Consider the following 57671-nt stretch of genomic DNA (forward strand, 5'->3'; position numbering starts at 1 on the left):
AAATCTTCGATTAAGTATCGCGTGTGCACTGCTGCCAAGCTTGGGCCACGCAGGCCTGGAATTTTCCGCAAGGACCTCGAGCATCAAGGATTCCGTAACGGATTGTCCAATCGGATTTGAACGCAGCGTTCGGCCAGTCATTGTTTTTGGCCTGCCAAAATGTTACATAAAGGCTGGGAGAAACGCGATGAGCTTCGACGATCAACCTAGAGAATCTGGAGTGCTCCAGGCAGCCACGCAATGGGATCCTTCAGGCGGAGTAAATCCAGAGTGGCTCTATAGGATCGAAGATGAGGCTCTCGAGGACGATCACGAGGCATCGCAAGGGAGCGGATCCTCGCATGCTATTTTCGGATTGATGTTAGCGATTGGGTTCATCTTCCTCGCCGTTTTGAGTTGGTGACTCATTCGTCATCACCACGAAGACGTCGTTGTATCGAGTTCCGCTCCCGCTGATCGCGGTCATAGAAGCGCTCGTTGAAGCGGTCATTCGCGCCGCCTTGACCATCCCGACCTTCTTCGAATTCCCGACGGCGGTTGCCATAACGCGAACCATTCGTTTGGTAGCGATCGCCAAGTGAAGATGCCCCTTCATCGATCCGGTTACCGATCGATCCGTTAGCTGCTCCACTCACAAGGTTTCGTGGCTCACCAACATTAGGGTTAGGCGGACTACCGCGAAGGTCGGACTTGCTGAAATCGCCGGGCCCAGTGACATTGCCAACCAAAGAGCCGCGTTCAGGGATGAGGTCATTGAAGGGGGCGACGCGATCATCGTAGTAATCGGCGATGATTTCTCTCGCTACGAACTCATAGGTTGCCTGCTCTTGCGTATTGTAGTCGGTGCGGGCCAAGCTCGGTGCGGTCACTCCAAGTTCTGCGGCCTTTTCCTGATACCTTGATGCAACAATCTGAGACATGTCGAAGTTGAGGTTCGCACCGTATCCTTCGCGATTGGAGGTATTGTTGCTGAGGGACGTCGAAATTTCATCGATTGCAGCGATGCGTTCATCGATACGTCGGATCTCTTCGAGAGCCTGCTCACGAGAATAGGACTTATCCGAATAGCCTTCGCTTCGATTAAAGCTGCCGCTCTGCGAGTAGCTACCAATATCCTGTGTAGCATTCGATCCGTTGGAGCGATTATCAGAGGTCGAGGAGTCGAATCCCTGGCTTTCTGTACGCTCATTCCCGTGGCTGACGCTATCGGTGCGCAACCGTCCTCCATTGATGCCAGTTTGCGCGCCAGCATTAATACCAGCGCCAGAGCCCCTACGAGGCCTCCCCCCAGAGTTTCCTCTACCGGCAGTGCCAGATATGCCGATATTCCCGCCGCGAGTAGTCTCAAGACGATCAATGTTGGTTTGTTGATTGCCCGAAGAGCCAGAAATCCTGTCACTTTCGCTTATACCGTCTCTGGAATCGAGCGACTGATTGTCAAACCTCTGTAAATTTTCACCAGAGCGATATCCTGCAGAGCTTTCGCTTCCGCTCGAGTTGCGGACGCCGGTCGTTTGACGTGCCGAGGTTCGGTCGAGGAACGAAACCGCACGCGAACGCTCCTCGGTGAGGCTGTTGCGAGCCGTCTCGAGCTCGGAAAGCGTCTGCTGGCGCTCGGAATTCGCGAACTGGCTCAAAGAGGCACCGAAGGCGAGACGGCTCATACCGGGTGATGTATCGAAGACGGTAGAACCGTCAGCCATCGTCCGCGTAAAAGTACCGTTGGGATTGACAGTCGACTGCACAGCAGCTCCACCCGTGAAGGATGGCGCAGTGTTCCATTGGTTAGACTGCCGGTTGAAGCTCGACAGGTTCATGTAGCTCTCGTTCCCGTAGGAATAGTTACCGGTCGTCCGCTCGACAGCCGCCGCTTCCGCTGCAGCTTGTGCCGGCGCGAGCATGGAGGTCGCCTGCGACGAGACGGCCATCGCTCCCCGCGCCATGCCGGCAGCAAGGAACGGGATCGACATCATCAGGAAGCCTGCGATCGTCGCGGTATCCGCGTTGACCGCATCGATACCGGCCATGCCTGCCATCGTGATGCCGCCCGGCGCGGTCGCATTCAACGAGTCCGACGCGCGATCCATGATGAACATGTGCAAGACCACATAGAGTGGCCCCCATGCGGCCAGATAGAAGAAGCCGGTGAAATAACCTTTCAGCGCGGTGACCCCTGTGCGCGGAAGAAGGAAGAGCGGAAAGATGACCGGGAACATCGCATAGAAGACGACGGTCAGCACGATGTTGAGAAGCGGGACCCACGTCATCGCTTGCTGTGTGATCGACGTGTAGGTGTTGCGCGCCTGTTCCTCGGCGCGGAGCATGGCGAATGTATCGCCATCAGCCGCACCGAGATTGGCTCGCGCTTCGAGGAAGGCACTCACCAGCGAGCGTTGATGGAAAATCTGTTGCGCGGTCTGGCTGCTACCGTGGAACTGATTGGCGATGACTGGGAGGTCGGAGATCAGTTTGGCGCGAGCGGCCGCGGGAGTGAGGCCTGGAAAGAGCTTGCGGCCCTCCTCCTCGAGCTGCGCATCGGTATAGGTGACAATCCCGCTCTGAAGGCTCGTGTATCCTGCCTGGCAAGTCACGATCGTCGGGGTGCCCGTGGCAGGGATCCACTTCATGCCTCGCGCCGGCGAGCCGGGACCCATATCGGTCAGGATATCGTTCGAATTGGCGACCGCGTCGAAAGCCGTATGGCCGAGCAGGATGTCATAGAAGAGGCACTGCTTGAAATACTCCTCGAGATTGGCGCTGGTGCGGGGGTCGCGGATCTGGAAGTCCCTGGTGCGATCCCAGAGCCTCGCTCCATAGATCATACCGTTGTTCGACATCTGCAGGGTGCCAGGCATCGTGAAGACGGTCTCGGCCGTGCGCGTCAACCAGTCGCCGGCAGTCGAGCTGACCGAGGCGATGAGGGCCAGACCAACCGGGACGTTGCCGACCGTCGAGGGTGCCAGACTGGGATTGAGGCGATCGGTGACCTGCACGGTGGTCGTCGGGACGATGAGTGCCCCGTACATGAGCGTCGCACCCAGGAACCAGTTGAGCCAGGCGCGCCAGTTCAAACTGAAGGCGACGATCAGAAGCGTGTATATGAAACCCATCACCATCACGACCCGGAGAAGCGAGCGGAAGACCCTGGCGATGCATCTTGTAGATCATCCGTTCGGCGGCGAGCCGAGCCGACTGCTTGATGCCGACATTCGCTCCGATGTTGCCGTTCATCGGATACATCGGCCCTTGGCACCCCGAGCACCAGAACAGTTCGTCTATCGGCAGTTTCGAAGTCGAAGCGATACAGTCGGCCGAACAAGCGGCCTGAGCGATCGGCGAGGTGAAAAGCGCCGCTTCGGGATTGAGAAGCGTCGTAAGCTCATCATCCTGCCACAGCGGATCGATCTCGCTCATATAAGCGACATCGAACGAGCTGGCTTCAAGGCATAGGAAATCGGTTACGACCTCGAGCCAATAAAGCAGCGGGTAGATGTAATAGTGAACGTGGTACTTCGCCGTGTTCTGCGACTGGCCCCCTATCTGCGAGGAGTTCGAGGCGTAGCCGTTCCCGATCGAGAAGCCCGGATCGAGCTTGATCCCGCCAAGATTGGGAAAGCACCACGGCTTGGTCGAGACATCGACGAGACGCACGGGCTCCCAGAACCCCATCGCAAGCCCGACGCGTGGAACGGGCGTTCCGCAAGCGCAGATCGGCAGATCCGGATTCTTGGTATCGGCGCGTGATGATGGCCAGATCTTGAGCGATCCGAGGGAAAGGGGGAACATGCAGCCCCAGCACACATCCGTGATCGGATTGACGAACGATCCGGAACAACGCCCCGGACCGGAGGGCAGTCCTTGGGCGGACGCCGGCGCGACAAGAGCAAGGGCGGCAAGCGCCGCAACAACGGTAAGCCACCTACGCAACATCGTCGGTCTCCCTGAAGAGCCAGGCATCGTCCGCGGCGTTCTTCAGCCTGGCCCATGCCCAGCCCTGAACGGACATGAAGGTGAAGGCCGCGGCCAGGCCCGGGAGAGCGGCGGACCCGATAAGCCGGCGAAGCTGGCCAAGGAACAGAAGTGCGACCGCGAAAACGAGGCAGGCTGCGATGACGCGGAAGCGCGCAGCCCGTATCTCCCCAGTTTCCGGAGCGGCGAGAGGAGCCGGGATCATGTCGCGCCAGGACGTCACGATTGCCTCCGCGGGATAGCTTTCTCGGTAATCAGCAGGAGATCGCCCTTCGCCTCAACGAGCGCGGGCGTGCGGGTGATGCCGAAATGACTGGAGAGCTTGCCCTCCTGGTCGAAGTAGAACCGACGCTGGTGAGTTTTCATGGATTCGAAGGGCGAACCATCGACAAAGATGATCTTAGCGCGTTCATCCGATCCGTGACCGAGCGCCCACTCGATTTCGGCGGGATCGTCGCCATCCACGAAGACGAGCTTCTTGGAGAGCCCCGAAGTCGCGAGCGGATTAACCCGCTGCCCACGTGCCGCGATCAGATTGCCCTGGTGGTCGCGGATGTCGTTCTCGACGACGATCGCGGGATCGAATTCCCACGAACGCGTCTCTTCGGCACGCGCCATTCCCGGAACACGTCCGAGTAGTCCACGCCGTTGCGCTTCAAGGACCGCAAGAGCGCCTCGGTCATGTTGTCCATCTCGAAGCGATCCGAATTGCGGAAATCGGAGATCGTCTCGCCCTTCTGCTGAAGGATGAGGAACCAGTCGGAGTTCTCAAGCGCGGCGCGCGACCCCTCCGACTTGTAGTAATCGTGGATCGATTGCGTCGCCGTGATAAGCGAACCTCCGTATTTGCGGCAGGTGCGCGAATAGGTCTCGACGAAGTCTGCCATCGCCCCGCCCTTCAGCATCTGCCAGGCCTCATCGATGATAAGCGGCTTGGGGATCGAGCGGTCCATCCGGCGCATCACCTGCGAAGCGATGAACATCACGGATGTCAGCACCACGCCGCGCAACTCCTCACGCGTCGCCAGATCGGAAAGCTCGAAGACGGTGAGGTCGGCCGACAGGTCCAGATTGGCATCGCCGAGGAAGAAGCGACCGAATGTCCCGGTCGAGGCGAACGGCAGCAACGAGGTCGCAAGATCGTAGGCGAAGGGATGTTCGGGCTGCTTGAGCGCCTCGATGATGTGGTCCACCGTTCCATCGCGACCCTCTGCTTCCCAGACGGCGTTGACGGCCTGGTCGATGAGCCCGCGCTCGGTGTCGTTCAGTCGGGTCTCGTTTCGCGCCATCTGCGAAATGATCGACTTCAACATGGCGAGGCAGTCGACCAGATAGTCGTCGTCGCCCTGGGCCAGCTCTTGGTCGATCATCCGGAAGGGGTTGATCGAAATGCCCGAAGAGAGCTTGAATTCGGTAAAGGTGCCGCCGAGCGCCTTCGCCATGTGCTCGAAACTGCGACCGTCATCGATCACGATCGTCTTCGCGCCGACGCCGGCGAAGCTCGCCGTCAGATCCTGAAGGAGGACCGATTTCCCCGAACCCGACTTGCCCGCGATTGCCACGTTGTGGTTGCCGGCACCGTTCTGGAACGGCGACCAGAATTGCGGTTGCCCCCGGCGCCCGATGAACAGCAGATGCGGAATGTTGCCGCCTACATATTCACCCTGGATCGGTGCGATGGCCGCGACGTTCGTGGAGCGCATGGTGCGCAGCCGCTTCATGCGCTTGTAATCGGAATCGAGCCCGTCCGCGAGCATGAGCGGGAAATGGGCCATGAAGGCGGGCAGCTGGATATGGGTCTCGTCGATCAGGTCCCACCCGCTCGCCTTGTAGAGCGCCTTGAGCGTTCGCTCGCAGGGCTCGCCACGTCCCTTGGGCGCGAGGATCGAAACCGCATAATAGCATGAGACCAGCTTTTCGCCCTGCTTCACACGGTCTTGGATGAACTGCCATTCGGCGGCCTCTGTGCGAAGCTTCGGGACGAGCTTGACGCCCTTTCCCTCCGCCAGCGAGCTCGTGCGCGCGAACTTGTATCCCGCCTTGCTTTCCGAAGACTCCTGCCCGGGGATGACCCCGCACACGGTCTGGAGGACCGGGCACGGCAAGTTCAGCTTGGGATTGAAGATATCGCCGATGATCTTCTGCGTGTCCCACGGAGCCCAGCGATCGGGGAAATTGCGTACCGCCATCGTCCGGATGTCGAAGCGCTCGGGAACGAAATCCTTCATCTCCGGCACGCCCTCGACAGAGGTAAAGACCGAACCCAGGTCGCTTTGTTGCCACCGTTCGAGATGTCCTTAAGCCCAATCCATCTCCGTTAAGCCGACTAATCCTATTGTCCGATATGGGCATCGCTCCGACGCCCTCGAACCGACGTCCGCTTTCGGAACGTAGCCCTCAATGCTCGGATGACTGGGATGAGAGGGCGAAGCCGACCTGAGCGCATGCCATGCGAACATCTGCTTCTGGCGAACCGCCGAGTTGGTGGTTAGGACCGACATTAGAGTCGCAACCCGCCATTCCACTTTTGACCATCCAGTCTACGCAAGCGCCAAGCCCCAGACTATTTGTCGAAACCCGGGCGGATCGGCGTTTTCTACTTGGACAAGGCGATGCGGGTAGAGTGGGCAGGCACAATCGTTTATGCTAGCCAAAGTGAGCCGGTTCTGTACGAAGTCATTCTGCCGTCGAAATGTGGGATCGCGTCGAACTGCCTTTCTCCTCGCGCACCTGACCCACGAATTCGAGAAGAAACGCAGTGCTCAAACCGAACATGACGAGGCCGTTGGCAGCCACGATCGCAGACAGCAGCCGCACATCCTGCGAGAGGATAACGTCGCCGAAGCCTAGCGTCGTCAGGGAAACCGTTGCGAAATAGAGCGCCGGTTCCAGCGCTTCGAAGGCACCCAATACAATAAACAGGCCCGCCCAAATCCAAGCCGCCAGCGTGATAGCGAGCAGCATCCATATCGTAGAAGCGGCAAGAAGCAAGGTCGCTCCAAAGCGTGTTGTTCGCGTGCGAGGCGGCGTGAAGCGATCATCGACTGAGAAGGCTATTGCGGCAAAACACGCTTGCATGATGATGGTAAGTGCAACGGTCACCGTTCCGATCGCGAGTTGAGCGACGATACTCATCGTTGATGATCCTCAATTTTATCAATTTGATTTACTCCTCCGATTATTATCAGTCTGCAGTGGAGTCTCGCTCATTCTGAGCTTCTACCCGCCGACAACAGCACGACTTGCACATGCAGTCCTCGGCCCGGCTTGGACCGGAACGAGACGGAGCCGCCTATGGCTTCGGCAAGTCCGCAGACGATCGCTAAGCCAAGGCCGGCTCCGCCCGTCTGTCGATCGCGTGACGGATCGAAACGGGCATAGGCCGTGCCTAACGTCAGTTGTTGGTCGGGCGCAACTCCCGGGCCATCGTCCTCAAACGACCAGCAGGTCTTACCGCCATCCGAAACATTCCTTACCGTGACGGTCGAGGCGTGGCGCAGGGCATTATCGACGAGGTTATCAAAAATCCGTCCGAGCGCGGTGGGATCACCCAGCACATGGCTTGCCGGCGAAAGGTCGAGGCCGATGCGGTCCTCATCTGAATGCAGCGCCAATAGATCACCAGTCAGAGCCGTAAGGTTGACCTCCACCGTCGCCCAGACCGCGGCGTCGCTCTCTTTATAGTAAGAGGGCGACGCTGCGCTTCGTGAAAGTTTTGAGGTCAGGAGAGAGGCTCCCGACCGGCCCGTCATGGAGAAAACTCATGGGCTCCGCCGCGAACCCGAACTGCCCGATCATCTCGATATCGCACGAGAAACGCCGGACTCGTTACCGACCGGCGAGTTCGCGATTTTCGAGGATGACCCGGATGAAGCTGCGCGCGCATCGGCCTTGCGGCGACGGATGCAAGGGCTGGCGCGACAGGCCTCGCAACCCCGACGACGGCATTGATCTGTAGGAGATCGTGATGCGAAGCGTTACTAAGGGTTTATCGAGACGCTCGGGCGGCGGTACGCCTCTGGCAGAACATTGCTCGACGAGATTCCAGAGCACATTGAGCCGGGGCCATCTTCTGGACACTCCGATCACGATGAATCCGAAGGATACTGAAATATCTTTAGGTTCAAACCAATGCAACGAAGTTACTGATTTATAAGATATGCGCCAGCTTACCGCCCATTCGTCGAAAAGACGACGCCAGTGCGAAGTGCAGCCATCACGAAATCAAGTTCCTTGTCCAGGCTGACGGATTCGCTGCCATGATATTCGGGACCCATGCCCCTCAGTATTTCATAATTCGGCAAGGAGAATAATAAGTCGAAGACTATCTTAGCGATCGCCGGGAAGTCTGAGAACGCAATTTCTCCGTTTGCGTAGCCGTCCTTTAGAATTTGGTTCATAACGCCGGTAACGTCAGCCACGGCTTTGGCCCTGATCTTGTTCTGCAAATCGGGGCGGTAATTGGCAAGCCATGTCAGCAAGGTCTGTATGCCGCGGCCTTCTGCGGTGAGCGAGGCTTCTAGAAATTTATGCGCAACGGCTTCGAGGCGCTCGCGAATGGGGCCATTGGCAGGAAGAGTGCTCACCGGACGGATGTGCTTCGCAATACCATAGTCCATCGTCGCACATAGCAGTTCATCCTTGGATTTGTAGCGTGCGTAAAGTGTTCGCTTCGATACGTGGGCCGAAGCGGCGATCGCGTCCATCCGGGACGCATCGAGGCCCTTAGCGATAAATTCCTGCAGCGCTTCCTGCAATATGTGCTCGCCTAGTTTCTCGGCCTCCTCTTTTGAAGGACGACCGCCGCTTGAGGTTCTGCGGGGAAGTGACATCTATTCTCTCACTATTGCATTGGTTCGGCCATCTGATCTGCTGCCCAGTAGGACGAGGCCTTTGTGGTATGGCCAGGCAAAGCTCCGCAGCGGGCAACGCGGACTAATGATGCCCACATGAACGCTTGCCTGCCGCAACGGAAAACGGCATGGTACCGGTGAGTTTACTTTCTTTCATCGCCGGCGCCAGCAAAAATGGCCTTTCCCCCAAGGCAATCTCTCCGATCGATCAGTGAGCCGAGCTTTAGCGGTTGGAATGCAATCTCTGTCTTTCGTAGGTTCGTAGGGTTGAAGCCATTGCGGAACTGCGATGGCCAGCGCCTTCCAGATAATATCCCGATCGGACCGATATCGGTTCTCCGTCTTTCTGCCCTTTTATTGCTGGTCGCCTGCGCCGCCTTAACACCGGCTTCCGCTCAAATCGCTCCTGTGGCGGAGCCGATGGCCGAGCAGGCCGCTGAAGTGGCTACCGACCCTTTCGGTCGCGAGACGCCGCGTGGAACGGTGACCGGCCTGATCAGCGCCCTGGCGGCGAAGGACTACACGAGGGCTGCTCACTATTTCCACCTGTCTGCGGAAGAGGATGAGGCTCAACTTGTCGATCAAGGAGCGATCTGGGCCACCAAGCTGCAAGCCGCGCTCGACCAACAGGGGACGCTCCTGCCTTTCGGTGCCTTGTCGAACGAAGCGAGTGGGCGTCTCGACGATGAACTGCCGGCCGACACCGAAGAGGTAGGCAGGCTCGGCGGCGAGGAAAGTCTGCCGATCCTTCTCACCCGGACCGACAGCCCTGTCGGCAGCGAGGTCTGGGGGATTTCGCAGGAGACCGTTGAAGCTCTCGAAGCAGTGTCTGTGGCGGCGACAAATCCGGCTGAACCGGAAGACGGTGAAAGCGCCGAGGTGGCCGGAGCCCCGCTGCAGGACTGGGCTCTCTTGCTCGGGAGCGCAGCCGGCAGTTTCTTTCTCTACTGGCTTATATCGGCCGGACTTCTGGCCATCATGCGGCGTTTTGTGGCCGACCGCGAGAAAAGCGCGATCTACCGCTTCACGCAGGCCGCCTTGCCGCCGCTCAGCCTGTTTCTCGCAGTGGTGACCTTCCACCTGTGGACGGGCAGCATCGAGGCGTCCATCGTCGCGCGCCAGACCTTGCTGCGCTATATCGGTATCGTTGGCTGGGTAGCGCTTGCTTGGTTTGCGCTGCGCCTGGTCGATGCCATCGCACGCGTTGCTAGTGCCCGGATGGAACGCCGCCAGCGGCGGCAGGCAGTGTCGGTCGTCGTCCTGTTGCGGCGTACGGCAAAGATAGTGCTCTTCCTATTGGCGACGGTAGCGGTCCTCGACACGCTGGGGGTCGATGTGACCACGGGCATTGCCGCATTGGGCATTGGCGGCATCGCCTTGGCGTTAGGCGCACAGAAGGCCGTGGAGAATTTGATCGGCAGCCTGAACGTCATCGCAGACCGCCCTGTTCAGGTCGGAGACTTCTGCCGCGCGGGAGATATTGTCGGCACCGTAGAGGATATCGGTATGCGCTCGACGAGGATTCGCACGAATGAACGCACGCTCGTCACCATCCCGAACGGTGATTTTTCCTCCCGCGAGATCGAAAACTTCGCCAAGCGCGACCGCTTTCTCTTCAATCCCACGATCGGCGTCGAATACGGTATCTCCGCAGGCCAGCTGCGCCGGGCCGTGGAGATTATCGAGCAGATCCTGCGCGATCACCACCTGATTGAAAAGGATGGCCTCCGTGCTCGATTTGCTCATTTCGGCGAGAGCTCGCTGGATATCGAGATCTGGTCCTACATCATGGTTGCCGATTACGCGGAAAGCCGACTGATCCGGCAGGAACTGCTGCTGGCCATTTTCGAGAGGTTGAAGGCAGCCGGTCTCGCTATCGCCTACCCGACGCGGACGGTCCATTTGGTGACCCAGGAGAATGACGTCGGCGCGTAGGTCGCCGCGCCCAGATGGTATTCACAGCAGCCAATCGATCGGCGTTTTGCTGAGAAGGCGAGTGAGCACTCGCGACCACCATGTGGTTCCAGGCTCGGCCAGTTCACATTGACGGACATCGTCGCGCATGTCCATCCAGTTCAGTCGGCCTTTGTCATCCACGACGATTTTGTAGGAGCCGGACGCGATCATGGTATCGAAGGCGTGGTGCATCTGTGCCGCCAGATTCTCACTCTGGATGACGATCCCGAGCTCAGTATTGAGAGCGAAAGAGCGCGGATCGAAATTGAAAGAACCGACAAAGACCCGACGGCCGTCTACAGCGAACATCTTGGCATGCAGGGTGGCATTCTCGTTTGTGTTGCGCGGCGAAGGTCGACGCAGAGATTTGCGGGTGGTCTTGGGCCGGTCTCCAGGGGCAGGCATCTCATACAGACGCACCCCCGACTTCACGAGAAAATGCCGATGCTTTGCATATCCGGCATGAACCATAGCGACATCGGTCGAAGCAAAGGAATTGGTCAGGACGCGCACATCGACCCCGTTGCGTGCCATTTGCGCAAAGGCCCTGGCACCTGATGAGGTCGGCACGAAATAGCCCGAAACGACGAGCAATTCCCTTTCCGGTTGACCGATGAGACTCCTGAGGACGCTAGCCATGAGATCGCCTTGACGCGATTGTCCGAGAACCTTGGCGGGCCGATCGCTGACCAGCTCGACGGGCACCCATTCGAATTCAATCCGTCCGGCCCGCGCACGCTCAAGCAAAACAGATCCGGCGGCACGGCTTAGATAATCGGTCGCGGAGGGGCCGGAAACTGACCGCGTGAAATCAGTTGCCCCGCTTGCCGCGTACTGCTTCGGATCTTCCTTCACGATGCAGTCGATTTCGACTGCAGCGGGAAAATTCCAGAACGCATCGAAACATTCGGAGACTTCTTGCACCACCGCGCCTACGCAAAGCGCATCCACATCGGCAAAAATCCCCTGCTCTCGGTTGGCGAAGTACTCGTCTCCGACATTACGCCCGCCGACACAGGTTATCTGATTGTCGACTGTAAAGCTTTTCGAATGCATCCTGCGATTGACGCGGTGGAAATCCAGCAGGAAATCGAGCGGCTTGAAGTGTCGGTTTCGAAACGGATTGAAAATGCGGATTTCGAAATTGCGGTCGCTGGCCAGCCAGCGCAATTTGCGGTCGAGGCCGGGAATGCCGTTATCGTCAACCAGCAGACGGACCCGTACACCCCGCGCTGCCGCTCTGCGCAAGTCTTCCAGCAGGAGATTACCGGTCAGATCGTCGCGCCAGATGTAATATTGCAGGTCGATCGATCTTTCGGCCGCGGCGATGAGTCGAGAGCGGATGGCAAACGCGTCTATGCCGTCCTCGACAAGTGCAACGCCCGTCAGGCCGGGATGGCCCACCGCGTGCTTAGCGACACTCAAGCCGATTGCGGAAAGTGCCGTATTTCCGAACGCATGAGAAGCTGCGCGCTGTATCATGAACGGAGGGTGCCGGTCGCGCATCCGCGTTACGGTGCGCTGTCGGGAGGCGTTGTCTGCGACGGAACAGCAGGGCCAATGTCCGGTTCTGTTCCGGTTAGTGCAACCGACCTGTTGCACAGCTTTCTCGTCATCTCCCGGTCGCGAGTCGGGTCTGTCACGACCGCGCGACCCGAAGTCTGGCCACGCATCCCCATGAGACCGCAAGGACCGGGATGGTCGCCGCCTTCCGCTTGCGGATCGGTCACGGCCTGTAAGACACGCAAAGTGCCGTGCTCGGCATCGCGACACGCCAGCAGCACGCGCACGCCTTTCATCGCCAGGTGCGGGGCGATCTCGTAGCCGGTGCCGCTATTGGCGCCGTTAACGACGGCCGGCCGTCCGGATTGATGGGGGATATCGGAAAAGGCGAAGCTCATGCGGTATGTTCGTCCCGGTGCCATGACGGGCGCTAATCCTCGGAACTCGTCGTTTCGGGCACGGCTGATGCGACAGTGTCCGGATCCGACGATGGCGGACTATCCTGCCATGCCTGTGCCCGACCGCGCTCCACGCCATAGTCGAACAGCGTGCGCATATAATCCTGCTCGAAAAGATCGTGCTCGTCCGCGTCGAAGTCCTGCTCGATAAAGGTCAAGTGATATCCGGCGCCGGTCGATCTCGCCCAGACATAGGCCGAGGCCACACGGTCCTGGAGGCTGGAGAAGAGCATCACCTCAAGCGTCCGCTTGGCGATGCTGGAGAGACCTGCTTCGATCAGCTCGAACTCGCCTGCCATCTTGCCGTTGACCAGCAGATACAGCTCCGTTGGGGACTGGCTGTCCCGCAGGATCTGGTCGTTCGCGACCGGCGGAGCGGCCATCAGGGTCGCAATGGTGCCGCCATCGACATGGAGTTCGCTGATTCGCTCTCCCTGCGCTTCCATCTCGATCAGCACCGGGGGGAACTGCACCGGGACGGAGCTGCTGGCGAGCAGGATGCGCCGGAAAAGGGCATAGCGACCGGGCGCATCACCGGCCGCGATCGCTCCCATGTCCCAGATCGCATTGCCGGGGCGGTCGAGGCTGACGGTGCCGACGAACAGGCGCCGGCCCTTGCGGTGCTCTTCGCCGATGGCATCGATCACCGCATCAGTGGCGAAGCGGGCGATTAGAGCCTCGAGCGGCCCGGTCGTCGCGACGCTGGTCGAGAACGGGATCGCCAACGCGAAGCGGTCCTTGTAAATGTCGTCGGGCGTGATCTCGGTATAGGCGCGTTTCAGCTCGTCGTCGTAGTCCGGCCCGAGCAGCGCGAAGGGGGCGATGAGAGCCCCGGTGCTGACTCCAGTGACCACGGCAAATTCAGGTCGCTTGCCGGTTTGCGACCATCCGTTGAGAAAACCCGCACCATAGGCCCCGTCATCCCCACCGCCCGACAGCGCGAGCACGCGCAGTGGCTCGCCCGGCGGTGGCGGGGCGATCGAGATCTGTGTCAACAGGTCGGGGGAATTGGCCCAATGGCGGATTTTCGGCGAATCCGGCGCGTGCGCGGCTTCGATCTGCGCGGCCTCGAACGGTTGCCGGTCGAAGCTGGCACAACCGCCAAGCAGCAATGCGGGGCCGAGCACTCCCAGGACGAGCGTTCGCACCAGGTCGATGGCCTGTCCCGGCATCATGGTCAGGCGGAGTTCTTTACGGGTTCGCATCGCCATCCTTCTCGGAAATCTCTGGGGGATCAGCCTCCGGCGCGTTCCAGCTTCCGCCGAGCGCCAGATTGAGCGTGACGAACTGCTCGCGTTCCATGCGCTCGATCGTCGCCAGATCGCTGCGCGCAGTGATCGCCTGCTGCCGGATCTGCAACACGTCAAGCAGGCTGCTTTCGCCGACCCTGTACCGCAGATCCTCGATCCTGAGCGCTTCCTCTATCTCGCGCACGCGGATGACGGCCGCGTCCCGGCGGCGGCGAAGCACCACGCCGCTGTCGAGCGCGGTTTCCACCTCCTCGAAAGCGGCCAGCGCGGCGCCGGCATATTGCGCGATCGCCGCGCGCAGTTCGGCATCGGCAATGTTTTCGCCGGCAGCCAGCGCGCCGCCCTGGTAGATCGGCGCCGCGACATTGCCGCCAATGCTGAACAGGGTCGCGGTAGGATCGAAGATATTTTCAAGGGCGTCCGACACCGCGCCCGCCAGCCCCGTGAGCGACAGGCGCGGCAGGCGCGCCTTGCTGGCCTGGTCCTCGGCATGCAGTGCGGCGGCGACGCGCCGCTCGGCCGCGACCAGATCGGGCCGCCGCTCGAGCAGCGTCGAAGGCAGCCCGGCAGGCGGCGGCGTTGGCATGGGCGGCAAGTCAATTCCCGAGGCGAACTCGGCCGCGGGATAGCGCCCGACCAGTAGTTCGAGAGCACGGATCGCCTCGCGCCGCGCGCCCTGTGCCCGTGCGAGAGCCTCGCGCGCCTGTTCGAGATTGGCGCGGATCAGTGCCAGATCGCCATCCATCGCGACGCCCTCGCGGACCTGCAGACCCACCAGGCGATGCAGATGTTCGAGCGTATCAACCGCTTCCTCGGCCAGCCCCACCTGCCGCGAAGCCTCGATCGAGACCAGATAGGCGCGCGCCACGCCCGCGGCAATCGATTGCCGGGCCGCGAAATAGTCGGCGCGGGCAGCCGCCTCGTTCTCGAGCGCGGCATACCAGCCATCGCTGATCCTGCCCCACAGGTCGATTTCCCAACTCGCCTGCGCCAGTCCCAGAAAGCTGGTGCTGTCATATTCGATGCTGGACGGCACCGGCAGTCCGGCCTGCCCGCCGATTTCGATATCATCGATCTCGATATGGCTGCGCGAACCCAGGCCGACCGCCTGAACGGCCGGACGCAGCCCGGAACGCGCCTGACGGGCAAGTGCTGCGGCGCGCTGGACCTGCGCCGCGGCGGCCTGAAGATCACTGTTCTTCTCCTGCGCTTCGGCCACGAGCGCGGCGAGGCGCGGGTCGCCGAAGGCGGCGACCCATCCGTCCGCGACCGGCCCTGCGGCATCGGCGACTGCCCGCCAGCGTTCCGGCAAAGGCGGCAGGGCCGCGCGGGCGGGTGCGACCGGACCATCGCCGACCCTGTCGGGATGCGAGCAGCCTGACACCAGCATCAGGCCGAGCAACATGGCGGTGAGAGGGACGATGCGCATGGTTCAACTTGCCCCCTGTGGCTCGGCTGCGGTCTCGTCAGGGCCGATCTTGAAGAAGATTGCATAGAGGACCGGCACCACGAACAGGGTCAGTACCGTCCCGAAGGCCAGCCCGAAGGCCAGGACCACGGCCATCGCCTTGAAGAAGGCGTCGAACAGCAGTGGGATGACGCCGAGTACCGTCGTCAGCGAACTCAGGATGACCGGGCGGGCGCGATCATAGGCTGCCTCAATGATGGCATCGAAACGCGGTTTGCCCTCGCCGATCTCGATATCCATCTGATCGACCAGCACGATCGCGTTCTTGATCAGCAGGCCCGAGAGCGAGAGCACACCGAGAATGGCGATGAACTCCATCGCTATGCCGGTGAAGAGCAGGCCGATGGTTACGCCGATGATCGCCAGCGGCACGATCATGAAAATGATCACCGGCTGGCGCACTGCGTTGAACAGCACGATTACCACCAGCACCATGCCGATGACACCGAGCGGGACCACGCCAATCAGCGAATCGATCGCCTCGGTGCTCGTTCCTTCCTGGCCGTCCCATTCGAAATGGTAGCTGGAAGGCAGTTCGATCGCCTCGACGTCTCCGCGCACGCGATCGAGCAGACGGTTGGCGGTTTCGCCCGGCGCGGGATCGGCCTGGGCGTTGATTGCCCAGCGCTGATCGATCCGCTGAATCTGCGAATGACGCCAGCGGGTCTCGAAACCGTCGATCACTTCCTGCAGCGGAAGCGAGGCGCCGCTGGCGCTGAACACCTGGATTGCTTCCATGTTCTGCGCGTCGCGCGTTTCGCTTTCGGGCGAGCGGGCGATGATCGGGATCAGGTCGTCGCCCTCGCGGAAGACGCCTATCGGACGGCCCGCGAACGTGCCCTGCAAGGCCTCGGCCACGTCCTCGCGGCTGACGCCAAGGCGACGCGCGCGCGTTTCGGAATAGAGCGGGTGGATGACCGGCACCTGCTCGCGCCAGTCATCCTTCACGAGGATGGCCGCTTCGTCCTCGGCGAAGACATCCTTGGCCTGCTGCGCCAGGCTCTGCAGAACCGCCGGATCGGGCCCCGAAAACTGCGCCTCGATCTTCGAGCCGCCACCCGGCCCCAGTTCGAACAGCCAGACCTTGGCGCGCGCTTCGGGGGCGTTCTCTTGCAAATAGGCATGCACATCTGCCTGCAGCCGCTCGAGCGTCGAGGCGTCCTCAACCCGCAGGATCATCTGGCCGAAGGAGGATGTCGGCGCCTCGGGCTGATAGACCAGCTTGTAACGCAAGGTACCCATGCCGACCACGGTCTGAACGTCAGTAACGCCGTCCATCGTCGCCAGATCCTCCTCAATCTCCTCCAGGTCGGCATTGGTCCGCTCGATATCGGTGCCCGCAGGCAGCCAGTAATCGACCATCAAATGCGGCGTGGTGGAGGCGGGAAAGAAACCCTGTTCCACGAACGCGAAGCCCACAAGGGAGACGGCGAACAACCCCCCGGTCAGGCCCATGGTACGCCAGCGATGGCGCAGCGCGCGCGCGAGCCATTCGCGATAGGCGGTGCCGATCCGGCCGGCTTCGCGCTGCGGGGCGGCCTCGTCCTCGAGACCGTCGTGGCCTGCATCGAATCCTGTCTCCCGATCAGTGCCGGAAGCGGCAGCATCCTCCTCCTTCTCGAACAGCCAGTTGGCGAGAAAAGGCGCTACGGTGACCGCGAAGAACCACGAGAACAAGAGCGAGATCATCATCACCCAGAACAGGTGATTGGTGTATTCGGCGACCTGCCCGGGGGCGAGGCCGATCGGGGCGAAGGCGATGATGCCGACCAGCGTGCCTCCTAGTAGCGGCCACAGCATCTGGCCCACGATCGCGCGCGCCGCCTCCAGCCTGTTTTTGCCCTGCTTGAGGCCGACGAGCATCCCCTCGACCACGACGATGGCGTTGTCCACCATCATTCCCAGCGCGATGATCAGCGCGCCCAGCGAGATGCGGTGCATCGGTATCCCGCCGGCATTCATCCCAGCCAGCGTCGCCGCGACGGTGAGCATGAGCACGGCGCCGATGACCACGGCCGAGCGCCAGCCCATGAAGATCAGCAGCGTGACCACCACGATGACGAGCGCCGTCGCGACATTGATCACGAAATCGCCGATCGCGTCCGACACCACCTTGCCCTGGTGGTAGAATTCGTGGATCTCGATGCCGATCGGGCGGTCGCTCTCGCTCGCGCGCAGCTTGGCTTCGATCGCCTCGCCGACCTCGACCACATTTGTGCCGGTCGCATTCGAGATGCCCATGCCCACCGCCGGCCTGCCATTGTAGCGCAGGATCTGCATCGGCGGATCGACATAGCCGCGCGTCACGCGGGCCAGATCGCCCAGTCTCACGACCGCGCCTTCCTGGCCGGTCATCACCGGCAGATCGCGCAATTCCTCGACCGAATCGATCTCGCCGGTGGGAACGATCTCCAGACGCTGGTCGCCGACGCGCACGCTGCCCGCTGCGACGACGGAATTCTGCTGTGCTAGATCCTGATAGACGCTCTGCACCGACAGCCCCAGCGCCGCGACCCGCTCGCGCATGATCTCGACATAGAAGGCCTCGCGTTGCTCGCCCGACAGCACCACCTTGCCCACACCCTCCACACCGCTCAGGTCGGTGCGCAGCTTTTCGGCATAGTCGTACAGCTCGGCCGGCGAATAACCATCGGCGGTTAGCATGTAGAAGATGCCGAAGACGTCGCCGAAATCGTCGTTGACGATCGAGGGACCTGCCCCGGGCGGAAGCAGCCGGGCGGCATCGGCCACGCGGTTGCGCAGCTTGGTCCAGACGATCTGGAGCTGTTCCTTGTTGCGCCCGAACTCGTACTTGATCTCCACCTCGATGCGCGACTGGCCCGCCTCGGAGGTCGAAACAATCTCCTTCACCTCCTGCATCTGCCCGATCTCCCGCTCGAGACGCTGGGTGACCTCGGTGGCGACCTCCATCGGCGATCCGCCAGGATAGGGTGTTACCACGACAGCGCGGCGGATGGTGAACTCGGGATCCTCGAAGCGCGGCAGCGACCCATAGGCCGCCATCCCGGCAACGATCGTCCCGATGATGACGAGCAGGATGAGCAGGCGATTCCTGATCGAGAAGACGGCGGGATTAAACGACATGGCTCAGTCCCGCTCGTAGGGGCGGACTTTCATCCCCTCTTCGAGATTGGCCACGCCAGCAGCCACTATCAGGTCTCCGCGGCCGATGCCGGCAGTTACAGGCAGCATTCCGCCTGCTCCCTTGCCTACGGTGACGCGGCGCAGCGCGATGGCTCCCGTCCTGCGGTCCACGCGCCAGACGAATGTCTTTTCGTCACGCCCAACGATCGCTTCCAGTGGCACAGCCGGCATCTCGGCATCATCGGTATCGAGCTCGACATGCAGTGTTCCCGTCATGCCCGGCAGGATCAGCGCGCCGGAAGGCGGATCGAACAGGAACGTCGCCTCGTAGGTGAGCGACTGACGCGTGGCGTCGGTGGCGAACGAGCCGAACCGGGCCGCGAACCGCCTGTCGGGAAGACTGTCGAGCGCGATCGCCGCGTTGATCGGGGCCCGCTGCTCGGCATTGGCAACGATGGACGAGGGAACCTGGACCACCACCTTGGCGGAACCGGCGGTCTGTAAGGTCACGACCGGCTGCTGCGGCGAAACATATTCGAACGGCTCGGTCAGTCGCCTGGCCACGCGGCCCGAAAAGGGCGCCCGCAAGACGGTCTTCTCCAACTGCTCGCGCGCATTGTCAAGTTCGGCTCGCGCAGTGTCGCGCTGCGTTTCGCGCTGAACGTGCACTGCCCGCGGAATCGCGCCTTCGCCGACCAGCGCGTCGGCGCGGCGGAATGCATCCTGTGCCGCCTCGTACTGTTCGCGTGCCTGGACGAGCTGGTTGCGCGCGATGGTCTGGTCGAGCTGCGCGATCACCGTGCCGGCCCTGACGAAATCGCCCTGGTCCACCGTCAGCCGGACGATCTTGCCCGGCACATCGAAGGTTAGATCCGAAGATGTGCTTGCCTCGATGATCGCGGGAAACTCGTAAGTCCTCGCCTGACCGCCTGCCGCCACGGTGTAGAGTTTGACCGGACGCCGATCGGCCTCCTCCGGAATGGGAGCATCGTCGCAACCTGCAACAAGGCATGCGAAAATTAGCGAAACGAATATGCGCAGCATGAAGAATTTGGGTCTGAAAATGGTTCGGCGCGAATCAGACTTTGACATGCGCCCAAAATGAAACGAATAAGTTTACATATCATCGCTCGTCGCAATAGGAAGACCCAATTGCAAGGCCAAACGCTTTCGCTGAACCTGTCTCATCCCGAATCGACGAACCGCCCCCGGGTCGTCATCGTCGGCGCCGGTTTCGGCGGCATGGCTGCGGCGCGCGCTCTTCGCGGCAATGCCGCGGAAGTGACGCTGATCGACCAAACCAATCATCACCTGTTTCAACCGCTGCTATACCAGGTCGCGACTGCGGCGCTTTCCCCGTCCGATATCGCTACGGCCACCCGTGTGCTGATGCGCGGCGGGTCAAACCTAAGTGTGTTGATGGCGGAGGTTACAGGCGTCGATATCAGGGCGCGCTCGGTGCTGCTGCGCGATGGGCATCGGTTGCCATACGATTATCTCGTACTCGCCACGGGATCGGCCTCGAGCTTTTTTGGACAGGACAACTGGCGCGAACACACGCTGGTTCTCAAGACGATTGAGGATGCGCTTGCCATCCGCGCGCGGTTGCTGGAAGCGTTCGAGCGGGCCGAGCAGTCGACCGACGACGCAGAGATACGACGCCTCCTGACCTTTGCTATTGTTGGGGGCGGCCCAACTGGCGTGGAACTGGCTGGGACCATCTCCGAACTCGCACGCGCGACTTTGGCGCGCGATTTCTCTCGCATCGATCCGCGCGACACGCGTGTGGTCCTATGCGAGGCGGGCGGCCGTTTGCTGTCGGGTTTCGATCCCGCGCTTTCGACCTATGCGACCGAAGCTCTAACCTCGATGGGGGTGGAGGTGCGGATTGGCACGGCCGTCGAGGCAATCGATCCCACCGGCGTGGTGCTCGGTAGCGAGCGGATAGATACCGGAGCCGTGCTGTGGTGTGCCGGCACTGAGGCCCGTCCGGCTGCTGAATGGCTTGGAATCGATGGGGTCCGCAACGGGGCTGTAACGGTCCGGTCCGATTGTTCGGTGCCGGGTCATCCAAACATCTTTGCGATCGGGGACGTCGCAAGTTTCGAAGCAGGCGGCGACGAGCGCTTGCCGGCTCTTGCACCAGTTGCCAAGCAGCAGGGCACATATGTCGGGAAGCTGCTCGCGGCCCGTATCGCCGGTCGGCGCGAGCCCGGCGCCTTCCGCTACCGCGACTATGGTACCATGGCGGTGATCGGGCGCTCGCGTGCGGCGGCGCAATTCGGCAGGCTCCGGCTCACGGGATTTCTCGCCTGGCTGGTCTGGTCACTTATACATTTGATGCTGCTTGTGGACTTTCGCAGCCGCCTGGTCGTCTATGTCAACTGGGCTTGGGCATGGTTTACTTACGGACGCGGGGCGCGGTTGTTGACGGGATCAACCACAAGCGATGCCCGGCAGCCGCCGCTCAGCGACCCAGAAAGCGGGCGGCCCGATGACAAGTAGCGGTCTCAGCCAATATTCAAATAGTTGACCATGATGAAAGCATGCTCCCGCACCGCCATCTAGGACCATTCGAAGGCTCGCCTGGCCTCGCTATCCATCACCTGCAAGTTGTCGCGACCTAGCTTGCACTTGATCGCAGGAAGCGCTCGAAGCCAAACCGCATCTAAGATCAGCGTATCTGTCTTTGGCGTCGATCTACCTCAGTTGACTAAGCAGCGGTAGGCATGGCGGTCGCATGAAGACCGAACGGCTTCGGCGACACTACGTCATAGCTCTCATCTTCCCTGGAAACCCGGCTAGCGGCGAAGATATCGCGTTTCAGCTCACCATAACGGGTTTGGAGGAGGAGCTCTTCTATCGTGGCATCCTGCTGTTCGCGCTGGATCAGGCTTTCACCGGAAGGAGACGGTTCCTCGGGTCGATTGGGGATGGGGCGCGGTCCTGTCGTGCTTCCTGTTCGGATTGGCACATGCCTGTGGCTTCTCGGACGACAGCTTTGCCTTCGATCCCATCACGATGGCGCTGACGGCAATCCCAGCCTTTATCGCGGTCTGGCTGCGTTTGCGCACCGGAAGCCTGCTCCTGCCGGTTCTGCTTCACAATTTCGGCAATTCGCTCTCGTTCATCGTGTGAAGATGTCTTCCCGGAATGCCCGCTTCCGGGATCAGCATTCTGCCCGTAAAATGACCGAATTTGGGGCGCAAAGCCGACATCGTTCTTGTTTGATGGCCGCCCGAAAAGCGGCGACGAAATCACCTTGCCGAGCGTTAACGGTCGCCCGACTCATGTGATGAGAACCGCTTTGCGAGGCGCGCGCTGGCTCCGCTTTGCGCGGCGAGCTTAGCCCCATAGCGCATTACCGTTGCTGGATCGCGCCAGCGATAGGCTTGCATGATCGCGGGCAGCCCCTCCCCCGCCGCAAAATTGTCTTGAGCCACCCCGACCCTGATTGAATGGCTCGAGATGTCGCTCACCCACCGCTCTAGCCGTTGTTCGCTCATTTCGCCCAGCAGTCCTTTCGCATGCGCCGCGCGCACCATCCTACGGTATATCAGCGTGATACTGTTAGGATGCATCGGACGATTGCCGACCCGGCTGACCGATCCGTCGAAATGCACCTCGACCCGCCGCAGCAGCGGTCCCGAACGGATATCGACCGCCTTCTTCCAGACGCGGATAGCCTCCATCGTTCTCGGCGACAGATAGGCATAGGCGCCCTCCCCTTCGGTATCGGTCTTGCTCGAGGGGATGAACAGCACCCCTGCCCCGCCCTCGCCCGCCTCGATATGATCGATCTCGATCTCCACCAGTTCGGAACGCCGGCAGGCGGTGTCATAGGCGACCCGCAGGAGCGCCGCATCGCGCACGCCCAGCCAGTCGCGGCGGCAGGCTTTCAGAAGATGCGCCAGGCACACGCCCGTAGGCGGTCCGTCGAGATCGGCGATATCTCCCTTGTAGCGGATCCCCTTTGCCTGGCGCTGGCGGGTGCCACGCGCACGGCGCATGGCCTTCAATTCGAGCTTCACCAGCGGTGCCGCGGTCGGATCGGTCAGCCCCGCCATCCTATAGGCCATTCCGACATGGACGAGATAGCGCGCGATTGTCGCGGGCGCGCGTCTCTTGATCGGGGTGCGCAGCCGTCGCTCGGTTTCCAGGCCGCCAAGCGCCCTTACCCAATCCGCAACCAGTCGCGCGTCCGCTCCCGGCGCCCGAACTCCATTTACCCGACACCATTCGTTCCATAACGCAAGATCCGACAGGAACGCGCGTTTGGTATTGGCCGCCCAAGCGCGAACCGCCGCGTCGATCACGGCCGGATCGATCGCCGATCCAGCACCGCCGAGCGCGGCGACGGTCGCGACCACGGGTTCGCCCTTTCGGTCCGCAAGTTCGTTCGACAAATACGCGGGGACGCCGTTTGGAGCGATTTCGGAAGCCATTCGACGGGCTTGCGCACATTTCCACCATCTGTCTAGTAGTGATAAGCAGGCATTATCAACATTACGTGCCTTCCTCAGTGGACTGAACCGCTCGTTTTAAGCTACTATTGATACATGTCACGTCCGGCTCGTCCTCTTTGTGCGATACTCTGGTCGCCCGATCTGGTCGATGAGTTCGGCCGAACGATGGCATCGATCGGTCGCCTTGACGCCCGGATATCCGCCAGTTCGGTTGCCCCCGCGTGGATGCTGCGAGCCAGCTGGACCGGCTACGCCACAGCTCTGAGGCTGCAGCGGCACGAAATCGACGAAATCGACGTAATTTCACATTTCACCGGCGTTTCGATCCCGGGCCGCCCCCCCGTTGTCACCGCGGGCGATCCGTTCGGCGCTTACGCCGATTGGGCCGCAGAGCTGGCAGCCGGTCACGACCGTCATTGGCGCGAGGACATACCCTTTACCTTCGACATTCCCGATGGCTGGCGCGACGCCCCTCCCCTCGCCCGCGCCCTCGCCGTTCTCGATTCCTGGTCGCGGCAGGATAACACGCCCGCTCCCTGGCTGGCGTTTCCCAAGTTGCTGCGGCGAATGAATTTGACCAGGAACCCACTCCCTTGCCTGGTGACCGGCGACCCGGGCCTTCGCTTTCTTCACGGCACGCGGGAAGCCCAGCTTAAGCGTTTGCTCAAATCCTTGCGAGAACTAGCCGACGAAGGGTTGCGGCGTCTCGGCCGCCTCGAGGGCTATCGTATGCGCTACGGCGCTGCTGTCGGTGCCGAGCATCGTCCGGGCCATCTTCCCCGGTTAGGAACCTTGGCACTCGAGACGCCCTTCCTGGCCGCGCGAACACTTGTTGACCGATTTGACATCACACTCTCGGGAGCCGGGAAGCTCCTCTCAAGAGCGGCTGAAAAGGGTCTGCTGGTAGAAACAAGCGGTCGGACGAGCTGGCGTCTCTATGTTACTCCCGATGTCGGGATTGCCTTGGGGATTGTTGCACCCCCGCGCGGGCGTCCGCCCTCCCCGTCGCGCTCGTCACCGGCCCTCGACACTGTTCTTGCCGAGTTTGACAGAGAAATGGCGGAGATCGATCAGATGCTGTCGGATCATTCGCGAAAGCACACCGAAACTTAGAGAAGCTTTTCGATCGCCGCCATGATCGTCGTCTTATTAGCTCCTGAATTCGGGAGGATCTTGATGGTGAGCCCTGCCCCATTGGTCGGCCTGGTCACCGAGAGCATCGGAACACCGGATTTGGTCGGCACGGTTTCGGTCTGGACCTTCGTCCTCGGCTTGCCAGGCGCGGTGGTCGCCCTGATCAGGCGTTTAGCCGTCTCAGGCCCGGAAAGCGGTTCGCTCCCCGAGCTGCGTTCAGCAAGGATCGCCTCCGTCTCCTTGCGCATCGCCGAAAGCGAGCGCATTTCGTTGGCAAGCGGCTTAAGGTCTCGCGCGATGCGCACGGTGATGTCGTGACGATCGGCAAAAGCTACGATGAGTTCCTCGGGTAGCCGCGCGACGTTGAGCATCCGGCTGAGCCAGGACTTCGATATGTTGAGGTGCTCGGCCATCTGGGTAAGCGAGCCCTCGTAGAATTCGGACAGCGCCGCTTCGTACTCATGAGCGCGCTCCCAGTCGGTGATGTCCTTGCGCGACCGATTCTCGACATCCGATACCCGGAACGCCTCCTCGTCGGTAAGTTGCTGGACGGTCACCAGATAATCGAACTCTGGATGGTTGTGCTCGCGCAGCCACTGCACCGTCCACCAGCGCCTGACGCCGGCAATGATCTCGTAATCATGCTCTGGGTCGTCGCGCAGTCGCCTGACGATTGCCGGGATGCGCTGCTTTTTCGCCGAAAGGAAGGCGTCGATGAGATCGCGGCAACTCTCCTCCGATAGATGATCGAGATCGCGATTGTGGAGACGCCATGGCCGGCAGCGGGCTGGATCCACGAACTCCGTGCGATCCGTTACAACCTTACCCGATGCCAGGCGATTGAGCGCCTCGCTGCGACTGGCCATTATGCTCCTTGCCGGCGCCGCCTCCCCCTCCTCGATGTCATCATCGATCGATTCGGTAAGCAGCGAACCGAAGCCCTTATTACCCTTGGCCAAGACTCAATCTCCTTTCGTGTGTTGCCGTGGCGGCAGTTTGTTGCCACGTGGCAACGGCACTCTGAATGGTCTCGTACACCAGCTGACCATGGCAATGCGCCGGCACCGGCACGGGACTCGCCTGATAGCTATATCTCATTGATTCAGAACGACCTTCCAGATCGTTGCCACGTGGCAACATCATGCCATCACCTCCCCTGCCCGGCTCGCCCAGCTGCCGATAACTTCCTGCTCGATCTCCTCACAAACCGCATTGAGGTACTTCACGCACCGCATGTGCACCTCGCGTGACGTTACCGGCCGATCGAGCTCGAAAACGGTCTTGAGGCGTGAACTCGCATTGTCGATTTCGGCGCTCGTCGGCATTATCGATGTAAGCAAAGACCCGCCGAACACATCGCGCATCATGGCCAGAAGCTCGCGATGCATCGACTTGTTCTCGTCGACGCGGCTCGCGACCACGCGGATGAAATTGTAGGCCGGTCGCGCCCTGCCCCCCAACTGCTCGAGCTGTTCCATAGTGGTTCTCGCCATATCGACGAAGGATACAGTCGAAGAGAAGTCGATCACGCTTGGCGGCATCGGGATCACCATGGCATTCGCTGCCTGGAGAACCGCCATCGACACCATTCCGAGAGCCGGCGGCGGATCCATGATAACGACATCATAGTCGTGAACGACCTCGCCGATCGCATTCGAAATCAGATCAATCACATCGAAGCTTCGCGTCTGAGCCAGGTGCGCAGCTATCTCATACTCCAGATTATAGAGCTTGAGATTTGAAGGGATAAGGCTGAGGCCGTGAAAGTGCGTGTCCCGGATGATCGAGCGGACCCCGAGCAACTCGGGGTCGTGAAAATGCCCGTAAAGCGTATCGTTCTCACCGAGATCGATATCGGGACGATATCCGAACATCATGGTCGAGCTGGCCTGGCTGTCGCAGTCGACGAGCAAGGTCCTGTACCCCTTAATCGCAAAGTGCTGCGCAAGGTGCACCGCGATCGTCGACTTGCCGACGCCGCCCTTGAAGTTCGACACCGAGATAATCGCCGGCGTGTCTTCCGGATCGCGCCAAGGCCTTGTTCCGAAAACCTTGCGCATCTTATCAAGCTCGGTGAGATTGTACGGCAAGCGGTGACCCGAAGGGGTGCGACTGCGCTCGGGCAAACGGCCATCGCGTTCGGCCTCTCGGATTGCCGATGCCGTTCGATCGACGAGTTCTGCGGCCTTCGAGATGGGGAAGGTTGGGCCCGCCTTCTCTCCGGTTTCGGGATCGAGCGCGTGTGTCTGGAGCCGCTTGAGAATTGCCAGTGACTTGCGATGAAGGGAACGGAGATCATCGGTTGCTGAGCTGCCTGGAAGCCCATCGGCTGAAATCTTGGTGGCCATCTACTATCCTTCTTGGAAGTCTGGACATCAATTTAGCCCGAGTTGACGCTTTCAGCAACGACTTGGCCAAAAAACTTACAGCTACACCGATGATCTCCGAGCCACTTGCGGGCAGTCGCGGGCGAGTAAACGCGTTCGCCGATGATCTTCGAGCCCTTTTGAACTGCTTGATCCAACCATCGGACTCGCAAAACCGAGCTGTGGACGAAAACCGATGATCTCAGAGCCAGGCCGATGAACTCAGTGCAGAAATGCAATGATCTCGGTGCCTAAGAACCGATGATCTCAGAGCGCATACCTACTTATAGAGAATCTCCTCCTTCGAATCCGATTCGCAATCGGTTAAATTTTGAGTTTGAAAGTTTGATATTGGCATGTTTTGCTCAACGGACCCGACATCATCGGTGATTTTGCAGGTTTTCGGCCACAAATCGTCCGTAAATCGCCAAAGGGCTTGATTTAGCCCCCCAACCCTGTTGTTGATCCAGCCACCGAGGCCCGCCGAATCGGGGGAGGGGACTATGACGCAGGATGACAAGAAACCGGTTGGCCACCAATACGCTCTGGCAATGCTGGCTGGCGGCGAGAAACAGGTCCGTACACTTGCCGAGCATGCTGGCTCGCAACTGACGCTCGACGCATTCCTGAGAGTTCAGGACGAAAACCCGGTGCCGGCGTTTCTGCATTCGGCGTTATGCGCCATGTCGCTCCCAACAAAGCGCCCCAAGGACGAGTTCGAACCGATCATTCGCGAGGACGGTCGCTATGCGCTGGCAATCAATCCCCGGCCGGTGCTGCAGGAGATCGATGGCAAGCGAGTGATGAAGAGTCTGGGTGTTCCTTTCGGATCCTATCCCCGCGTGGCGCTAATCTACATGCTCTCGCAAGCGGTTCAGCAACGGTCGCGCGATGTTTATCTCGGCCGCAATTTCACTGATTGGATGCGGCGTCTCGGATATCAGACGATTTCATACGGGCCACGCGGTACTGCCAATCTGATGAAGCAGCAGGTCGATCGGTTGCTTGCCTGTGAATGGCAGATCAGATGGGACGGCGCCGATACGGACCAGAACGCCTTTGCCGTCAGGGATGTAAAGATTTCCAGCGAATATGCCGGCTCGCTGGACAAGGACGGTGCCTTCGCTCGCGAAATCAGAATGTCGGAGGTCTTCTATCAGCATCTCGTTGAACATGCGGTTCCACTCAATGAAGTGGCGATCCGAGAACTGAAGGGAGCGCCGACCGCGCTCGATCTCTACACCTATCTTGCCTACCGGCTCCCCCGTGTTACCGCCGAGCGCGGCCAGGCACTCTCGTGGGACCAGTTGGCCAAGCATTTGGGCAACGCCGCGGACAGCAAACGATTTCGCCAGACCGTCCGTGAAACAATGCAACTTGTTACATCAGTCTATCCGAACGCCAATGTCGATGTTTCGGGGAGGAAGGTCGTCCTTTATCCTTCACCAGCGCCGCTCGAGAAGAAGCTCGTTGGAGCCCATCTACGGCTCGTTGGAATCGAACCGCGCAGCAAGCGGAAAGCCCTGTCCAAAAGGACAGGCGAAGCAGAGGGCAGGGCGAAGACGTTGCCGGAAGTCGAAACCTTGGCGTTTCCGTCAGGGTCGCTTCAGTATGGAAAGCGCGAAGAAGCTTTTTTGCGGATTGGCCGCGAAAAGGGTGCTCCCTGGGATGTCGATCTGATGGCGAGCCAATTCCGCAGTGGCTGCCCGGACTTCGAACGCCCTCGAACCGAGAAAGAATGGCTTCGCATCTGGGAAAGTTTCGTCATCTCCTATGCCAAGCGGAGAGCCGCGCACCAATAGGAGCGGTGCACTTACGCCCATACGGACGATCGCGCAGAGGCACCAACCTTCTCGTGTGGTGTCCCGCCACCGTTGCCATATAGTCCTACGATACGCGCATCGTCGGCTTCTTGGTTTCACGGGGACACCGAGAACACAATGAATCTTGCCACATTCCCGGCGAAACGGGCTTTCCGCTACTATTGAGCAGAGGCAATTCCTGGGAAGGCTTGATTGCCCTCCGGTCGATCCGCTTGTGCGTTAACTCCAAAAACCAGAACCACGAAATTCGGGATAAAGCACTGACGAACCTCTCGACCTTGGCCTCTTGTGTTGGCTGAGAAAGGAACATTGACCCTGGAATCAGAAAAAGATTTTTCACAACCACACCTTTGGCGTGATTTGAATATCGCCAGACCCCCTGAGACCGGCAAGCATGGTGCAAGTATCAACACTCGTCTCGGTTTCATTCTTAAAAGTGGAGGAAGAGGTTCGGGGTAAAGGAGGAGCAACTATGCTGACCTGTCTGAGCCCAACTCAGGAAACAATCGACACGGTAGCAGGACTTCGCGGCAAGTGGCATGGCAGCTACGCCATGTGCCGATGTCCAGCACACCGCGACAGCACGCCGTCCCTCTCGATCAGGCAGGGCCAGCACGGAATACTGGTACACTGCTTTGCCGGATGCCAAAATGAAGACGTACTGCGAGCAATCTCGCGAACGCGGCCCGTATTCAATTCGCCAGCACCCAAATTTCAGCCAAGTCCATCGTCAGCGAATGCGCGGCGAATATGGGACCAGGGCCGGGAGATCTGCGAAACGCTCGCTGAGGCATACCTGAAATCGCGCAATCTTCCGTTGGATCTCCGCGATATCCGTTACCACCATAAATGTCCGTTCGGACGCAAACCCAATGCCGTCTTCAGACCCGCGCTTCTCGTTGCGGTGAGGGATCGCCTGGAGATCATGGCAATCCAGCGTATCGCGCTCGGATCGAAAGGGCTGTGCCACAAAGGCAAATACATGCTTGGGCGGCCGGGGATGGGCGCCTGGTCACCGTCGTTCAAAGGCGACACGCTCGGCCTTGCGGAGAGCATGGAAGATGCAGTCGCCTACACCAGGATCAAAGGAATTCCGTGCTGGAGTACGCTCGGAGCCGAACGCCTGGCTCTTGTCCGAATACCGGACGGCGTAAAGACGGTCGTGATCGCCGAGGACAACAACAGGGCAGGGCGGCTTGGCGCACTGGCGGCGATTGAGGCGTACGCGACTAAAGACCGGACGGTTCTCCGCGATCCTCCGCCACGAAAGGCGGGCGACTGGGCCGAGGTGAACGAGAACACTGGAGGATAGGACTGCGGTTCGAGGGGGAGGGGAGAGGGAAGCTTGGTTGCGGATCAACATCAGGAGCAGACCGTGACCGACCTATTCGAACAATTCGACCACCGCCTCAAGGGGGCGATCGAGGAAGTCGCCCAGAACATCGCAGGCTCGATCCTTTCGAAGAAGAGCCTCTTTGCGATCATGGAGCAGCTGCACGGCTGCACATCGGCGAATGGATCCTGGACGCAGCGCGATGCCTACGATTTGCTTGAGGCGGGGCTGGCGCTTCATCTTTCGGCGCGTTCGACACCCTTGCTCGAAGATGTGCCTGCGCTGTCGGAACTGGTCGACTCGCTGCCCACCCACACCGTTCGAAGCGAAGATCAGATCCGCTTCCAGCAATTCTCGACGCCGGCCGATCTGGCGGCGCTCGCCGTGATCGCCGCGCAACCCCGCAGCACTGACATCGTCCTGGAACCGAGTGCCGGGCATGGCTCTCTCGTGAGCATGTTGCCGGCTGTCGCGCAGCTCCACCTCAACGAAATCGATCCTCGTCGCCGTGCGAAGCTGTCGCTTCTTTTCGAAAGAGCCACGATCACCGGCTTCGACGGTGCGATGCTGACGTCCCTTTCGGCGCACGACCTCCGGCCAACGGTGATCTTGATGAACCCGCCGTTTTCGCGTTCGCAGGGCAGGGGGGTCGACCAATTCGCAGCGGTCCGTCACCTGCGCGCGGCCTTGGCGAAGTTGCTTCCGGGCGGCCGCGTCGTTGCCATCATGCCTGACTGGTTCACCCCCAGCGCCAAGATGCTGCGGATCTACGAGGAAACCTTCGCAAACTGCACGGTGCAGACATCCTGCAGGCTCGCCAAATGCTATCACAAGCAGGGCACGAGCGTGGCGGTCCGGTTGCTGGTCATCGACAAGGTTCCGGGCAATTCGAAACCGTCCTTGATTGCACGCGACACCGTCTCCGAGCTTGCCGAATGCTTTTTGATCGTGAAGCGGATCGACCCCGCGACAGCGCCGCCGGCACGACCCACCCGGATCAAGCCGAAGGCGACAAGCCTGTTCAAGTCGATGCGCGCCAAGCCGCGCACCACGCCTAAGATCGAGCGCAAGCTTGCGGCGCGCGAGATCGTCACGGTGGACTATGCCAAGCTGGAAGCGCCCCGCGCGCTCGGGGCGCAATCGGGCGTCTACGTTCCCTATCGGCCGAGCCGGATCAACATCCAGGGCTCCCGGAAACACCCGACACCCCTCGTCGAGAGCGTCGCCATGGGATCGATCCCGGCGCCGGTGCCCGATTACATACCGCGGCTTCACGATTGCATTCTGAACGAGGCGCATCTCTCCGAAGCGCAGCTCGAAACGATCATTTACGCCGGCAACGCCTGGACGCAGTTTCTTCCGGGCAAGTTCGTGCCGTCAGAGGAGGGGGTGGGTCTTTCGCTGTCCGAGAACGGCAAGGCCTATCGGAAGGGCTATTTCTTGGGCGATGGGACCGGAGCGGGGAAGGGGCGCCAAATTGCAGCCTGCATCCTCGACAACTGGTTGGCGGGCCGCAGGCAAGCGATCTGGATATCCAAGAACGAAAGCCTCCTCGAAGATGCCCGCCGCGACTGGGCCGCGATCGGCGGGCTCCCCGCCGACATCCAACCGCTCTCCAGCTGGAAGATCGACCAAGAACTTCCCTTCCGCGACGGCATCGTCTTTGTGACCTATCCAACGCTGCGCAGCCAACGCCAGGATGCGACACGCCTGAAGCAGCTGCTCGACTGGGCTGACACCGACTTCGACGGCGTCATCGCCTTCGACGAAAGCCACGAGATGGGCGGCGTGGCAGGAGGCGAGGGCGCGCGCGGCGCGAAGCCGGGTTCCCTGCAAGGGATCGCCGGTGTCCTGCTCCAGAACCACCTCCCCGATGCCCGCGTTCTATACGCGTCTGCCACGGGCGCATCCGACGTCAACAACCTCGCCTATGCCGTTCACCGGATGGGTACCTTCAATAGCCCGTTGAAGCCGTACATGTGGCGTACCGAATGATGCACGGCATGAAAACGCCAGAGAAACGAAACCCTGTGACTGGCGAAATGGGCAAGGGTTATCCCTAGGTCGAGAAGCACGATCGCGATGGCCGCATCAGCCCATAAGGGCAGCGTCGTTGGCCAGGCTGATTCCCAAGGGACAAGGCTTGCGATGAGCGGAAGAAGCAGCACCATAGCCACAAGAGACCCTTCGTTTACAAGGGCATGCAAAACGTCCCGCCCGCCATCCCCATGGCTCGAATTCCACTGATTTTCGAAAGGCGCGATATGCTCGGCGGCAAGTGAGGTCCCGATCGCAGCGATGACCAGAACTAACAGCCAGGCCGGCGAACTATCCGAGGACACGATCGCCGTAGCGCCCCCGACAAAACCAAAAAAATAGAGTGGGGCATAGAGATAACGAAAAACGACCACTGGAGCCTCCATCAAACGATGGATCCATTTACGCTCCCGTCGCCCACCGGTCTTGAACGTTTCGGTGGTGTTTTAACGCACGATGGTAATCGCGATTTTTGCAAGACCCAGTGATGGCGTCACGCCGAACCATTCGACCAAACGACGGGTAAAGTGCGCTTGATCGGAAAACCCACCCGCGGCCGCTGCGGCAGCGACACTATGAGATTGGTCGAAGCTCTCGATGGCACGCTGAACCTGTAACCATTGCAGGAGCTTGGTTGTCGGCACTCCAAAATCCCGAACCGCAATTTCCCGCATCCGCGTGGTCGAAACACCGACGGCTTTGGCCAATTCCGAAGGTGTCGCCCCGGGTTCGATCCGTTGCAGCGTAGAGCGGAGGCGCGGGTCGATTTGGCTCGAACCCTTCCGGTTCAAAAAGCCTTCCATCCATTTGCGGGCCTCGTTCCCAGATCCAACCAGAGCCAATGCATTCGCTTCAGCGGTCGAAAGCCGTTCCAGTCCAACACTCTTGTTGAGGTCACGGGTTCCCATGAAAAACGGATCGACATACAGATTTCGCAGGATGGCACCGGATGGCGTCAAGCGGTGAACCGTGGTGGCAGGGATGAGAACAGCTTCACCGGGCGACAAGCGAAGATCTCGGTCAGCGTTAATGCTGCAAGAGTCGACCAGCGAAAGACTGATCTGGTGTGCCAGATGACTGTGCGGACGGTTCTCTCCTGTTTGGGCGTCGAGAAGTGCCCAGCCAAATCCGAGCATCATGTTGCCCTCCCATGAGGCGTCGGTGCTTCTCAAAGAGCGATTTCGTCTTAGCTGCTGTGCAATCGGACGTTCCTTTCTGAGAGATCTCAACGCGTTCCCGGCTCTCCTCAAGTCTCTTTCAAAGACCGCTCACTGCGCCGGATATCCTCGAGAATGATCTTGCTGCCTGGCAGCGCCGGCATCCGGGAACGATCGATGCGCAGATCCTGCGCGGGAAGCCGATATTCCATTTCGCAAAGAAGCATTCGCAACGAGCGCTCCATCACTTCGAGCACGACTGTCTCACCGGGGCAGCGATGATTTTTCGAGACATCGCCGCCGCCCTGAGGGATTAATGCGAACGCGGAAAAGTCTTCCTTGCGAAAGCGATCCGGATTGACGATTTCCGGCTCGTTCCAGAGATGAGGATCAGTGTTGGTTGCGTGTAAGTCGAGCAGGAAACGTCGGCCGGCGGGAAAACGGACATTTCGCCAGCGAAAGTCCTTTCGGCTCCTGGCAGCGACCGCAGGGAAGAACGGATAGAACCGGCGCACTTCCTGCACGAAACGGCCTAACTCAGAGCGATCGGATGCAGGGGTCGGAGCCACATCGGGAAATGAATGGAGAGCATGCGCCAGGAGAGTGATATAGACAGACGTAGCGACGGTTGGGCGCAGAACGTTCAGCAGTTCGACGGCAGCGATCCTGGGACTTAGCAGCGCACCATCCTCATCCCGGTGCGCAGCAATCACAGCCAGCGCCGATTCAGCGGGTGGGACCAGACGGCGGTCACGCGCATCCTTGATGACGCGAGCAAGCCACGCTTCGGAACGGCTGCGAGCGCGCCGGGCCCGAAAATGGCCCAAGCCGAGCGCGGCCGCGCGGTCGAAGAGTAGAACAAGGTCGCGAGTTCGCTTGATGCGCTCTTCAGCCGGTAGTGGCACACCGGCCCAGTCGCACACTGCTTCGGCCAATATGGGATGCAGCGCTTCGTAGAAGATTACCTGCGATTCCCGGGTCCATGCCGGGAGCTGGGCCAACCACATTTTCTCGAATTTCTCTCCCAGAGCCTCGACACGCTCTTGCGTCAGCAACGACACGAACATTTCCTTGCGCCGCAGATGCCGCTCGCCATCCAGACCCTGGACTCCGCCCTTGCCAGTCAAAGTCGCCCGAACCGGTTCCGGCATCGCGCCGTCGCGCGACATTCGCGCTTTATCGTAGAACATCTCGGCCGCAGCTTCGCCGCGCAGGCACACAGTCCGCCGGAGCAACAGGCGGGTTTCGAACATATTGCCACCGGTTCGCGAGCAGACCGTGTTTACGAAGTCATAGGGCCGCCTCAGGAAATGGAGTGTGCTGTCGAAGGGCCCTCGCGGTATGAGTTCTTCGCTCTGTTTTATGGAACGTTTCATAGACCAATACCGTCCTCTCGATTTGGCATATCGGTGCCGAGCCAGGCACGGCAAAACCAACCGGCGCGCTTTTGATTATGCTCCCGCCGATAAGTCTCGCATTGCCCCTTATGCTGCGATCAATCCTGCGGCTGCGGTGTGACGCGCAGATAAGGTTTTACCGTCTCCCAGCCTTTGGGGAATTTCTCACGCGCTTCTTCATCGCTGAGCGAAGGCACGATGATGACGTCCTCGCCCTGCTGCCAGTTCACAGGTGTGGCCACGCTGTGGTCCGCCGTCAGTTGCAGCGAATCGATAATCCGCAAGATCTCTTCGAAATTTCGTCCCGTGCTCGCGGGATAAGTGAGCGTAAGTTTCACTTTCTTATCGGGACCGATGATGAACACCGAGCGGACGGTGAATGAATCATCAGCCTGCGGATGGATCATTCCATAGAGATCAGCGATTTCACGATCCGGGTCCGCGACCAGCGGAAAGTTGAGAGCATGACCCTGGGTTTCGGCAATGTCGCCCGCCCAAGCTCGATGATCTTCGAGCGGATCGACGCTGAGACCGATCACTTTGACGCCGCGTTTGTCGAATTCAGGCTTGAGGCGGGCAACCTCACCAAGTTCCGTCGTGCAAACAGGAGTGAAATCCGCAGGGTGCGAGAACAGCACCGCCCAGTCGTCACCCATCCATTCATGGAATTTGAGCGTGCCATCGGTTGTGTCGGCCTCGAAATCGGGTGCGGTGTCGCCAAGTTGAAGTGTCATTGAAAATCTCCTGTGGTGAGCGCTAAAGCAACGCAGCTACACGTACAGATGGGTGCTACAGTTGCTGTAGGTGCAACCGAGATCGCGACCAAGCGGCGTTCAGACGCGATAGACGGCATCGCCAGCGTGCTGGTGTGGCGACCTTCCGCGCTATGCGGAAGCGTTCGTCTTTTCTCATTGCGTCCGGTCTTAATCAGCTCGTATTCGCGCTGGTTTCAGGCTGGTCTTCGCCCACCAGGATCAAAAGCCCCAGTCCCGCTACGATCGCGACGTCGGCCAGATTGAATGATGGCCAATGAAAATTGTCCCAGTACAAATCGATAAAGTCCCTGACGGCGCCAAACATCAGCCTGTCTGCAACGTTGCCGAGCGCTCCGCCAATCGCCAAGCTCAAGCCGAGCGCATGGATGGGGGATCGGGTTCTCATCAGCCAAATCCCGAGCATGCCCGAAAGCAGAACGCCGATCGCGATAAGGATCACGGGGGCTGCTCCACCGGCCAGTCCGAAAGCCACGCCGCTATTGGCGATGGCGACTAGATTGAAGCCCGGGAACACTGCGATCACGTTACCCGAACCAACCAAAGAATGCGCCCAGGTTTTCGACAATTGGTCGAGGCCGAAGCTAACCAGAATCAAAACGGGCGCAAGCCGTTTCGCCGCGCTCAAGGTCATCGGACGCTGGATGGTGCATTCACGACCACCATCTTTTCTTCGCTCATATCGACCATCGTATAACCTATACCGCCTGTTCCGAGACCCGACTGACGACGTCCTGCGAACGGCATCCAGTCGACGCGAAATGCGGTATGATCGTTGACCATTACGGCTGACGCGGCCAGCGTTTCGACGCAGTAATCGGCCCAGGACATTCGGTCGGAAAACACAGCCGCCTGAAAGGCGTAGGGAAGCGCGTTCGCTTGGCCGATCGCAGCATCGACGTCGTCGTATCCGTAAATGCAGACCACAGGGCCAAACACTTCCTTCTGCGATACATCGGCGTCGCACGGCGGATCGACAAGGACCGTGGGCTGGTAAAGGGTGGAACCCATGCGCTTACCCCCTGCGGCGAGCCTGGCGCCGCCCTGAACGGCTGCATCGACCCAGGATGCGACGCGGTCGACTTCGGCAGGACGAATGAGCGGACCGCATTGGGTTTCCGCTTTGGTCGGATCGCCCACAGTCAGCGCTTCTGCTCCCTCAGCGAGCTCGGCAGCGAAGTCCGGCAGTTCGGCGCGCGGAACGAACACGCGCTGCACCGAGACGCAGACTTGTCCAGAATGATAAAAGCCGCCTTTCAGGAGAGGAGGAATTACCTTGCCGCTTGCGACGCCCTCATCGACGAGGACCGGAGCCGCGCCACCGTGTTCCAGTGCCAGGCGGGTGCCCGGCGCCAGTTTGGAGCGGAGCATCCAGCCAACTCTGGCCGAACCGATGAAGGAGAAAAATGCCGTCCGCGAATCGATGACCATTTGTTCGGCGACATCGTTCGAACATGGCACAAAGCGGCACCAGCGTTCATCGAGTCCGGCTTCATAAAGGATTTCGACGAAGCTCTTGCAGGAAAGGGGCGTGTCCTTGGCCGGTTTCACCAGAACAGGGCATCCGCTTGCGACTGCCGGTCCCACCTGATGGGCGATCAGGTTCAGAGGATGATTGAAAGCGGAGATCGCCACGACCGGCCCAATCGGCTCACGGAAGGTATAGGCTTTGCGTCCTGCCCCCGCCTGCGTCAGGTCCATCGGGATTTCGCGCCCGCCGCTGGCGAACAATTCGTGTATGCACAATTCGACGCTCTGAATGGCGCGACTGGTTTCCACGCGCGCGTCGACGATGGGTTTACCGCCCTCGAGCGCAATCTGCATTGCCAGTGTCTCCGCGCGCTCGCGCATCAGCCCGATGGCGCGCTGCAGGATGGCGATGCGTTCATGCGCGGGGAGCCGCGCTTGTCGGTCTTCGTGCAGCGCGCGCGCCTCGTCGAGCCAACGATCGACTTGCGGCCAGTCGACCAGCTCAACGCTGCCAATGCATTCCTGGTCGTAGGGATTGAGGACCTGCCACGTCATTGGGGACACTCCATCGCCTTGAGTTCATCGATCAGAACCTTGCGGTTCTCGGAGTAATCCACCGGCAAGTCGACAAGGTGAACGCCGCCGCTTTCAAACCCTTCATTCAAGGTCGGTACCAGTGCTTCGCTGCTTTCGATCCGGTGGCCCGTCGCACCATAACTCTTCGCATAGGTAACGAAGTCGGGGTTGGCGAAGCTCAGACCGTAATCGGGAAAGCCAAGTTCTTCCTGCTTCCACCGGATCATACCGTAAGCGGAATCATTGAGGATGAGTACGACGAGGTTGAGGCCGAGCCTGACCGCGGTTTCCACCTCCTGCGAATTCATCATGAACCCGCCATCGCCGCATACGGCGAGCACGCGGCGCTCGGGCGACAGCATCGCTGCCATCATCGCCGAGGGGAGACCCGCTCCCATCGTCGCCAGCGCGTTGTCGAGCAGAATCGTGTTCGGCTCATGCGCGATATAGTTGCGGGCGAACCAGATCTTGTAGATGCCGTTGTCGAGTGCGACGATGTCGTCGCGGCCCATGACCGCCCGTACATCTGCAACGATGCGCTGGGGCACCATCGGAAAGCGGCCATCGTCGCTGCCTTGGCGGATGTGCGCCGCGATGTCCTCATGGACTTTGGCGTAGGCTGCCGGGTCACTAGGGTGTTTGCCGCGCAGCCGGTTTCCTAGTCGCTCGACAGATCCGGCAATATCGCCAATGACTTCCAGCTGCGGAAAATAGACCTGGTCGACCTCTGCGGCCTTGTAATTTATATGGATAACGGTGCGTCCGTCAGGCTCCATGTAAAAGGGCGGTTTCTCGACCACGTCATGGCCGATATTGACGATCAGGTCTGCGCGATCGATGGCACAATGAACATAGTCATCCGACGATAGAGCCGCCGTTCCCAGATACAGGGGGCTTGCCTCATCGAGCACTCCCTTGCCCATCTGCGTATTAAAAAACGGAAATTGGGTATCGTCGACGAACTTTCGGAGCGCCTTGCAGGCGCTACGTCGGTTGGCCCCGGCACCAACCAAAAGCAGCGGGCGATCGGCGGCGAGAATTCGCTCGGCAGCTTCGTCTAGCGCGGCATCTCCGGCCACCGCATATTGGCGGGGGTGGGGCGCAACGACCGGTTCGGAGGTTTCTTCCTCGGCAATATCTTCAGGCAGTTCCAGCAGAACTGCACCGGGTCGCTCTTCCTGAGCTCTCCTGAAACCTTCGCGCACGAGCGAAGGAATGCGCTCCCCATTCACGATCTGCTTCGCCATCTTGCACAAGGGAGTGAAAAGCGAGACAACATCGACGATCTGGAACTGCGCCTGCTTCGAGACCTTGATGGGTTTTTGGCCGGTTATCATGACCAGAGGGAAAGCGCCCAGAGCGGCATAAGCTGCGGGCGTCGTGAGGTTTGTCGCCCCTGGTCCCAGCGTGGCAAGGCATACGCCGGCTTTACCGGTAAGACGTCCATAGGTTGCCGCCATGAACCCTGCCCCTTGCTCGTGCCGGGTAACGATCAGACGGATCGACGAGGTCCGCAGTGACTCCAGAAGATCGAGGTTTTCTTCGCCCGGAACCGCGAAGATATACTCGACGCCTTCGGCTTCCAACGCGGCGACAAGAAGATCGGATGCTTTCATGGAATGGTTCTCGCATTGGTGAGGGCCTGGAGGCTGTCGGTGGCAGGTCTTCTGCTCGGCTACTGATTCAGGCTGTGACGGTGAATTGCCCCATCATGCCGGCATCTTCGTGCTCGAGGATGTGGCAGTGGTACATGTAAGGCAAATCCGGGTCGGTGTAGTCCTCGAACCGCAAAAGGAGCCGCACGGTCTCGCCCGGATAGACGACGACCGTGTCCTTTAACCCCTGTTCCGCCGCCTCAGGTGCCCGGCCGTTCCGGTCGAGGATACGGAACTGCACATCATGAATGTGGAACGGATGCGCCATCATCGAGGCATTCTCGACCTGCCAGATTTCGGTGGTATTGACCCGCACTGTCTCGTCGATACGCTGCATGTCCATCGATTTGCCGTTGATGGTAAAACCGCCTCCACGCATCATGCGCATTCCCATGCCCATATCGAGAACGAAACGGCGCGTCCGGACCGCGTCGCCTGGATCGATCTGAGGCAAGGTAGCGAGCTGGCGCGGCATAGCGATCGCCCGCCTGCGGCTTGCGGCCGGCCGGATGTCCAGCACGGTAAAGCGACGCCTTTCATCCATCATACCGCCCATCATCCCATCGCGACGCTCCCGTTCGCCCATCATCCAATTGTCCACCGGCCGGTCGGAATCGCGCGTGGGTCCGGGCCCTCTCATTCCCCGGCCCCTATTTCCCATGCCCATGATTTCGAGCCCGTCCGCAAGCAGCGAAACCGGCCTTCCGTCGCTGACATCGACGATTACCTGCGCGCGTTCGCCCGGGGCGAGAACAACATTGTCGGTTGGCAGCGGCGCGGCGAGCAAACCGCCGTCGGTTCCGATCTGATGGAAGCTGCGGCCATCGTCGAACCCGAAACGGTAAAAGCGTGCGTTCGAGCCATTGACCAGACGCAGCCGAAGGCGATCAGACTTTGCTTCAAAGACGGGTTCGACGATGCCATTGACCAGCATCGTATCACCCATCATCCCCATCATGACATTGTGCATACGTGTGGAGTAAATGAGGCTTCCATCGCTCGCGAAAGCGCGGTCCTGAACGACCAGCGGTATATCATCGATGCCATAGTCGTTTGGAAGGTCGAGCGCCTCGCTCGCGCTGTCGCGGACGTAGATCATTCCGGCCAGACCCTGATAGACCTGTGGCCCAGAGCGACGGTGCGCATGCGAATGATACCAGAACATCGATGCGCGCTGGCGGACATCGAAACGCGCGGTCCAGCTGCCTCCTGGCTCGATCGGTTGATGCGGTCCGCCATCGGCGCGCGCAGGCAGATGAAAGCCGTGCCAGTGGACGGTCGCCGTTTCGGATAGATCGCTCGTGACATTCATCCGCACCGTATCGCCCGCGTTCAGTTCAAGCGTGGGGCCGAGATAGGGCTGGTTGATGCCGATGGTTGGCGTTTCGATCCCGTCAAAAAATTGCGAGACGCCGTGGCGCAGATTGAGATCGAAAACCCTCTCGCCGCCTTCTCGTTCGCCTGAATAAAGAGGAGGAATGAGAAGTTGCGAGCGTGCCGTTCCCGAAGCAAGCGTTGCTTTCTTGCCTATCAATAGGTCGCGCCCGGCATATGCGGCTATCCCCAATGCACCTGCGCCAAGCATCGCACCGCCAAGAATGGAACGTCTGTCGATCATATCGCTTTCCTGCGACCGGAGCGCCGCTAGCCGGATTCGGCTTGCGGCGTCCGCACTTGCAGGCCTTTCGTTCTGTTGCGCCAATAACCCAGCGTGATCAGGGCGAGTGTGAGGATTTGCGCTGCCACCGGCTCGAGTGCTGGTGCAATGCCCAGAATCGGAACGCGGGGCAGGTCCGGAAGCGGGGTGATGCCCAGCAGACCGGCTTCCTGGAGGCCCGAAATGCCCTTCCCGGCCAGAACGACGGCAAGAATGCCGATCAGGATCGAGCTGTACGCGAAGAAGGTTCCGATCGGCAGTCGGCGGCTGTAGCGCAGCATCGCCCAGGCGATTAGTCCGAGCAACACGACTGCGGAGGCGGCGCCGCCGAGAATTGCGTCGGCATGCCCCTGAGTCCAGAGCGCCGCGAAGAAGAGAATCGTTTCAAAGACCTCCCGATAAACCACCAGAAACGCCAGCCCGAACAGAAACCATGCGGACCTGCGCGAGAGAGCGTGCTGCATGGTTTTCTGGATATAGCGTTGCCATTCGCCGGCCTGCGACTTGCCGTGCATCCAAATACCGACCGACAGCAGGACGAGCGCGGCAAAAAGCGATCCGAACCCCTCTACGAGTTCACGGCCTGCTCCACTTATGCCGATCAGGTAAGTCGCTGCCACCCAAGTCAGGCCACCGGCGACAAGGGCCGACAGCCATCCGCCATGGACGAAGGGCAGAACTTCCGTTCTCTCGGCCTTGCGCAGGAACGCGATCATCGCGATCACGATCAGCAATGCCTCGAGCCCTTCGCGCAACAGGATCGCAAAGGCTCCTGCGAATGCCGACGCCTCACTGGCATTGTCCGGGGCGAGGACCGTCTCGGCGCGGTAGAAAAGAACGTCGAGCGCATTCACCCTTTGGGCGACGGCGGCCAGCGGATCCCCGCGACCTATTGCCGCTCGAAGCTCCGCCATGCCGGTTTCGACAGATGCGAGCAGGTCTGCATCGCGCGTGCTTAAAACGGCTTCCAATGGTTCGAAGCCATCCAGATAGGCCGAGAGTGCGAGTTCGCGCGCTTCGGCCTCATTACCCGCTTCGTAAGCGGCAAGACTTTGCTGCAAGCGTTTGCGTGCCAAAGCGAGTGAGCCGGTCGTATCGCTCGCCATGGCTTCGGGATGAGCCCGCAAATAGGCCATAACGGCATCGGCACGCTCGGTGCTGATCGCCTCGCCAAGGGTTGCCGGCGTAAGGCCGGATAGAGCGGCGAGGTCAGGAATACGCGCCCGGATTTCCGGATCGTCGTTCCAGATCCGTCTGCCGCGCTCCACATCCTCAAATGCGATCGACCCTGAATAGTAGGCCAGGCTCCAGCGATCTTCCGCCCCGAGATCGGAAAAGCCCGGCATGGCCGTTCCCTCCAGACCCTGTCCAATGACCTGGTAGAGCGCGAAAGCGCTTCGCTCGCGGGCACGGACGACGTCGTCGAACGCGATTGGCGGGGGATCGAGTCCCTCTGCCGCGGGGCCGTCGCCTCCTCCGCTCACGCCATGACAGCTTGCGCAGTTCTGGGCGTACAGCGCGGCACCTCGCGCGAGGTCGGGTGCCGCCTCGGGAGCAAGCGGAACGGGAAACGCCGCGATCAGCTCGCTTGCCAATCTGCGCGCGTCTCGTGCGACGACAGCAGGCTCCACCTTCGTCGAGATTGACTCGACGAGAGCCTCTGCCTCCGCAACCAGCTGGGCACGGTGCGCGTTTGCGGGCAGGGCAGCCATGCGTTCGGCTACCGAGGCAGAAAATTCCTGCATTTCGGCATACTCCAGCTCGTTCGTGACTTCACCGCCGCTAACGGCTTCGGTGTAATCCACGGCGATGTAATCGAGCAGGCGCCAGGTCGTCTGAACCGCGTCATGCGTGCCTGCAGAAGCGGGCATTGCGACTGCGATCGACAGGAAAGCGATCAATTGGACCGCAAAAGCACGTAGCGTCATTTGGAGGCGGCCTTTCCGAGAGCCGAAACATGCTGCGCGCGAAGTTCCTCGGTGGCACGCCGGACAATAAGATAGGCCGAATGCAGGAAGATCAGTGCGATCACCGCTGCGACCAGCAGATCGGGCCAGGCTTGCCCGGTCCAGGCGACCAGGGCAGCAGCGATGATCACTCCGACATTGGCGATCGCGTCATTGCGGCTGAACAGCCAGATCGCGGATACATGTGCGTCGCCTTCGCGAAACCGCATCAGCACAAGCGCCGCCGCGATGTTGACTATCAAGGCTGCGACGGCGATCCCGCCCATCAAGCCGGCTTCCGGCGCGACCGCGTTAAGCGATCGCCAGACCGCCAGACCGATCACTCCGAGGCCTAGTACGCCCAGAAACAGCCCCTGTGCCAGCGCGACCCGGGCGCGCGTGCGGGCAGTCCACGCAAGAGCAAGGATGCCGATGAGCGTGATCGATCCATCGCCGATGAAGTCGAGAGCGTCGGCCTTGAGCGCTTGGCTGTCCGCCAGAAACCCGCCGAAGGCCTCGAAAACGCCAAAGCCCAGATTGAGCAATACGACGATCCAAAGGGCGCGGCGATAGGCGGGGTCTGCGCCTGCTCTTTGCGTATCGCCTGTGCAGCCGCAATCCGATGTTTCGTTATTCGACATGAGGCATTAGGTAACACCTCTAGCAACTGTAGGAGCAAGCCAAAATTGCGAATGGTTCGCGGTTTCGGAGCTGGAGGAGTGAGTTCATGCTTATCGGAGGTCTTTCGAAGGCGACGGGCACCAAGGTCAATACGATAAGGTTTTATGAGGATATCGGACTGATGCCCGAAGCCGCGCGTACGGCAGCGGGGCAGCGAACCTACAAAGAGCAGGACGTCGAGCGCCTTTCCTTTATTCGGCATGCTCGAAAATTGGGGTTTTCGATCGATGAAACACGCTCGCTTTTAAGCGTGAAGGCGAGACCGGATCAGAGCTGTGACGAGGCGGGTGACATCGCTTTGCGGCACCTTCGAGCCGTGGACGAGCGCATCAGTCGGCTACAAGCGCTTCGTTCCGAACTGAGAAGTGTGGTCGCGGCCTGCACGGGCGGCGAGGTTTCCGAATGCAAAATCATCGAAACGCTTTCTCGAAACCCAGCCGCCTCTTCCGCGGGTCGCTGACGCGAAAGCTATAATGGGACTATGGACACCGAACCCAGACAGCAAAAAAAGTGCTTGCACCTCCAGTCGCTGGAAGCGTTATCATCGTGATAATCCAGATTCTGATGTCGTGATCTAGGATTGGATGGCTGATTATGACGGAACTTGGGTAATTTGAATATTAATCAGCTTTCGCCTTATAAGAACGCTGCATTCATTCCATGGAATTTGGTCGAAAAAGAAACTACTCGAACAATATTCATTGTCCGGACGCTTCGTGACAATATCACATTACAGCAACCGAGAAGATTTTTGTTTCAACTTTCGTTTCACCTTGTTAGGGGCCACAGGATGTTCGATCTGAACGCCTTGATTCCCGTCAGGATTGTCGCCGCCCTTTTGGCGGTCGCAGCGCTGATGGCGTCTCCGGCGGTCGAAGCAGCGCAATGTGCGGACGAGCTGTCAGAAATAGCCTATTCGGTCCAGATGTTCGACATTGATGCGGACGAGAGCCCGCAAAACGAAAGCCCGGAGCAGCAGGAATGCGCCCACGGGCATTGCCATCACGTCGCCGCAGCACTGAAATCGAAGCTTTTAAACGACATGCCCGACCGGCTTAACATCACGGTTGGGTCGCATATGGCCGAAGAATTATTCGGCGATGCGAGCAATTTACCCAAACGCCCTCCTCGCGCCTGACGACCGTCACTGCGCTGCTTGACGCAGCGCATTTCGATTTGTCAGCAGAGAGAGTTTTGAAAAATGCCAGCCATCAAATGGCGAGGGGCCCTGATAGCAGGGCTAACCCTCGCCGCAATTGTCACGCCTGTGGCAGCGCAGGAGCGGGAGCTTCTGACGCTCGACGAGGCGTTGGGCCGGACAGGCGTGGTTGCCGAACCCGCTAACACCGAGTTAAACCCGCGCATCGTCGGCCCTCGAGCGGAAGCCGAGGCGGCGCAGGCTCTTGTCGGACAGGCGCGGTTGCGGCCCAACCCTGAAATATCGCTCGAGGTCGAGAACATCGCCGGGAGTGGGGCCTTCTCCGGGCTAAGCGCCACCGAATATACGCTTGCTGTCGGACAGCGGCTCGAACTTGGAGGTAAACGCGGCACACGCGTCGAGGCTGCCCGGGCGCAGGCACAGCTGGCGGATCTGCGGGCTGACCTTGCGGGGGCCGAACTCGGATTTCTTGTCCGTGAACGCTACGTAGCAGCGGCTGCAGCAGCCTCGCGCGTCGAACTGGCCCTCGATGTGGTTGAGCGAAACGAAGAGCTCGCCCGCATTGCCGGTCTCCTCGTAGAAGTCGGGCGCGAGCCCCCGCTCCGTGCTCTTCGGGCCGAAGCGGCCTTGGCGGAAGCGCAAGCCGAACTTCAGGCCGCCGAAGCGACAAGTCTTGCAGCCCGAACGGCCCTCGCCTCGCTATGGGGCGATCAGGGGGCGCCGCCGCTTGTTCCGAGCAGGTTCCCCGGGATCGAACCGCCCGGTGCTGTAATGGCGACAGCAAGCGGTCTGCAATTGCGAGTGGCGCGTGCGGAAAGCACCGCCGCCGCCGCCGAGATCGATCGTGAGCGCAGCCTGCGCATTCCCGATCCCGTCGTTTCCGCCGGTGTTCGACGCTTCGAGGAAAGCAATGACAGTGCCTTTCTTCTCGGTGTCTCGATCCCGCTTCCCTTCTTGAATCGTAATCAGGGCAATATCGCTGCAGCCGAAGCAAGGCTGCGCGCCGCCAATGCTCGCGAGGCTGTAGCGTTGGCCGATTTCGAGCAAGCCGTGACGCGCGCACGATCGCAATATCTTGCTGCCGAAGCGCGCGTCGAGACGCTTTCCACGACATCACTCCCCCAGGCCGAGGAGGCTCTTCGGCTCGTCCGCATCGGTTATCGCAATGGCCGTTTTCCGTTGATCGAAGTGTTGAGCGCAGCCGAAGCGCGCGATGCCATTCGCGAGGCGTTGATTGCTGCGCAAGAAGACCGGGGACAAGCTGCCGCCGAACTGATCAGGCTGGCCGCACAATGAGGAATACCAAAATGAACCGCAAAAGACTGGCGATCATCGCCGGAATTGTCATACTTGTTTCGGCCTTGATGCTGATGTTCTGGCCTGACAGCCAGGTCGACACCCACGCGGACGAAGAGGTCGCAGAGACAGAACTGCCCGAGGGGCTCGTGCTAATCGAGCAAGAGCAGATCCGCACCGCCGAGATCGAGGTCGCAGCGGTGCAAACGGGTGCCGCTGTCGAACTCGTATTTCCTGCAACGGTTGCGGCAAGTCCGACCGCCAGCGCACGCATCGATGCACGGGCTTCCGGTGTCGTGCGCAGCGTTGGCAAGACGCTTGGCGATTATGTCCGGCAGGGCGAGACCGTCGCTCGGATCGAAAGCGCCGATGCGGCTGCACTCGCTTCCCAGCTTAGTGCCGCCCGCGCCCGCGTAACCGAGCTTTCGGCGGCCTATGAACGGGAGCGCCGGCTATTCGAAGCCAACGTGACCGCACGCCAGGATCTCGAAGCGGCGCGCGCCAATCTTGACGTTGCCCGTTCCGAACTGAACCGGTCGCAGGCGGCCGTCGCCGCGGCAGGCGTGAGCGGCGATGGACGCTCGCTCGCTGTCACCAGTCCGCTTTCGGGCCGTGTGACCGCCGCTCCAATCGTGCTCGGCTCGTTCGTCGACGCCGGGGAGGAGCTTTACAGCGTGGTCAATCCCAGCGGCTTGCAGATCGAGGTTGCGCTGCCTTCCGAAGATGCTTCACGCATCCAGCCTGGCGACGAGGCTGCGTTGATCCTCGGCGATGGAAGGGAGATCGGCGCTCGCGTCCGGTCGGTAACGCCTTCGCTCGATGCCGAGAGCCGTAGCGCGACAGCGGTTCTTACCTTGACGCGCGCCGTTCCCGGTCTGCAGCCCGGATCGTTCCTTCAGGCGCGTATTCGCCCCTCGGGCGAATTGGACCAGAGCCGTATCGCGGTACCCGAAGATGCTGTGCAGGTGCTCGAAGGACGCGATGTTGTCTTCGTGCGGACACGACGCGGATTTCAGGCTCGGGAGGTCGAGATCGGCAGCCGGTCTGCCGGAATGGTGACGATCCTCTCCGGGCTCGAGCCCGGTCAGCGGATCGCGACTGCCAATGCCTTCCTGTTGAAGTCCGAGCTCGAAAAGGAGGGCGCAGAACATGGCCATTGATCAAACCACGGCATCTTCTCCCATGTCTTCGGACGAAGGTAGCCACCGTCACGGCCCGATCGGAGTCATCCTCGATGTCGCCGTTCGTTTCCGCTGGGCGATCATCGTCCTGACCGTGTTCGCAGCGATCTACGGAGCGTTCAATCTGGTGCGCCTGCCGATCGACGCGGTTCCCGACATCACCAACACGCAGGTCCAGATCAACACCAGCGCTGCCGCGCTCTCACCTTCGCAGGTCGAGACGCAGGTGACCTTCCCCATCGAAACCGGACTTGCCGGGATCGAAGGCCTGGAGATGACACGATCGATTTCGCGCAACGGCTTCAGCCAGGTCACCGCGATTTTCGAGGAGGGCACCGACCTCTACTTCGCCCGGCAGCAGGTGAACGAACGGCTCGCGCCGATTGGCGCTTCATTGCCCGAAGGAGCGGAGCCTACCATGGGGCCGATCTCCACCGGCCTTGGCGAAGTGCTGATGTATACGATCGAGTATGAGCATCCCGGTGGCAAGGGTGCGACCACTGGTGGCCGCACAGGCTGGCAGTCCGATGGCAGCTTCATCACCGAACGCGGCGACCGCCTCGAGAGTGAGGTGGCTAAGGCGGCCTATCTGCGCACTGTGCAGGATTGGGTGGTCGCGCCGTTGATGCGCTCGATCGACGGCGTGGCCGGCGTGGATTCGATTGGCGGGTTCGAAAAGCAATTCCTTGTTCAGCCCGATCCGGCACGTCTCACCGGCTATGGCCTGTCATTCGACTCACTCATCGATGCTCTAGAAGCCGCCAATCTGGCGGCAGGCGCCAATTTCGTCGATCGTGCCGACGAAGCCCTGCTTGTCCGCGTGGACGCGAGGCTGGGCAGCATTGCCGACATCGAAGAAGCCGTCATTGCGACCCGCGAGGGCGTGCCCATCCGCATCGGCGATGTGGCCGATGTGGAGATCGGCGGCGACCTGCGAACCGGTGCTGCTTCACTGAACGGTGAAGAGGCGGTGGTGGGAACCGTGTTGATGCGCGCGGGCGAGAACAGCCGGACCGTTGCGGCTGGTGCTGCCGAGAGACTTGAAGAGGTCCGCGCATCGCTTCCGGACGGAGTTGTCGCTGAGATTGTCTACAATCGTTCCTCACTAGTCGATGCGACGATCTCCACCGTCGAAAAGAACCTGCTCGAAGGCGCATTGCTCGTGATCGCCGTCCTGTTCCTCTTGCTCGGCAATATCCGCGCCGCCATAATCACCGCACTGGTCATTCCCGTTTCGATGCTGATGGCAGCGGTGGGGATGAACCGGCTTGGTGTCTCAGGTAATCTGATGAGCCTGGGCGCGCTCGACTTCGGGCTGATCGTCGATGGTGCGGTCATCATTGTCGAGAACAGCGTCGCCCGGCTTGCGGCCCGGCAACATCGCGAAGGACGCTTGCTTACCTTGGGTGAGCGGCTGACCGAAACGCGTCTCGCAGCGCAGGAAATGATCAAACCGACCGTCTACGGTCAGGCGATTATCTTCCTCGTCTTCGCGCCGCTGCTGACCTTTACCGGGGTCGAGGGCAAGACGTTCTCGCCCATGGCGATCACGATGATGCTCGCGCTGGCTTCGGCCTTCGTTCTTTCATTGACCTTCGTGCCAGCGATGATTGCGGTCCTGCTCAACAAGAAGCTGACCGAAAAGGAGGTGAAGCCCATTCGCTGGGCCAAAGAGCGCTACGGTCCCGCCGTGCGCAAGGTCATTGCGCGGCCCTGGCCGATGATTGGTGCCGGGGTTGGTCTCTTCACAGTAGCGGTTTTTGTGTTCGGCTTTCTGGGCAGCGAGTTCACCCCGCAGCTCGATGAACGCGACATCGCGGTGCAATCCTTGCGCATCCCCTCGACATCGCTCGAACGCTCGCTGGCGATGCAGCGGCGGGTCGAAGACCGGCTCGAAGAGTTTCCCCAAGTTGATCTTGTGTTCTCACGGACGGGCACGGCCGAAGTCGCCAGCGATCCAATGCCCCCCAATGCTTCGGACGCTTATGTCATCCTGAAGCCTCGCGACGAATGGCCCGATCCCGATTTGCCGAAAGATGAGCTTGTTGGTGAAATGGAAAGCGCGCTCGGAGGCCTCATCGGCAATCTCTACGAGTTCAGCCAGCCTATCGAGCTGCGCTTCAACGAGCTGATCGCCGGTGTGCGCGGCGATGTCGCGGTCAAGCTCTACGGCGATGACCTCACTGCGCTCACCGAAGCTGCGGGCGAGGTCGCGGGCGTGCTTGGAGGTGTCGAAGGCGCCGCGGACGTGAAGGTGCAGCAGGTGACCGGCTTTCCTACGCTGGACATCGCCTTCGATCGCCCGACCATCGCGCGCTATGGTCTGACCGTCGAGGAAGTGGCACAGTCGGTTGCTATCGCGCTCGGCGGGCGGCCAGCAGGACTGGTGTTCGAGGGCGATCGCCGTTTCGATGTTGTCGTGCGCCTCGAGGATGCTACGCGCGACGATTTCGACCAGCTCGGCGCGCTCCCGATCGTGCTTGAAAACGGGGTCACCGTTCCTTTGCGGACATTGGCCGATTTTCAGGTCGTCGATGGCCTTGCCGAGGTTCGGCGAGAGCAGGGCCGAAGGCTTGTGATCGTCTCGGCCAACGTACGCGAGCGCGATCTCGGCTCCTTTGTTGAGGAAGCGCAGGAAAGGGTTTCGACCGGCGTCGATATGCCGCCGGCCTCCTTCATCGAATGGGGCGGACAGTATCAGAACCTGCAGGAAGCGCAGGCGCGGCTCACCATCGTCGTCCCGATTGCCTTCGCTCTGGTTCTCCTCTTGCTGTTCATGGCTTTGGGTGGATGGGTTCCAGCGCTTGCCGTGTTCAGTGCCATTCCCATGGCCTTGGCTGGCGGGGTGTTCGCTCTGGCGCTGCGAGGCTTGCCATTCTCGGTGTCGGCAGCGGTCGGCTTTATCGCGCTTTCCGGCGTGGCGGTGCTCAACGGTCTCGTCATGATGACCGCGATCCGGCAGCGACTCGACAGCGGGATGTCACTGGATGAGGCGATTGCCGATGGCGCGCTGGCGCGACTGCGACCGGTGCTCATGACCGCGTTGGTGGCGTCGCTGGGTTTTGTGCCGATGGCGATTGCCACAGGAACAGGTGCTGAGGTGCAACGTCCCTTGGCTACGGTGGTTATCGGCGGGCTGATCACAGCCACTGCGCTCACGCTGTTCGTTTTGCCAGCGATCGCTCGCCTGGTACTCGATGATGGCAAGGAGAAGCGAAGCTGGCGCCAAAGATGGTGGGACCGCCTGCGTCGCAACGTCACGCCTGAGGAACGTAAAGAACTTCGGGATGTTACTTGAAGGGGAGGGCTAATTGAAGTTAGCTAGGTCAATTTGTCTGCCTCAGATCGCTTCGGGACTGACAAGTCTCGAAGCGATCCGGTATCGGACTCAATTGCGGGCGCGCGGAGCCTCGGCAGAACGCCCGGCTGCGATACGGGCACGGCGTGGGTGTTTTTCGCCGATGGCTTCTATGCAGAGGTGCAACCTTCGGACGGTGATCTGTCCGCTGTCGGCATCTGGCGCGATGAGGGTGAGGCCATCGCATATACCATGACCATAAGCCCTTCGAACGGCATGCGCGGCCAATGCAAGTGCGCCATCTTACGATCGAAGATTGTAGCCCGGGACGGCCCTTCACCTGCAACTATCGAGGTTTCGAGCGCATCTTTTACCGCTGTCCAGAGGACGCGCCAAAGCCGCTCGACGGTCGCGCGGAACATTCAAGAGGAGAAATCGCCATGCTCACCGCAATCGAAGATAACGGTCTGTTGCTCATCAGGGCGGACGGAACGCTTTCCGATAGCGACTATGACCGCTTCGTTCCGTTTTTCGAGCGCGTCGCGGCGCGAGTTCCTGGGACGGTTCCGATGCTTATCGAACTTGCTCCCGACTTTTCTGGCTGGGATATGGGCGGTCTCTGGCGCGACCTGAAATTCGATGCGAAGCACAAGGACAGCTTCGGCCGGATCGCGATGGTCGGCGATAGTAGTTGGGAAGAGTGGGGCACCAAGCTTTTCGATCCGCTATTCCGCGCGGAGATGAGGTTTTTCACACCTGTCGAGCGGGTTGCCGCCGAAAGCTGGGCGAGAGACGGAAGGAATGCGTCATGAGCGGCGAAGGCGAACTCAACCTCGATTCGGCCGAAAAGCGCCGCACTCTCTGGATCGTTTTCTGGCTCAATGTGGCGATTGCGATAGGGTTTTTCATCACCGGGGTAATCGGCGATTCCAACGCGCTGATTGCCAATGGGCTCGACAATTCGTCGGACGCGATTGTCTATGCATTGAGCCTGCTTGCGCTCACCCGCTCCCGGGTCTGGAAGCGCGGAGCCGCGCGTTTTTCCGGGGTCATGCTGCTTGTGTTCGCAGGCGGTGTGATTCTCGATGCCATCCGGCGCTTCATGGAGGGTTCGGATCCGATCGGCGGCGTCATGATGGTGATGGCGCTGGTTGCCGGTGCGGTGAACCTCTGGTGCCTTTACCTGCTGAAACGTTTGCAGAATAAGGATGTCAATTTACGTGCAGCCACCACGTTCAGTTTGAATGATTTCGTTTCGAACGGCGGGATTATCATAGCGGGTATCGTAGTGTTTTTCACCGGATCGAATTGGCCCGATCTCGTCGTCGGGATCGGTGTGGCCTGCATAGCGATCTACGGCGGCATCGAGATCCTGCGCGATGCGCATATGGACATCCATGAGGAAGAGGGCACAGAGCACGAGGGCTGGCGCAAGTGATCGCGGTCTGGGCAGCGGTTCTCCTCGCCGCCGTCTGGGCCGCTCATTGGGGCGCGGAACGCCTGTCCGCACCGCTCAAGAAATTACGCAAGCAATGGGGGTTCTCCGTCGCGGCGGGGGGCTCCTTTTTAGGTCTAGCCGCCGCTTCGCCAGAGATGGGCATCAATGTGACGAGCGCTGCTCGTGATGTGTCCGATATCGGCCTTGGCGCCATGCTGGGTTCGACCGTTCTGGTGATTCCGGTGATCGTGACGACCGCTTATCTGGCGACCCGTAAAGGGGCCCTTGAAGGTGCTGACAAGGAGCACAAGAAGCATCGTCGTGATCATTACGTCGCGGTCGATAAGGGGGCTCTTACCGTCCAGGCGCTGCCTTACCTGGCGATCCTCGCGGTCTTCGCTCTACTGACGCTTCCCGCCCCTTGGCGCGGGTTGCAGCCGATCGATGGATGGCTGCTGCTGATCGCGTATCTCGCCTATCTCCTTCAGGCTCTCGTTCGGGGCCGAGAGAAGGGAGAGGAGGTAGAGTGGAGTCTAAAGGAGAAATGGATGGCCATAGCGGGCGTCGGCGCCCTGGCGGTCGGGGCCTACTTCACCGTATTCTCGACCGAAAGGATCGTGAGCGCACTCGGCATCCCGAATATCGTCGGCGGTCTTTTCATCACTGCCGCCGTCGCATCGCTGCCCGAGGTGTTCACGACCTGGAGCGTCGCGCGCTCCGGTCAGGTGACCTCCGCCAGCACAAGCGTGATCGGCGACCATGTCGTGACCATGACGCTCGCCTTCATCCCGCTCACCATCATCGGAACGCCGATCGAGAATTTTCAACTCTTCTGGGTCAGTCTCGCGTTCGTCGTGCTGATGGCCGCGCTATACGCTCTCTTTCTTTCGTTGGGAGACGAAGAGAAAAGAGGCTTTGGTCGATGGCACATCTTCGCGTTCTGGGCAGCCAATGCGGCTTTTATTGCCGTAATATTCCTGTGGGTGAAGCCTTTGCAAGTCTCCGGAGGAGCCGGATGAGCAATGACAACCGAGATCAGGGTGAACGGAGCGGCCATAGCCACCGCGAAGAGGATCATGACGATCAGCCCTTGCTTATGAGGACATCTCCCCGAAAAGATTTTGATGGAGATTTGCCTGTCGCGCGGAAGAAAGTCGCAGACGAACTTCCGGCGGTACGGGGTTTGAAAAGCTAATGAGCCTTTTCGACACTATCTTTGAGACACAAAGCCGATCGCATGTTTTGCTTCTTGCGATATTCGCAAGCACCGGCTTGGTCGTAGGGACGTTGTGGGTCGAACGTGTGGGGGCGGGATTGCGCCGGTCCGATCTGTTGTATCCTGCTGCTGCGGGCGTTCTGTTTGCGACCGCTGCGCTAGCGGTTACGCCGTTCGTCCAATCGGCAGTCGACAGCTGGGCCATCCCTGTGCTCTTTTTGCTCGGTGGAGGAGCCTATGTTCTTCTGTGCAAGGCAGCCGGCTATCTCAGAGGCCGTTTCGCGGACGGCAAAAGAAAGCAGCATGATCATGACGAGGATTTGTCCAATGTTGCTGTATCGTCGATCTTCTCCATCGTCGATCTGATCGGCTATGGTTTGACCCTCGGTATTGCAGCAGCCGCTTCCGTGACTTTGGCAATAGTCACCGCGGCAGGGTTGGCCATGGCGAATGTCTTGGTCAGTCGTCAGATTGGCTCCAGGTTCATAGCCGCTAGCTCAAGCCGAATGGACCGCATCGCGCTACAGGTCGGTCTCGCTCTGGCCTTCATCGGTTCTGCGCTGTTGGCATTCTGGATGGTACACAGTGTCGATAGTTTCGGGCTGCCTTGGCTCCTCACCGTCCTTGCAGGGTTGCTCCTGGCTGCGGCGGTAAGAGCTTTGCTTCTTCATCAAGCGGCACACACAGCGGGGCACTTCAAATCGCTTCTTGTTTTTCTCGTCGGGTTCGCCCTTCTCGCACTCATTTTCGCCGGGCTTGATGAATTATCAGACGCGGTGGATCTTCCGAATTCGGGTTTGGAGCATCCCGCAGAGCGACCGGCAGTCGCGTTTAGCATTGAACCCTTCACAATGGGACGCGAGTAATGGAGCAATCCCACGGTCACGCCGGACATAGTCACGGCGAAGAAAATCTCAGCGATCGCCAGCTGATCTTTGCAGTGGCGATCAACGTTTTGCTTACAGTTGCCCAAATCATTGGCGGGATCGTCTCAGGGTCGCTCGCGCTCATAGCCGACGCCTTGCACAATTTCAGCGATGCGGCTTCGCTTGGCCTGGCCTGGTTCGCGCGCAAAATCGGGCGGCGACCCGCCGACAAACTTATGACCTTCGGTTATGCGCAAGGCGAAGTCGTCGCCGCACTCATCAACCTCACGACGCTGCTTATCATCGGCTTCTACCTGTTGGTGGAGGCAATCAACCGGTTCGCCGATCCCCAACCGGTCGAGGGATGGACCGTCATAGGCGTGGCGGGCATAGCGCTGGTCATCGATCTGGTGACTGCCTTCATCGTCTATCGCGGTTCGCATGACAGCATCAACATGAAGGCGGCCTTTCTGCACAACGTCTCCGATGCTCTCGCGTCGGTCGGTGTGATCGTTGCTGGCGCGCTGATCCTGCTATACGATCTCTACATCGCGGATCTGATCATCACCCTAATCATCGCCGGTTATGTCATCTGGCAGGGGGTGACCCTGATGCCGCGGACAGTCCGGCTCTTGATGGGCGCGGTTCCCGACGAGCTGGAGTTTGATCGGATCGTTTTGGCACTCGAAAAGTTGGATGGGATCGACGGAGTACATCATGTTCATGTTTGGTCGATCGGCGAGCATCACCGGGCGCTGGAAACGCATGTAACCCCTGAAGGCGCTTCACTTGAGCAATTCGAGAAAGTGAAGGGCCGGGCTAGGTCGATGTTGAAAGAAGAATTTCAAATTGAGCATGCGACATTCGAAGCGTGCTTTGAAACGGACTGCGAAGCCGATCTCGTTCCCGCGCATCAAACCGCACATCCGCATGAAGTTGGCGGACCCCATCAGCCTTAGATTTGTGTGCGTATTCGATGACGTCTGCAGACCACGATAATTGCTGAAAAACCGGAAACCCGGGCCGTCAAAGCTCGGCCGCAAGGTTTGGGTGCGTACGAGTGTTCGTTGAACAACCCTAACTCAGGCTTGCGAGGATTGTCGGGCTTGCCATCGGCCTGGCCCTGCTCGTGCAAAAAGGACCGCGCTGCGCAAGGTGTTAAATGCGTTGCAGTTGCTCGGTTACAAAGGAAAACAGCCGACCGCAGGCTTACTCTTTGAAGCTCAGGTAAATCACCACATCCTTGCCTCATCGGTGTCGCAAATCCCCCGCGCTGCGCTGCACAGCTACGCGCACGAGCGCTACCGAGAAGTTTTCCCAAAGCGTGTTTTTGCTCTTGCGAGGCAATCGCAATAAGGTTAGGGCCCGGATTTCCACACTCGGAGAACAGGAAGTTTTTATGTATCGTACTACCGTCTCGTCCCTCGCAATCGCTTTGTCCGCACCGGCGGTGGCACAAGAGACTACCGGGCCTGATGACGGAGAGGTGCGCGCCGAACAGATTGCAGACGAGCGCCGGGAGAATCCGGTGGATTCGATCATCGTGGTCGGCGGCCGGATCGATCCCTACCGTATCGCGGGATCGGCCGATCTTATCGACAGCGAGGATCTGCGCCGGTTCGATTACGGGGATGTAAATCGCGTCCTGCGGCAGGTCCCCGGCATCAACACGCAGGAGGAAGACGGGTTCGGCTTGTTCCCGAATATCGGTCTGCGCGGCAGTCCGGTCGAACGTTCGAGCAACATCACGCTCATGGAAGACGGCGTGCTGATCGCGCCTGCTCCCTATGCCGCGCCGGCAGCGTATTATTTCCCGGCCATCGGGCGCATGCAGGCGGTCGAAGTCACGAAAGGGGCCGCCGCCATTCGCTATGGGCCCCGTACGATCGGCGGGGCGGTCAATCTTCGGTCGACCGACATTCCGGCCGACGGGCTGGCTGGCTACGCTTTCGGGCAATACGGGTCGCGCGACTATTATCAGGGACAGGCCTGGGTCGGTGGAGACACGGACTACGTCGGCGCGCTGCTTGAAACCTACCAGCAGGGCAGCGACGGCTTCAAGACGATTGATGGGCTTCCCGACGCCGACACCGGTTTCGAGCGACAGGATTACCGTGGACGCTTGGCTGTTCACACAGCACCGGACGCGCCTGTCGAGGCGCGACTGGAATTCGTCTATGGCCGATCGGACCTTGAAGCCAACGAGACGTACCTTGGACTTGCCGACACCGATTTCGCCGCGGAGCCCTATCGTCGCTATGCGGCAAGCCAGCGCGACGCTTTTTCCGGTGAGCACGATCAATATCGCGTTACCGGCAGCTTGGCATTTTCTGACGGAACGAGGATCACAGCTACGCTGTACCGGAACGACTTTGCCCGCAGCTGGTCCAAGCTCCAGGATATCGACTTCGACGGCGATGGCAGCTTCGATTCAATTAGCTCGGTTTTCGTTAATCCAGAGGACAATGCCGGGGCGCTTAGCATCTTGCGCGGGGCGGATAGCTTCGAGGGCGCGGTTCGCATACGGAACAACAACCGCGTCTATCGCAGCGAAGGCGCTCAGATTTCGCTTGAGCGCCCCTTCGAGATGGGCGGCGCGAGGCACAACCTTGCCGTATCTGTCCGCTACCACGAGGATGAGGAAGACAGGCTGCAAAACGAGGAATTCTACTCACAGATCGGGGGTGATCTCGTCTTCGAACGGCAGACCGATCTTGGTCAGCAAGCCAACCGGGAAGCGAAAGCAAAGGCGATCGCGTTCTATATCGAGGACCGGATCGAGATCGGTGCCCTGACACTGACTCCCGGCTTGAGGTATGAAGGGATTGACCTGACCCGGCTCGACTATGCCGGGTCGGACCCGGATCGCTCAAATGGGCCGACACGTGTCCGTCAGACCAATATCGATCAGTGGTTGCCAGGTCTTGGCGCCACCTACGAGTTGGGTGATGCCATATTGCTGGCAGGTGTGTCGCGCGGTTTCTCACCTCCCGGTCCAGGCAATCCTGATGCACGGGCCGAGGAAAGCTGGAACTACGAAGCCGGGGTCCGCTATCGGAGCGACAAGGTCCAGGTCTCCGCGATCGGCTTCTACAACGACTACTCGAACCTTCTGGGCAACTGCACTCAATCCGTGGGCTGCAGCGTCGGTGATATTGGCGATCAGTTCAATGGCGGCGCGGTTACGGTCAAAGGGCTGGAACTGTCGGCGGCGGTTGAACCTCGCCTTTCCAATTCGGTCTCGTTCCCGCTCTCGCTTGCCTACACGTTCACGGATGCAGAATTCGACAGCAGCTTCGACAGCGAATTTTTTGGCGACGTAAACGAAGGCGATGACCTGCCGTACATCGCGCGCCATCAGCTCTATGTCGAAGCGGGGGTAAACATGGGACGTGCGGCGGCTACCGTTGGCGCCAACTACGTTTCCGAGTTGCGCGACAATCCAGGAAGCGGAGCCGTTGCTGAAAACGAGAGGATCGATGATCGCATCGTCTTCGATATTGCGGGAAGTTACGCGCTGACTGACAAATTCTCCCTGTTTGCGCGCGTCGACAATGTTCTCGACAATCAATACGCCGTGAGCAGGCGCCCGTTCGGTCTGCGACCAGGGGTTCCGCGGCGCATTGTGGGTGGTGCTCGGGTCAGTTTTTAAACTCCGCGTGAGGCTTTTGGCGTTGATGTTCGCGCCCCCTTCATTTTGCGTGCTTGGAGGCGAGAACTGAGATGAAAGCTGACCCTAGATCGAATGCCAGACGGGATTGGGCAGGGCGGAACTCCCCACCAAGACTGTTGCGGACGCCTGGGGGTGAGCTCGTCCGCGAATCCTGGTTCTCGAACGACAATCGTATCCCTGAAAAGTCGACCGGTGTTTTCAGTATCAGGGATTCGTCGCGATCTTTCAGGCCACGCGTGGCGCGAAAAGGATGACTGTGGCACCGCCGAGGCAGATCAATGCTCCTAGCAGATCCCAGCGATCCGGCTGTGTATCTTCGACGAGCCAGAGCCAGCCAAGCGACGCGGTGATATAGACGCCGCCATAGGCGGCGAAGGCTCGCCCTGCAGCATCCGCCTCAATGCGAGCAAGGAGATAGGCGAACAACACGAGCGCCAATACTCCGGGAAGGAGCCACCAGGCGCTCCTGTCCATTCTGAACCAGGCCCAGAACGCAAAGCACCCCGCAATC

At 60.2% G+C, this 57671-nt stretch carries 46 protein-coding genes and 1 pseudogene (1 of these 47 running past the window's edge); 19 read left to right on the forward strand and 28 right to left on the reverse strand.

From position 1 onward, the window contains the following. The coding region (locus tag HUV48_RS14260; protein WP_217906831.1) for a hypothetical protein at window positions 1–403 on the forward strand (403 nt) is incomplete at its 5' end. A gap of 1 nt (window position 404) precedes the next feature. On the opposite strand, the gene HUV48_RS14430 is transcribed toward HUV48_RS14260, so the two are convergent. The 8 genes and pseudogenes from HUV48_RS14430 to HUV48_RS13110 form a co-directional block, all read right to left on the reverse strand. Further along, the gene (locus tag HUV48_RS14430) at window positions 405–3110 is read right to left on the reverse strand and encodes a conjugal transfer protein TraG N-terminal domain-containing protein (RefSeq protein ID WP_225871711.1); all 2706 of its coding nucleotides are present in this window, start codon (window positions 3108–3110) and stop codon (window positions 405–407) included. Between the two features lies 1 nt (window position 3111). Next, window positions 3112–3930, reverse strand: a pseudogene (locus HUV48_RS13080) (TraU family protein); the annotation flags it as partial. Continuing rightward, entirely contained in the window at window positions 3920–4192 is a 273-nt protein-coding gene (locus tag HUV48_RS13085; RefSeq protein ID WP_176268258.1) for a hypothetical protein, read from the reverse strand. The pseudogene HUV48_RS13080 and the gene HUV48_RS13085, both read right to left, overlap by 11 nt. Beyond that, window positions 4189–4587, reverse strand: coding sequence for a hypothetical protein (locus HUV48_RS13090; RefSeq protein WP_176268259.1), 399 nt, complete (start codon window positions 4585–4587; stop codon window positions 4189–4191). The genes HUV48_RS13085 and HUV48_RS13090 overlap by 4 nt, the downstream gene beginning before the upstream one ends. Beyond that, window positions 4500–6206, reverse strand: coding sequence for a TraC family protein (locus HUV48_RS13095; RefSeq protein WP_501037482.1), 1707 nt, complete (start codon window positions 6204–6206; stop codon window positions 4500–4502). Before HUV48_RS13095 ends, HUV48_RS13090 begins: the two co-directional genes overlap by 88 nt. A gap of 439 nt (window positions 6207–6645) precedes the next feature. After that, window positions 6646–7104: an ion channel gene (locus HUV48_RS13100; protein ID WP_087910621.1), complete on the reverse strand. Its 459-nt coding sequence runs from the start codon at window positions 7102–7104 to the stop codon at window positions 6646–6648. A gap of 71 nt (window positions 7105–7175) precedes the next feature. Further along, entirely contained in the window at window positions 7176–7721 is a 546-nt protein-coding gene (locus HUV48_RS13105) for a sensor histidine kinase (RefSeq protein WP_082347913.1), read from the reverse strand. Window positions 7722–8138: 417 nt separating this feature from the next. Then, window positions 8139–8801 (reverse strand): TetR/AcrR family transcriptional regulator, encoded by a 663-nt coding sequence (locus HUV48_RS13110; protein WP_053833462.1) that lies wholly within the window; start codon window positions 8799–8801, stop codon window positions 8139–8141. 195 nt (window positions 8802–8996) lie between these two features. Here HUV48_RS13110 and HUV48_RS13115 point away from each other — a divergent pair, with 195 nt between their 5' ends. After that, window positions 8997–10757 carry a mechanosensitive ion channel family protein gene (locus HUV48_RS13115; protein ID WP_225871713.1) on the forward strand — a complete coding sequence of 587 codons (1761 nt, stop codon included), beginning with the start codon at window positions 8997–8999 and terminating at the stop codon, window positions 10755–10757. 21 nt (window positions 10758–10778) lie between these two features. On the opposite strand, the gene HUV48_RS13120 is transcribed toward HUV48_RS13115, so the two are convergent. The 6 genes from HUV48_RS13120 to HUV48_RS13145 are packed head-to-tail and all read right to left on the reverse strand — an operon-like array spanning window position 10779 to window position 19606. Beyond that, complete coding sequence (locus tag HUV48_RS13120) at window positions 10779–12260, reverse strand: phospholipase D-like domain-containing protein (protein ID WP_063612558.1); 1482 nt, start codon at window positions 12258–12260, stop codon at window positions 10779–10781. Window positions 12261–12289: 29 nt separating this feature from the next. Beyond that, complete coding sequence (locus HUV48_RS13125; RefSeq protein WP_046903475.1) at window positions 12290–12679, reverse strand: hypothetical protein; 390 nt, start codon at window positions 12677–12679, stop codon at window positions 12290–12292. Window positions 12680–12711: 32 nt separating this feature from the next. Next, a complete protein-coding gene (locus tag HUV48_RS13130; RefSeq protein ID WP_158246558.1) occupies window positions 12712–13944 on the reverse strand; it encodes a patatin-like phospholipase family protein in 1233 nt (410 codons plus the stop codon). Continuing rightward, window positions 13931–15418 carry an efflux transporter outer membrane subunit gene (locus HUV48_RS13135; protein ID WP_053833465.1) on the reverse strand — a complete coding sequence of 496 codons (1488 nt, stop codon included), beginning with the start codon at window positions 15416–15418 and terminating at the stop codon, window positions 13931–13933. The genes HUV48_RS13130 and HUV48_RS13135 overlap by 14 nt, the downstream gene beginning before the upstream one ends. Before the next feature lie 3 nt (window positions 15419–15421). Further along, the gene (locus HUV48_RS13140; protein WP_063612556.1) at window positions 15422–18562 is read right to left on the reverse strand and encodes an efflux RND transporter permease subunit; all 3141 of its coding nucleotides are present in this window, start codon (window positions 18560–18562) and stop codon (window positions 15422–15424) included. Between the two features lie 3 nt (window positions 18563–18565). Further along, a complete protein-coding gene (locus HUV48_RS13145; RefSeq protein ID WP_066850901.1) occupies window positions 18566–19606 on the reverse strand; it encodes an efflux RND transporter periplasmic adaptor subunit in 1041 nt (346 codons plus the stop codon). A 108-nt stretch (window positions 19607–19714) separates the two neighbouring features. On the opposite strand from HUV48_RS13145, the gene HUV48_RS13150 reads away from it, so the two are divergent. After that, the gene (locus HUV48_RS13150) at window positions 19715–21067 is read left to right on the forward strand and encodes an NAD(P)/FAD-dependent oxidoreductase (protein ID WP_225871714.1); all 1353 of its coding nucleotides are present in this window, start codon (window positions 19715–19717) and stop codon (window positions 21065–21067) included. A gap of 462 nt (window positions 21068–21529) precedes the next feature. Continuing rightward, window positions 21530–21700: a CPBP family glutamic-type intramembrane protease gene (locus HUV48_RS14435; RefSeq protein WP_230292605.1), complete on the forward strand. Its 171-nt coding sequence runs from the start codon at window positions 21530–21532 to the stop codon at window positions 21698–21700. Window positions 21701–21834: 134 nt separating this feature from the next. On the opposite strand, the gene HUV48_RS13160 is transcribed toward HUV48_RS14435, so the two are convergent. Continuing rightward, window positions 21835–23007 (reverse strand): tyrosine-type recombinase/integrase, encoded by a 1173-nt coding sequence (locus HUV48_RS13160; protein ID WP_176268260.1) that lies wholly within the window; start codon window positions 23005–23007, stop codon window positions 21835–21837. A 186-nt stretch (window positions 23008–23193) separates the two neighbouring features. Between HUV48_RS13160 and HUV48_RS13165 the strand changes: the two genes are divergently transcribed. Then, window positions 23194–24141, forward strand: a complete 948-nt coding sequence (locus HUV48_RS13165) for a hypothetical protein (RefSeq protein ID WP_063612554.1) — start codon at window positions 23194–23196, stop codon at window positions 24139–24141. Here HUV48_RS13165 and HUV48_RS13170 read toward each other — a convergent pair. Both HUV48_RS13170 and HUV48_RS13175 read right to left on the reverse strand, forming a co-directional pair. After that, window positions 24138–25121 (reverse strand): ParB/RepB/Spo0J family partition protein, encoded by a 984-nt coding sequence (locus tag HUV48_RS13170; RefSeq protein ID WP_063612553.1) that lies wholly within the window; start codon window positions 25119–25121, stop codon window positions 24138–24140. The two genes, HUV48_RS13165 and HUV48_RS13170, sit on opposite strands and share 4 nt — an antisense overlap. A gap of 180 nt (window positions 25122–25301) precedes the next feature. Further along, entirely contained in the window at window positions 25302–26510 is a 1209-nt protein-coding gene (locus tag HUV48_RS13175; RefSeq protein WP_063612552.1) for an AAA family ATPase, read from the reverse strand. 521 nt (window positions 26511–27031) lie between these two features. Between HUV48_RS13175 and HUV48_RS13180 the strand changes: the two genes are divergently transcribed. The 3 genes from HUV48_RS13180 to HUV48_RS14625 all read left to right on the forward strand — a co-directional run bounded on the left by HUV48_RS13180 (window position 27032) and on the right by HUV48_RS14625 (window position 31679). Then, entirely contained in the window at window positions 27032–28330 is a 1299-nt protein-coding gene (locus HUV48_RS13180) for a replication protein RepA (RefSeq protein WP_063612551.1), read from the forward strand. Window positions 28331–28904: 574 nt separating this feature from the next. After that, window positions 28905–29663 carry a DUF7146 domain-containing protein gene (locus HUV48_RS14440; protein WP_419957076.1) on the forward strand — a complete coding sequence of 253 codons (759 nt, stop codon included), beginning with the start codon at window positions 28905–28907 and terminating at the stop codon, window positions 29661–29663. 63 nt (window positions 29664–29726) lie between these two features. Next, entirely contained in the window at window positions 29727–31679 is a 1953-nt protein-coding gene (locus HUV48_RS14625; protein WP_318656109.1) for a strawberry notch-like NTP hydrolase domain-containing protein, read from the forward strand. On the opposite strand, the gene HUV48_RS13195 is transcribed toward HUV48_RS14625, so the two are convergent. The 10 genes from HUV48_RS13195 to HUV48_RS13240 form a co-directional block, all read right to left on the reverse strand. Beyond that, window positions 31622–32095, reverse strand: a complete 474-nt coding sequence (locus tag HUV48_RS13195) for a sterol desaturase family protein (RefSeq protein ID WP_160728993.1) — start codon at window positions 32093–32095, stop codon at window positions 31622–31624. The genes HUV48_RS14625 and HUV48_RS13195 overlap by 58 nt on opposite strands. A gap of 72 nt (window positions 32096–32167) precedes the next feature. Next, window positions 32168–32860 (reverse strand): AraC family transcriptional regulator, encoded by a 693-nt coding sequence (locus HUV48_RS13200; RefSeq protein WP_160728994.1) that lies wholly within the window; start codon window positions 32858–32860, stop codon window positions 32168–32170. Between the two features lie 107 nt (window positions 32861–32967). Further along, window positions 32968–34131, reverse strand: a complete 1164-nt coding sequence (locus tag HUV48_RS13205; RefSeq protein WP_197459335.1) for a cytochrome P450 — start codon at window positions 34129–34131, stop codon at window positions 32968–32970. 242 nt (window positions 34132–34373) lie between these two features. Next, on the reverse strand, window positions 34374–35009 hold the full coding sequence (locus HUV48_RS13210; protein WP_063506149.1) for a peroxiredoxin: 636 nt from the start codon (window positions 35007–35009) through the stop codon (window positions 34374–34376). A gap of 193 nt (window positions 35010–35202) precedes the next feature. Then, window positions 35203–35682 (reverse strand): signal peptidase II, encoded by a 480-nt coding sequence (gene lspA / locus HUV48_RS13215; RefSeq protein WP_063506150.1) that lies wholly within the window; start codon window positions 35680–35682, stop codon window positions 35203–35205. Then, complete coding sequence (locus HUV48_RS13220) at window positions 35679–37073, reverse strand: aldehyde dehydrogenase family protein (RefSeq protein WP_067505931.1); 1395 nt, start codon at window positions 37071–37073, stop codon at window positions 35679–35681. Before HUV48_RS13220 ends, lspA begins: the two co-directional genes overlap by 4 nt. After that, on the reverse strand, window positions 37070–38710 hold the full coding sequence (locus HUV48_RS13225; RefSeq protein ID WP_067505934.1) for an acetolactate synthase large subunit: 1641 nt from the start codon (window positions 38708–38710) through the stop codon (window positions 37070–37072). Before HUV48_RS13225 ends, HUV48_RS13220 begins: the two co-directional genes overlap by 4 nt. A 67-nt stretch (window positions 38711–38777) precedes the next feature. After that, on the reverse strand, window positions 38778–40367 hold the full coding sequence (locus HUV48_RS13230; RefSeq protein WP_063506153.1) for a multicopper oxidase family protein: 1590 nt from the start codon (window positions 40365–40367) through the stop codon (window positions 38778–38780). A gap of 26 nt (window positions 40368–40393) precedes the next feature. After that, on the reverse strand, window positions 40394–42334 hold the full coding sequence (locus HUV48_RS13235; protein WP_063506154.1) for a cytochrome c/FTR1 family iron permease: 1941 nt from the start codon (window positions 42332–42334) through the stop codon (window positions 40394–40396). Beyond that, entirely contained in the window at window positions 42331–42993 is a 663-nt protein-coding gene (locus HUV48_RS13240; protein ID WP_063506155.1) for a cation efflux transmembrane domain-containing protein, read from the reverse strand. The genes HUV48_RS13235 and HUV48_RS13240 overlap by 4 nt, the downstream gene beginning before the upstream one ends. A gap of 86 nt (window positions 42994–43079) precedes the next feature. Here HUV48_RS13240 and HUV48_RS13245 point away from each other — a divergent pair, with 86 nt between their 5' ends. From HUV48_RS13245 to HUV48_RS13295, 11 genes are all read left to right on the forward strand, one after another. Further along, entirely contained in the window at window positions 43080–43493 is a 414-nt protein-coding gene (locus tag HUV48_RS13245; RefSeq protein ID WP_050600446.1) for a MerR family transcriptional regulator, read from the forward strand. Between the two features lie 330 nt (window positions 43494–43823). Then, window positions 43824–44171 (forward strand): hypothetical protein, encoded by a 348-nt coding sequence (locus HUV48_RS13250; protein ID WP_050600445.1) that lies wholly within the window; start codon window positions 43824–43826, stop codon window positions 44169–44171. Between the two features lie 129 nt (window positions 44172–44300). Beyond that, complete coding sequence (locus HUV48_RS13255) at window positions 44301–45488, forward strand: TolC family protein (RefSeq protein ID WP_269420624.1); 1188 nt, start codon at window positions 44301–44303, stop codon at window positions 45486–45488. Between the two features lie 11 nt (window positions 45489–45499). Next, window positions 45500–46648 (forward strand): efflux RND transporter periplasmic adaptor subunit, encoded by a 1149-nt coding sequence (locus HUV48_RS13260; RefSeq protein WP_050600443.1) that lies wholly within the window; start codon window positions 45500–45502, stop codon window positions 46646–46648. Window positions 46649–46670: 22 nt separating this feature from the next. Continuing rightward, window positions 46671–49967, forward strand: a complete 3297-nt coding sequence (locus HUV48_RS13265; RefSeq protein ID WP_050600442.1) for an efflux RND transporter permease subunit — start codon at window positions 46671–46673, stop codon at window positions 49965–49967. A gap of 440 nt (window positions 49968–50407) precedes the next feature. Then, window positions 50408–50779, forward strand: a complete 372-nt coding sequence (locus HUV48_RS13270; RefSeq protein ID WP_050600441.1) for a SpoIIAA family protein — start codon at window positions 50408–50410, stop codon at window positions 50777–50779. After that, window positions 50776–51405, forward strand: coding sequence for a cation diffusion facilitator family transporter (locus HUV48_RS13275; protein ID WP_050600440.1), 630 nt, complete (start codon window positions 50776–50778; stop codon window positions 51403–51405). Before HUV48_RS13270 ends, HUV48_RS13275 begins: the two co-directional genes overlap by 4 nt. After that, window positions 51402–52424 (forward strand): sodium:calcium antiporter, encoded by a 1023-nt coding sequence (locus HUV48_RS13280; protein ID WP_050600439.1) that lies wholly within the window; start codon window positions 51402–51404, stop codon window positions 52422–52424. Before HUV48_RS13275 ends, HUV48_RS13280 begins: the two co-directional genes overlap by 4 nt. Before the next feature lie 175 nt (window positions 52425–52599). Then, window positions 52600–53487, forward strand: a complete 888-nt coding sequence (locus tag HUV48_RS13285; RefSeq protein WP_050600438.1) for a ZIP family metal transporter — start codon at window positions 52600–52602, stop codon at window positions 53485–53487. Further along, window positions 53487–54446: a cation diffusion facilitator family transporter gene (locus HUV48_RS13290; protein WP_050600437.1), complete on the forward strand. Its 960-nt coding sequence runs from the start codon at window positions 53487–53489 to the stop codon at window positions 54444–54446. Before HUV48_RS13285 ends, HUV48_RS13290 begins: the two co-directional genes overlap by 1 nt. A gap of 440 nt (window positions 54447–54886) precedes the next feature. Next, window positions 54887–57139: a TonB-dependent receptor family protein gene (locus HUV48_RS13295; protein WP_063506156.1), complete on the forward strand. Its 2253-nt coding sequence runs from the start codon at window positions 54887–54889 to the stop codon at window positions 57137–57139. A gap of 246 nt (window positions 57140–57385) precedes the next feature. Here the strand turns inward: HUV48_RS13295 and HUV48_RS13300 are convergent, their stop codons facing one another. Further along, on the reverse strand, window positions 57386–57671 hold the 3' portion of the coding sequence (locus HUV48_RS13300; RefSeq protein ID WP_050600435.1) for a YnfA family protein. The gene runs 41 nt beyond the window's last position; 286 of the gene's 327 nt are visible here — the last part of the coding sequence; its start codon lies off the right edge, out of view — the gene reads right to left on this strand; the stop codon is at window positions 57386–57388.

The sequence above is a fragment of the Qipengyuania atrilutea genome (assembly GCF_013370205.1).
Taxonomy (GTDB): Bacteria; Pseudomonadota; Alphaproteobacteria; order Sphingomonadales; family Sphingomonadaceae; genus Actirhodobacter; species Actirhodobacter atriluteus.

Bases quoted from the DNA above. Each gene is read 5' to 3' on its own strand.
- HUV48_RS13165 (WP_063612554.1), top strand. From the start codon at position 23,194: ATGGCATCGATCGGTCGCCTTGACGCCCGGATATCCGCCAGTTCGGTT.
- HUV48_RS13270 (WP_050600441.1), top strand. From the start codon at position 50,408: ATGCTCACCGCAATCGAAGATAACGGTCTGTTGCTCATCAGGGCGGAC.
- HUV48_RS13135 (WP_053833465.1), bottom strand. From the start codon at position 15,418: ATGCGCATCGTCCCTCTCACCGCCATGTTGCTCGGCCTGATGCTGGTG.
- HUV48_RS13230 (WP_063506153.1), bottom strand. From the start codon at position 40,367: ATGATCGACAGACGTTCCATTCTTGGCGGTGCGATGCTTGGCGCAGGT.
- HUV48_RS13105 (WP_082347913.1), bottom strand. From the start codon at position 7,721: ATGACGGGCCGGTCGGGAGCCTCTCTCCTGACCTCAAAACTTTCACGA.
- HUV48_RS13120 (WP_063612558.1), bottom strand. From the start codon at position 12,260: ATGATACAGCGCGCAGCTTCTCATGCGTTCGGAAATACGGCACTTTCC.
- HUV48_RS13240 (WP_063506155.1), bottom strand. From the start codon at position 42,993: ATGTCGAATAACGAAACATCGGATTGCGGCTGCACAGGCGATACGCAA.
- HUV48_RS13145 (WP_066850901.1), bottom strand. From the start codon at position 19,606: ATGCTGCGCATATTCGTTTCGCTAATTTTCGCATGCCTTGTTGCAGGT.
- HUV48_RS13200 (WP_160728994.1), bottom strand. From the start codon at position 32,860: ATGATGCTCGGATTTGGCTGGGCACTTCTCGACGCCCAAACAGGAGAG.
- HUV48_RS13225 (WP_067505934.1), bottom strand. From the start codon at position 38,710: ATGAAAGCATCCGATCTTCTTGTCGCCGCGTTGGAAGCCGAAGGCGTC.
- HUV48_RS14440 (WP_419957076.1), top strand. From the start codon at position 28,905: ATGTGCCGATGTCCAGCACACCGCGACAGCACGCCGTCCCTCTCGATC.
- lspA (WP_063506150.1), bottom strand. From the start codon at position 35,682: ATGACCTTGAGCGCGGCGAAACGGCTTGCGCCCGTTTTGATTCTGGTT.
- HUV48_RS13125 (WP_046903475.1), bottom strand. From the start codon at position 12,679: ATGAGCTTCGCCTTTTCCGATATCCCCCATCAATCCGGACGGCCGGCC.
- HUV48_RS13290 (WP_050600437.1), top strand. From the start codon at position 53,487: ATGGAGCAATCCCACGGTCACGCCGGACATAGTCACGGCGAAGAAAAT.
- HUV48_RS14430 (WP_225871711.1), bottom strand. From the start codon at position 3,110: ATGGGTTTCATATACACGCTTCTGATCGTCGCCTTCAGTTTGAACTGG.
- HUV48_RS13235 (WP_063506154.1), bottom strand. From the start codon at position 42,334: ATGACGCTACGTGCTTTTGCGGTCCAATTGATCGCTTTCCTGTCGATC.
- HUV48_RS13175 (WP_063612552.1), bottom strand. From the start codon at position 26,510: ATGGCCACCAAGATTTCAGCCGATGGGCTTCCAGGCAGCTCAGCAACC.
- HUV48_RS13220 (WP_067505931.1), bottom strand. From the start codon at position 37,073: ATGACGTGGCAGGTCCTCAATCCCTACGACCAGGAATGCATTGGCAGC.
- HUV48_RS13260 (WP_050600443.1), top strand. From the start codon at position 45,500: ATGAACCGCAAAAGACTGGCGATCATCGCCGGAATTGTCATACTTGTT.
- HUV48_RS13110 (WP_053833462.1), bottom strand. From the start codon at position 8,801: ATGTCACTTCCCCGCAGAACCTCAAGCGGCGGTCGTCCTTCAAAAGAG.
- HUV48_RS13285 (WP_050600438.1), top strand. From the start codon at position 52,600: ATGAGCCTTTTCGACACTATCTTTGAGACACAAAGCCGATCGCATGTT.
- HUV48_RS13130 (WP_158246558.1), bottom strand. From the start codon at position 13,944: ATGCGAACCCGTAAAGAACTCCGCCTGACCATGATGCCGGGACAGGCC.
- HUV48_RS13275 (WP_050600440.1), top strand. From the start codon at position 50,776: ATGAGCGGCGAAGGCGAACTCAACCTCGATTCGGCCGAAAAGCGCCGC.
- HUV48_RS13090 (WP_176268259.1), bottom strand. From the start codon at position 4,587: ATGGCGCGTGCCGAAGAGACGCGTTCGTGGGAATTCGATCCCGCGATC.
- HUV48_RS13205 (WP_197459335.1), bottom strand. From the start codon at position 34,131: ATGTTCGAAACCCGCCTGTTGCTCCGGCGGACTGTGTGCCTGCGCGGC.
- HUV48_RS13100 (WP_087910621.1), bottom strand. From the start codon at position 7,104: ATGAGTATCGTCGCTCAACTCGCGATCGGAACGGTGACCGTTGCACTT.
- HUV48_RS13210 (WP_063506149.1), bottom strand. From the start codon at position 35,009: ATGACACTTCAACTTGGCGACACCGCACCCGATTTCGAGGCCGACACA.
- HUV48_RS13265 (WP_050600442.1), top strand. From the start codon at position 46,671: ATGTCTTCGGACGAAGGTAGCCACCGTCACGGCCCGATCGGAGTCATC.
- HUV48_RS13250 (WP_050600445.1), top strand. From the start codon at position 43,824: ATGTTCGATCTGAACGCCTTGATTCCCGTCAGGATTGTCGCCGCCCTT.
- HUV48_RS13115 (WP_225871713.1), top strand. From the start codon at position 8,997: ATGGCCTTTCCCCCAAGGCAATCTCTCCGATCGATCAGTGAGCCGAGC.
- HUV48_RS13180 (WP_063612551.1), top strand. From the start codon at position 27,032: ATGACGCAGGATGACAAGAAACCGGTTGGCCACCAATACGCTCTGGCA.
- HUV48_RS13245 (WP_050600446.1), top strand. From the start codon at position 43,080: ATGCTTATCGGAGGTCTTTCGAAGGCGACGGGCACCAAGGTCAATACG.
- HUV48_RS13160 (WP_176268260.1), bottom strand. From the start codon at position 23,007: ATGGCTTCCGAAATCGCTCCAAACGGCGTCCCCGCGTATTTGTCGAAC.
- HUV48_RS13140 (WP_063612556.1), bottom strand. From the start codon at position 18,562: ATGTCGTTTAATCCCGCCGTCTTCTCGATCAGGAATCGCCTGCTCATC.
- HUV48_RS13295 (WP_063506156.1), top strand. From the start codon at position 54,887: ATGTATCGTACTACCGTCTCGTCCCTCGCAATCGCTTTGTCCGCACCG.